47 protein-coding genes and 1 tRNA gene are annotated in these 52,989 nt (G+C 45.2%); 20 read left to right on the top strand and 28 right to left on the bottom strand.

The window, feature by feature from the left end:
* From CH376_RS12850 to CH376_RS12825, 6 genes are all read right to left on the bottom strand, one after another.
* Window positions 1-700: HAD family hydrolase (locus CH376_RS12850; protein ID WP_100788120.1), on the bottom strand; the 700-nt coding region annotated here is incomplete at its 3' end.
* A 1-nt stretch (window position 701) separates the two neighbouring features.
* Window positions 702-1,490: a M23 family metallopeptidase gene (locus CH376_RS12845; RefSeq protein ID WP_100784490.1), complete on the bottom strand. Its 789-nt coding sequence runs from the start codon at window positions 1,488-1,490 to the stop codon at window positions 702-704.
* A 422-nt stretch (window positions 1,491-1,912) separates the two neighbouring features.
* Entirely contained in the window at window positions 1,913-2,335 is a 423-nt protein-coding gene (locus tag CH376_RS12840) for a thiol-disulfide oxidoreductase DCC family protein (RefSeq protein WP_100784197.1), read from the bottom strand.
* A 222-nt stretch (window positions 2,336-2,557) separates the two neighbouring features.
* Window positions 2,558-2,977, bottom strand: a complete 420-nt coding sequence (locus CH376_RS12835) for a hypothetical protein (RefSeq protein WP_100784196.1) — start codon at window positions 2,975-2,977, stop codon at window positions 2,558-2,560.
* Window positions 2,978-3,100: 123 nt separating this feature from the next.
* Complete coding sequence (locus CH376_RS12830) at window positions 3,101-5,260, bottom strand: alpha-glucosidase (protein ID WP_100784195.1); 2,160 nt, start codon at window positions 5,258-5,260, stop codon at window positions 3,101-3,103.
* Window positions 5,261-5,643: 383 nt separating this feature from the next.
* Complete coding sequence (locus CH376_RS12825) at window positions 5,644-6,492, bottom strand: sulfurtransferase (RefSeq protein ID WP_100784194.1); 849 nt, start codon at window positions 6,490-6,492, stop codon at window positions 5,644-5,646.
* A gap of 274 nt (window positions 6,493-6,766) precedes the next feature.
* Between CH376_RS12825 and CH376_RS12820 the strand changes: the two genes are divergently transcribed.
* From CH376_RS12820 to CH376_RS12805, 4 genes are read left to right on the top strand one after another with little or no spacing between them, the layout of a single operon-like run.
* Window positions 6,767-7,657, top strand: a complete 891-nt coding sequence (locus CH376_RS12820; RefSeq protein WP_100784193.1) for an LIC11113 family protein — start codon at window positions 6,767-6,769, stop codon at window positions 7,655-7,657.
* A complete protein-coding gene (locus CH376_RS12815; RefSeq protein WP_100784192.1) occupies window positions 7,650-9,113 on the top strand; it encodes a S1C family serine protease in 1,464 nt (487 codons plus the stop codon). Before CH376_RS12820 ends, CH376_RS12815 begins: the two co-directional genes overlap by 8 nt.
* Window positions 9,110-10,468, top strand: a complete 1,359-nt coding sequence (locus CH376_RS12810) for a S1C family serine protease (protein WP_100784191.1) — start codon at window positions 9,110-9,112, stop codon at window positions 10,466-10,468. Before CH376_RS12815 ends, CH376_RS12810 begins: the two co-directional genes overlap by 4 nt.
* 55 nt (window positions 10,469-10,523) lie before the next feature.
* The gene (locus tag CH376_RS12805) at window positions 10,524-11,438 is read left to right on the top strand and encodes an ATP-binding response regulator (RefSeq protein ID WP_100784190.1); all 915 of its coding nucleotides are present in this window, start codon (window positions 10,524-10,526) and stop codon (window positions 11,436-11,438) included.
* Here the strand turns inward: CH376_RS12805 and CH376_RS12800 are convergent.
* The 3 genes from CH376_RS12800 to CH376_RS12790 form a co-directional block, all read right to left on the bottom strand.
* The gene (locus CH376_RS12800; RefSeq protein WP_243394670.1) at window positions 11,418-13,001 is read right to left on the bottom strand and encodes a hypothetical protein; all 1,584 of its coding nucleotides are present in this window, start codon (window positions 12,999-13,001) and stop codon (window positions 11,418-11,420) included. The genes CH376_RS12805 and CH376_RS12800 overlap by 21 nt on opposite strands.
* 160 nt (window positions 13,002-13,161) lie before the next feature.
* Window positions 13,162-14,448 carry an oligosaccharide flippase family protein gene (locus CH376_RS12795; protein WP_100784189.1) on the bottom strand — a complete coding sequence of 429 codons (1,287 nt, stop codon included), beginning with the start codon at window positions 14,446-14,448 and terminating at the stop codon, window positions 13,162-13,164.
* 1 nt (window position 14,449) lies between these two features.
* Entirely contained in the window at window positions 14,450-15,409 is a 960-nt protein-coding gene (locus tag CH376_RS12790) for a phosphatase PAP2 family protein (RefSeq protein WP_100784188.1), read from the bottom strand.
* 141 nt (window positions 15,410-15,550) lie between these two features.
* Between CH376_RS12790 and CH376_RS12785 the strand changes: the two genes are divergently transcribed.
* The 4 genes from CH376_RS12785 to CH376_RS12770 all read left to right on the top strand — a co-directional run bounded on the left by CH376_RS12785 (window position 15,551) and on the right by CH376_RS12770 (window position 22,413).
* Complete coding sequence (locus CH376_RS12785) at window positions 15,551-16,354, top strand: lysophospholipid acyltransferase family protein (RefSeq protein WP_100784187.1); 804 nt, start codon at window positions 15,551-15,553, stop codon at window positions 16,352-16,354.
* A 35-nt stretch (window positions 16,355-16,389) separates the two neighbouring features.
* A complete protein-coding gene (locus tag CH376_RS12780) occupies window positions 16,390-19,767 on the top strand; it encodes a methylmalonyl-CoA mutase family protein (protein WP_100784488.1) in 3,378 nt (1,125 codons plus the stop codon).
* 343 nt (window positions 19,768-20,110) lie between these two features.
* Window positions 20,111-21,241, top strand: coding sequence for an alpha/beta fold hydrolase (locus tag CH376_RS12775; protein WP_100784186.1), 1,131 nt, complete (start codon window positions 20,111-20,113; stop codon window positions 21,239-21,241).
* Between the two features lie 395 nt (window positions 21,242-21,636).
* Complete coding sequence (locus tag CH376_RS12770; protein ID WP_165781681.1) at window positions 21,637-22,413, top strand: YARHG domain-containing protein; 777 nt, start codon at window positions 21,637-21,639, stop codon at window positions 22,411-22,413.
* An 18-nt stretch (window positions 22,414-22,431) separates the two neighbouring features.
* On the opposite strand, the gene CH376_RS12765 is transcribed toward CH376_RS12770, so the two are convergent.
* Both CH376_RS12765 and ilvD read right to left on the bottom strand, forming a co-directional pair.
* Window positions 22,432-22,980, bottom strand: a complete 549-nt coding sequence (locus CH376_RS12765) for a nucleoside 2-deoxyribosyltransferase (protein WP_100784184.1) — start codon at window positions 22,978-22,980, stop codon at window positions 22,432-22,434.
* On the bottom strand, window positions 22,977-24,659 hold the full coding sequence (gene ilvD / locus CH376_RS12760; RefSeq protein ID WP_100784183.1) for a dihydroxy-acid dehydratase: 1,683 nt from the start codon (window positions 24,657-24,659) through the stop codon (window positions 22,977-22,979). Before ilvD ends, CH376_RS12765 begins: the two co-directional genes overlap by 4 nt.
* 289 nt (window positions 24,660-24,948) lie before the next feature.
* Between ilvD and CH376_RS12755 the strand changes: the two genes are divergently transcribed.
* Window positions 24,949-25,551: a glutathione S-transferase family protein gene (locus tag CH376_RS12755; protein ID WP_243394669.1), complete on the top strand. Its 603-nt coding sequence runs from the start codon at window positions 24,949-24,951 to the stop codon at window positions 25,549-25,551.
* 64 nt (window positions 25,552-25,615) lie between these two features.
* Window positions 25,616-26,164, top strand: a complete 549-nt coding sequence (locus CH376_RS12750; RefSeq protein ID WP_100784486.1) for a metal-dependent hydrolase — start codon at window positions 25,616-25,618, stop codon at window positions 26,162-26,164.
* A gap of 283 nt (window positions 26,165-26,447) precedes the next feature.
* Here CH376_RS12750 and CH376_RS12745 read toward each other — a convergent pair whose 3' ends face one another.
* On the bottom strand, window positions 26,448-27,515 hold the full coding sequence (locus CH376_RS12745; RefSeq protein WP_100784182.1) for a CARDB domain-containing protein: 1,068 nt from the start codon (window positions 27,513-27,515) through the stop codon (window positions 26,448-26,450).
* 325 nt (window positions 27,516-27,840) lie between these two features.
* Here CH376_RS12745 and CH376_RS12740 point away from each other — a divergent pair, with 325 nt between their 5' ends.
* Complete coding sequence (locus tag CH376_RS12740; protein WP_100784181.1) at window positions 27,841-28,131, top strand: YciI family protein; 291 nt, start codon at window positions 27,841-27,843, stop codon at window positions 28,129-28,131.
* Here CH376_RS12740 and CH376_RS12735 read toward each other — a convergent pair.
* The 3 genes from CH376_RS12735 to CH376_RS12725 all read right to left on the bottom strand — a co-directional run bounded on the left by CH376_RS12735 (window position 28,128) and on the right by CH376_RS12725 (window position 32,559).
* A complete protein-coding gene (locus CH376_RS12735) occupies window positions 28,128-29,453 on the bottom strand; it encodes an adenylate/guanylate cyclase domain-containing protein (RefSeq protein ID WP_100784180.1) in 1,326 nt (441 codons plus the stop codon). The genes CH376_RS12740 and CH376_RS12735 overlap by 4 nt on opposite strands.
* Before the next feature lie 122 nt (window positions 29,454-29,575).
* Window positions 29,576-30,484 (bottom strand): glycosyltransferase family 2 protein, encoded by a 909-nt coding sequence (locus CH376_RS12730; RefSeq protein ID WP_100784179.1) that lies wholly within the window; start codon window positions 30,482-30,484, stop codon window positions 29,576-29,578.
* Window positions 30,481-32,559, bottom strand: a complete 2,079-nt coding sequence (locus tag CH376_RS12725; RefSeq protein WP_243394668.1) for an O-antigen ligase family protein — start codon at window positions 32,557-32,559, stop codon at window positions 30,481-30,483. The genes CH376_RS12730 and CH376_RS12725 overlap by 4 nt, the downstream gene beginning before the upstream one ends.
* A gap of 126 nt (window positions 32,560-32,685) precedes the next feature.
* Between CH376_RS12725 and CH376_RS12720 the strand changes: the two genes are divergently transcribed.
* From CH376_RS12720 to CH376_RS12695, 6 genes are all read left to right on the top strand, one after another.
* The gene (locus CH376_RS12720) at window positions 32,686-32,988 is read left to right on the top strand and encodes a sulfate transporter (RefSeq protein WP_100784485.1); all 303 of its coding nucleotides are present in this window, start codon (window positions 32,686-32,688) and stop codon (window positions 32,986-32,988) included.
* Window positions 32,985-33,425 (top strand): LIC_11090 family protein, encoded by a 441-nt coding sequence (locus CH376_RS12715; RefSeq protein WP_100784177.1) that lies wholly within the window; start codon window positions 32,985-32,987, stop codon window positions 33,423-33,425. The genes CH376_RS12720 and CH376_RS12715 overlap by 4 nt, the downstream gene beginning before the upstream one ends.
* 77 nt (window positions 33,426-33,502) lie before the next feature.
* Window positions 33,503-34,450, top strand: a complete 948-nt coding sequence (locus CH376_RS12710) for an MbnP family copper-binding protein (protein ID WP_100784176.1) — start codon at window positions 33,503-33,505, stop codon at window positions 34,448-34,450.
* A 46-nt stretch (window positions 34,451-34,496) separates the two neighbouring features.
* Window positions 34,497-35,696, top strand: a complete 1,200-nt coding sequence (locus tag CH376_RS12705) for an MbnH family di-heme enzyme (protein ID WP_100784175.1) — start codon at window positions 34,497-34,499, stop codon at window positions 35,694-35,696.
* Window positions 35,671-36,543, top strand: a complete 873-nt coding sequence (gene lsa30, locus CH376_RS12700; protein WP_100784174.1) for a laminin/fibronectin-binding adhesin Lsa30 — start codon at window positions 35,671-35,673, stop codon at window positions 36,541-36,543. Before CH376_RS12705 ends, lsa30 begins: the two co-directional genes overlap by 26 nt.
* Window positions 36,543-37,574, top strand: a complete 1,032-nt coding sequence (locus CH376_RS12695) for an LIC11086 family outer membrane transporter (protein ID WP_100784173.1) — start codon at window positions 36,543-36,545, stop codon at window positions 37,572-37,574. The genes lsa30 and CH376_RS12695 overlap by 1 nt, the downstream gene beginning before the upstream one ends.
* A gap of 75 nt (window positions 37,575-37,649) precedes the next feature.
* Here CH376_RS12695 and CH376_RS12690 read toward each other — a convergent pair whose 3' ends face one another.
* Both CH376_RS12690 and CH376_RS12685 read right to left on the bottom strand, forming a co-directional pair.
* Window positions 37,650-38,252, bottom strand: coding sequence for a hypothetical protein (locus tag CH376_RS12690; protein ID WP_100784172.1), 603 nt, complete (start codon window positions 38,250-38,252; stop codon window positions 37,650-37,652).
* A gap of 27 nt (window positions 38,253-38,279) precedes the next feature.
* Window positions 38,280-39,284, bottom strand: a complete 1,005-nt coding sequence (locus tag CH376_RS12685; protein WP_100784171.1) for an adhesin OmpL37 family surface protein — start codon at window positions 39,282-39,284, stop codon at window positions 38,280-38,282.
* Window positions 39,285-39,570: 286 nt separating this feature from the next.
* Between CH376_RS12685 and CH376_RS12680 the strand changes: the two genes are divergently transcribed.
* Both CH376_RS12680 and CH376_RS24610 read left to right on the top strand, forming a co-directional pair.
* Window positions 39,571-40,056 carry an LIC11966 family surface protein gene (locus CH376_RS12680; protein WP_100784170.1) on the top strand — a complete coding sequence of 162 codons (486 nt, stop codon included), beginning with the start codon at window positions 39,571-39,573 and terminating at the stop codon, window positions 40,054-40,056.
* Window positions 40,057-40,258: 202 nt separating this feature from the next.
* Entirely contained in the window at window positions 40,259-40,993 is a 735-nt protein-coding gene (locus tag CH376_RS24610; RefSeq protein WP_243394667.1) for a hypothetical protein, read from the top strand.
* On the opposite strand, the gene nhaC is transcribed toward CH376_RS24610, so the two are convergent.
* The 8 genes from nhaC to CH376_RS12635 all read right to left on the bottom strand — a co-directional run bounded on the left by nhaC (window position 40,990) and on the right by CH376_RS12635 (window position 50,329).
* A complete protein-coding gene (gene nhaC, locus CH376_RS12670; protein WP_420843550.1) occupies window positions 40,990-42,405 on the bottom strand; it encodes a Na+/H+ antiporter NhaC in 1,416 nt (471 codons plus the stop codon). The two genes, CH376_RS24610 and nhaC, sit on opposite strands and share 4 nt — an antisense overlap.
* The gene (locus tag CH376_RS12665; protein WP_420843551.1) at window positions 42,402-43,379 is read right to left on the bottom strand and encodes an RluA family pseudouridine synthase; all 978 of its coding nucleotides are present in this window, start codon (window positions 43,377-43,379) and stop codon (window positions 42,402-42,404) included. Before CH376_RS12665 ends, nhaC begins: the two co-directional genes overlap by 4 nt.
* A gap of 59 nt (window positions 43,380-43,438) precedes the next feature.
* Window positions 43,439-44,518 carry a PilZ domain-containing protein gene (locus tag CH376_RS12660; protein WP_100784168.1) on the bottom strand — a complete coding sequence of 360 codons (1,080 nt, stop codon included), beginning with the start codon at window positions 44,516-44,518 and terminating at the stop codon, window positions 43,439-43,441.
* A 107-nt stretch (window positions 44,519-44,625) separates the two neighbouring features.
* The gene (locus CH376_RS12655) at window positions 44,626-46,908 is read right to left on the bottom strand and encodes an alpha-hydroxy-acid oxidizing protein (protein ID WP_100784167.1); all 2,283 of its coding nucleotides are present in this window, start codon (window positions 46,906-46,908) and stop codon (window positions 44,626-44,628) included.
* 16 nt (window positions 46,909-46,924) lie between these two features.
* Window positions 46,925-48,058 (bottom strand): tRNA 2-thiouridine(34) synthase MnmA, encoded by a 1,134-nt coding sequence (mnmA, locus tag CH376_RS12650; protein WP_100784166.1) that lies wholly within the window; start codon window positions 48,056-48,058, stop codon window positions 46,925-46,927.
* A 1-nt stretch (window position 48,059) separates the two neighbouring features.
* On the bottom strand, window positions 48,060-49,019 hold the full coding sequence (locus CH376_RS12645; RefSeq protein ID WP_100784165.1) for a retropepsin-like aspartic protease: 960 nt from the start codon (window positions 49,017-49,019) through the stop codon (window positions 48,060-48,062).
* Window positions 48,998-49,228 (bottom strand): hypothetical protein, encoded by a 231-nt coding sequence (locus tag CH376_RS12640; RefSeq protein ID WP_069607815.1) that lies wholly within the window; start codon window positions 49,226-49,228, stop codon window positions 48,998-49,000. Before CH376_RS12640 ends, CH376_RS12645 begins: the two co-directional genes overlap by 22 nt.
* 42 nt (window positions 49,229-49,270) lie before the next feature.
* A complete protein-coding gene (locus tag CH376_RS12635; RefSeq protein ID WP_100784164.1) occupies window positions 49,271-50,329 on the bottom strand; it encodes a sensor domain-containing diguanylate cyclase in 1,059 nt (352 codons plus the stop codon).
* 200 nt (window positions 50,330-50,529) lie between these two features.
* On the opposite strand from CH376_RS12635, the gene CH376_RS12630 reads away from it, so the two are divergent.
* Window positions 50,530-50,602, top strand: a tRNA-Met gene (locus tag CH376_RS12630).
* A gap of 244 nt (window positions 50,603-50,846) precedes the next feature.
* On the opposite strand, the gene proC is transcribed toward CH376_RS12630, so the two are convergent.
* The 3 genes from proC to CH376_RS12615 all read right to left on the bottom strand — a co-directional run.
* Entirely contained in the window at window positions 50,847-51,620 is a 774-nt protein-coding gene (gene proC / locus CH376_RS12625; protein ID WP_100784163.1) for a pyrroline-5-carboxylate reductase, read from the bottom strand.
* Between the two features lie 2 nt (window positions 51,621-51,622).
* Window positions 51,623-52,291, bottom strand: coding sequence for a YggS family pyridoxal phosphate-dependent enzyme (locus CH376_RS12620; protein ID WP_100784162.1), 669 nt, complete (start codon window positions 52,289-52,291; stop codon window positions 51,623-51,625).
* 1 nt (window position 52,292) lies between these two features.
* On the bottom strand, window positions 52,293-52,989 hold a 697-nt coding region (locus tag CH376_RS12615), incomplete at its 5' end, for a hypothetical protein (RefSeq protein WP_243398270.1).

The raw sequence follows: 52,989 nt of genomic DNA, 5'->3' as shown, positions 1-52,989 counted from the left end.
CCAAAAGAGGAAAGTCGTTCACGGAATCTCCGAAGGCGAGATCCGCAAGCGCACCGACTGACTTTTGAAATCGAGCCACCTTTCCTTTTCCATAGGTGAAAGGTTCCAAAATTTCGGAAGAATGAATTCCGTCCTGAAGCGACAACTGCATTCCTAAAACCTTCTCTTCCTCGATTTCAAAAAGAGCGGAAACCGATTGGATGATCTCCTGAGGAGAAGCGGTGACGATCCAAATGTCCCAGCCGGAACTTTTCAGATGACTTACCAATTCTTTCATCGGTTCGTAGATCTTTACGGAAAGTGAATCGGAATCTACCGCGTGCCGATTCCAAACGGATCTGGAAATCCTTTTCAATTCCTCCGGAGAATGGCCCGAAAAAATCCAGGAACTCCAGCGATACGAGGCTTCCAAACCGGAGTTTCGTTGGATCGAATCGTATTCTTCCAAGACGAGAGAACGGAACAAAAGAGGATCTCCAAATCTTGCGGAAAGAATCCGTTCGCGATTCTTCTCCGAAAAAAAAGAAGAGATGTCTTTCCGATACGCGGGAACTCCCTCGGAGAGAAAGAGCTCCATCACGGCTTCTCCGAAATCGTTTCTTACAAGAGTATTATCAAAATCGAATGCGGCTTTCCCGGGAGAAAGCCGGGAAAGAGTTTGGTAGAGTTCCGGATTCCAAAAATCCCGGCGAATGGACACTTTAAGGTTCGATGGTCTCCCGCGCGATCGCGACACGACCCTCGGAAGATGATTGAAAGACCGGAAGGTAGTGTTCCGGATTTAATACAACGTTCTGATAACGAACTTCGAAGTGAAGATGAGGACCGGTCGTATGTCCGGTGTTTCCGGAAAGAGCGATGATCTGGCCTTTTTTGACCTTATCCCCTTCTTTCACGTAAAGAAGAGAATTGTGAGCGTAGAGAGTGTTGATCTGATTGATTCCGGGATGCGAAAGAAGAATTTTATTCCCGTATCCCCCGTCTTTTTTGGATTCCAAAACCACTCCATCCGCGGCTGCGATGACGATCGAACCCGTCGGGCAAGCGATATCGACTCCGGAATGCATCGCGTTCCATCTTCTTCCCAAACGGGAAGTTACGAAGGAATGTTTAAAACTGATCGGCCAGATAAATTCTCTCTGATCGGTTCTAAGAATCTCTCTTCCTTTGTCTTCGAGAAGAAGGCTTCTCGTAAAATTATCGTTATAAGGGAAGAATACGGGCTCGTTGACCGGAATTCTTTCGTTGTCCGGAATTCCGTTGACCCGTTTGATCTCGTGTTCCGTGGTTCCGAAATTGTGAACCAGATCTCCTACGGATTCTTTCACACGATTGGGGACGATCCAGATTCCTTCAGAGCCTCTGTAGGTCTGAAGATACTGATTGTCCAATTTGATTTCTTCTAAATTTGCATTGGCGAAGGATTTGATGCTGAACAGCAGCCCAATCACGAGCAATCCCCCCAGTATGTAGCCGGTTTTTCTTTTCATATTGTAGATTCCCAAATATGTCGCCAACAAAGGCCTCGGAGTCCGGGCCTATTTCCAAGGTCGGCAACGGAAAACAACTTCTGAAGTCAGTCTTCTCGTCTTGGGATTCCATTCAAGAATTTTTCAGCGCAATTCCCTGAGCAAGAATGAACGATAAAGAATAGTTTTATATGATTTTTAGTAAATAATGATAAATTTATTATGATTTTGGATTTTTTTGTCTATTTTTGAGCTTATCATCACGCTATTGAGAAGCAATTCTTATTAGAGAAAGAAGGAGTTCCTACTTTTTCATTCTTCTACTGGAATTTACGCCAATTCGAGGAAATACTTTCACCGGATCGGAAAAAAGAATCCACAAATCTTCCATTCTTCTTTTTGAATTTATGCGTTGCAAAAAGAACGAGACAAACGTTCTGTTTTTAAGAATCTAAAAAACGCTTTTTCAATTCCGGACTCGGAATTCTACACGCTTCGCTCCTTCCAAACCAACGATATCGATTTCTTGCGATCCAGTCGTAAAGGAGATCCCGGAAAAAAGAAGGAATCCAGCCGAAGATCGGCACAAAATTCCAAGGAAAGGAAAGATGTTTTGCTATTTTTAAAACCGCCGTAGACTTTTCGTAAAGAACCCCCTCCTCCAAAAAAAGCACCGAGGAAGGAGATTGGTCGGGAAGAATTTTTTTCCCGAGAATGTTTGCAGCGGCCTCCGATTGAAGACTGGCAAAACTAAGATTTCCCTTTGGATTGTGATCCAAGAAGAATAGAACCGTTCCGTTGCAGAGATTACAAACCCCGTCAAAAAATACGATCGGTGTTTTACGCTTTTGGGAAATCGAATCCATGTATGAGTTAGACTTTACTTTTCCTATTCTTCTTTTGGCTGAAAGAATTACGTCCTTCTTTTTTTGAAAAATGATTTCTTCGTTAAGTTTTTTCCAAAGGTCGAATAGCTTTTTCTACCGGATCGGAGATTCTTAAAAAAAAATCCGGAACGATCATTTTCTCCATTCGAATCTAGTATCTCTTTTTAAAATACGAACTCGGGAAACGAAGGAAAGACGTTCCTAATTTTTAGAAAAAATGAGTTCACCGTTTTCGATAATTAGAGTTCGATCCTTGACGCTTTGATTCCAAGTTTTTTTTTCGAAAGAAATGGAATCGAGTTCCATACTCAAACAAGACACGACCGTTTCCGCGTCGATGACGGCCTTGGTGACAGTCTGAAATTTTTGCGGATCGTTTTCCCTGGAAAGAATCCGAAAGCTCTTTACGTTTTCTCTGAGAGGAATCGGTACGATCCCGTTTTTCATCGCCTTGGTCGACTTCTTTACAAAACAAATCTTAGAGGAAGGAACCATACTTTCTATATAAACGATCTCGTGTGAAACACGGTCCCGATTGATCAGATGAACTCCGGTTCTAAACTCATTGGAAAACAACGAAGAAGAAAGGAAGATACAAATTAAGAATGAATTTTTAAACATACGTCCACAGGTAATACCTCGTTTTTTTTCGGATTTCGAAATTCGCCGCAAGCGTCGTCGTTCGGCCAATGATCGAAAACTCAAGAGCTCCTACAAAAAGTCGAAAATCAGTCTTTGTTTCCTTCATCGTTTGAAAGCCGACAAAACATTTTTCAACTTGGAAGTCCACGTTCCATTCTTCTTTAAAAAAATTGCAGGGCTGCCCAACGGACTTTCCACTTCGACTTCCCGCTTTCCCGCATATATCTTTCCGGACCAGAGATGTTCCCATTCTCCTTCGGGAAGATATCCTTGTACGGAAGTTTGTCCTTTTTGCAGAACCGGAAGAACCAAAAGATCTTCGCCTAACAAGAATTCGGTTTTGATCCCGTGAGTTCGGAGATCGTTTGAATAGTGTAAATACAAGGGTCGAACCACCGGAATTCCGGTGAGAGAGGCTTCTTTGACGAGGGCTTGCAGATATTCTTTCAATGCGAAGTGCATCTTTCCGTATCTCGCAAATTCTCGTATCGTTTCTTCGTCGCTGAAGGCTTGGTGATTTTTTTCAGGGCGATTTCCTTCGTGCGTTCGAAAGACGGGACTAAAGACGTTCAATTCCGCCCAACGCAGAAACAACTCTTTGGAACGGTGATAGTCCCTGATCGGATTGTTGATCGTAGTATAACCGCCGATGTCGCTGTGATTGAGCGAGATCCCGCTCAAACCTCCGGAAAGAAGTCCGGTGAGAGCCGAAGTCAAACCGTCGTGTTCTCCCCAACTCACCATCTGATCTCCCTCCCAAAAGAGAGTAGAATGTTTCATGGACTCGCTGTAGCCCGCTCTTGTGAAAAATACGATCTTTCCTTCTTTGCCCGCTTGACGGATCGCCTCTCGGTTGATTCGGGCCCACTCGACCGGATACACGTTATGATAGAGTTCGGCGTTCGCTCCTGAATGAAGAACCGCGTCGAGCGGCAACCATTCCCCGAAGTCCGCCATCCAACCGGAAAGGCCCGCTCCGATCAGATTGTTTTGAATGATTTTTTGAATCCATTTCACCGCTTCCGGATTGGTAAGATCGAGCAAATAAGCGGGGAAACCCGCGGTCGCGATTTCGTAGTCTTTTCCGTTCTTATCTTTTACGAGATAATTCTTTTTAACGGCTTCTTCGAAAAGAGGACCTTCGTTCGCCAAAAAAGGATTCAAATATCCTAATACAGAAATTCCTTGTGCGTTTAAGTCAGAGCAGAACTTCTTAAATTCCGGATATGATTTTTCGTCCGCGATCCATCTCCACCAAAGCTGGGAACCGAAACTCGTCTTTCTTCTTCCCACCCAATCCTGGATCCAAAGCGCGGTGATCGGATTCCCCGCCTTTTTCGAGTTTTCGATATGTTTTAATACGACATCCTTTCCGCCTTGAACTCCGAGCCAAGTTCCATACGCCCAATCCGGAAGGACCGGGGCCCTTCCCGTTTTTTGAGTGAACTTCCGAACGAGTTCGGACGGAGAAGAATCCTTCCAGATCGTTCCACGCAGACCGTTCTCTCGAAACTCGATCGTGATCTCCACCGGTTTGGAAAAATCGAACCGAGAATAAGAAGTGTTTTCAAAGTAAAGAGAGCGATTTTGGGAAGTCAGAAAGAATGGGATCGGAGTATAAGTGGAATATTCGTTTCCACCCGCGCCCGCAGTCATATTGGCTCCCGCGGTAATCGGTTGATCTCCCCTTCCCAAACCTTGTTCTTCCGTCAGTAAAAAAGGGGTTTTGCCTTTTAAGTTGAAATGAGAGAACTGTTCTCCCAACCCGAAGACGTTTTCATTTTCTTCGGAAAGAATTCGAAAGTAGGAACGATTCAAAGAAGAATCCGAGAATACGATTTTGAATTCCATTGCAGTTTCGTCTAACGGTATCAGGCTGATCTTATAGTCGCTCTTACAATTCTCCCCTTCGAGTGTTCCCGAAATATTCAATTCTTTTTCCGAGGAAAGAATTCCGTCTATACTCTGGGAATCACAACGGCTTTCGATCCGATCCTGAATGTGAAACGAAGCGAACTTTGATTTTACTTTTTGTTCTCCCTTTGCCGCGGATAAGAACGGGGATCGTAAGGAGAGTTCGAGAAAAATTCCCTGCGAAGAAAGGATTTCCAGACGATCTTCTTTTTGAAGCGCCTGAAATCCTTTCCCAAAGAAGAACTGTTTTTCTTTCGGTAGAGATAGTCTGTTATAATTTGCAAAAGGACGATTGCAAAAAGAAAAACAAACCAAAACGGTAAAAATCGAAAACGATCGTAGGAACATAAATTCTCCGGCAAAAAGTTACTACCGAAGTAACAGGCCTCTCTCAAAAATCCACTTCTAATTTATTTCCCACTTTCTTTTCGAAAGAACATTCGTTCAGAAAAATTCCATTCTTAAAACTTAAGGATGGAACCTTCAATGTGGGAACTCACACGATTTTGGAAGATAGAAAAAAACCTCAAATGTAGGAACTCACACAAAAAAAAGATTCTTTCTGTCTTTCATGAATTTGCGATGATTCTTGCTGGAAACACAAAGGCTTACTCCATCGCTCTTAAATAAAAAAAGGATTCGTTTCCGAATCCTTTTACGTTTCACAATCCTCCTTTCGAGAAGAGCTTTCCTTACTCTCGAAAAGATTCTTACAAAATTCTTATCTAAGATTATTTACGATCGGTTCCTCCCACTCTCGGAGCCGCGGCGCCGGAGCCGCTTTGTCCGTAAACGGAAACCGCTTGTTTGGGAAGACTGGATCTTCTCCATTCAAACCAAGAACCTTGGTAGGTGTGAACGTCGAGATAACCGACTTCGCGTAACATCAAAGCGAGAAGAGAAGATCTCGCGCCGTTGTAATCGTAAATCACTGTGGTGCGTTCGGGCATGAACGGAAAGGACCTGAGCTTTTTATTGAACTGCGTCTTCTCGATCAAGTTCCCTTGACCGTCGTAAAGAATTCTCCAATCCCATAAAAAAGCGCCGGGAAGACGACCGCACAAAGAACCCGGTTCGGGCGCAGTGAGTCTCGGAAGTTTTCCTTCGTATTCTTCTTGGGTTCTTGTATCGAAGATTTGAAGACGAGTGAGATTTTTTTCCAAGAAGGCTTTGTCCACCACACCTTCGAGTTTTTTAGGTTTGTCTCCGGGTCCGAGTTCCATTTCTTTGGAACCCTTTTCCAGAGCCACACCCTGAGAAGGCCAGCGGTTTCCGTACAGAAACGCGTTCTGATATCCAGCGGCTCTCAAAAGAAAAACCATTCTCGAGGCGAACATCCCCATCCCTTCGTCAAAGGCCACGACTCGAGCCGCTCCATCTTTTTGTATGAGTTTCAATATTTCTTCAATGGGACCGGTCATCTTCTTTTGAGATTCCGGATCCGACGCGAACGCTTTCTTAATAAACGGAAAGCTATACGCTCCTCTCAGAGTAGATTCTTGATAAGCCGAAGACGAACGGCAATCGATCAAAAAGTCTTTATCGTTGAGATCAGTTTTAATAAAATTCCAGCTGGACAAGCTAACCTACCCTATCTATCGAAATGAGTCTTATTCTTTGGATTTAACCATTATTTTTAGCCTGAGATTTCCGATGTACTTTTTTTTAAAAAAGATCAGAAATTTGGGACATAAGAGAAGAATAAAAATCATCCTCGTTCCCGTTCGTGTTCCAATTGAAATCGGGAAGAATCCAAGAATTCTCTTTCAAAAAAAGAATCGGAAATCGATTCGAACGGTCTCTTTGTCCGAGAGGATTTAATATCGGGGGGAGCAAAGACCGATATTCTTAACAATGATAAGAGAATTCAGGAAAGCCCGTACTCTAAGATCCGATTCTTCGAAACAGTTTCGAAGAAAACGAATCTTCTTTGTCTGGATTCTTACTCTTCTCGTTTTGAGCGTCGAAAACATTCCCGCCGATTCGGATCCCGCTCGAAGCGCGCAGGAAGAATTCAAAATCTTTCTTGGAGAATTTCATAAAAATCCTTCCGAAACCTTGGCTCGTTCCTTTCAAAAAAAACACGGCTCGGTTCCGGTCGCTCCTTGTGTCTTCGAAGAATCCGGACGTTTTGAAAAAGTAACCTATCTCACTTACTCTTGTAAGGAAGAAAAATTTCCCGGCTTTATCTATCTAGGCTCCCGGTGGAGTTCTTGGAAAAACAATCCGGAAAGAATCGCACTCGGAGAAGTGTTGAAGATCGGAAAGAAGACATATCTCGAAGTAAAACCCTCCTACGACCTCGGGACGGAAGAGCATTCTTCCTGGGATCCGAAAAGGAAACCGAATAAGGAAATCCATTCCGAAAGACCTCGTCCTCAAAAAGATCCCAAAGACAATTTCGGTCTTCAGTATTTCCTGAGCATCGCCAAACATCCAGCGAGAAGAACCTTAAATTCCGGAAAGGAAATCTTCTTCGATTCTTCCTGTCCTCTGATCTTTCTAAAAAAAGATTCCGATTTTTATTGGGACAAAGCCACGTATTTTTCGTTTCAGGCGAGTTGTATTCCCTCTTCTCCGTATTCTTTGATCCGAATCAAATCCGACTTTTTAGGTAAGATCCGTTTGGACGACAAAGACACGGATCAGATTCAGGAAGGCGCCAAATATCTCGGCAAATTGAAAATCCAGTCCATAGAACCGGACAAGATCGTCTGGCAAGACGCGGAAATCTACAATGAATAAAATCAACTTTCAGAATATTCTACTTTTATTAAGTATCGTTTTGGGTTCGTCCGTTTCGGCTCAAAACGGAAACTCGGCGGATCTAAAGGCGCTCTTAGACGGCGTCGTGATCATCCGGAGCGACACTTTTTCCGAAAAGGAAGAACAATCCGGCTATTCCGAAAAATCCATCACCCGCGACGCGGGAACGGGTATGATCATCTCGGGGAATCGGATTCTTACGAACGCCCACGTCGTTTCCAACACGAGTTATCTCAAGGTGAAACATTTTAATTCCAGCAGATTCTACAAGGCGAGCGTTCAGTATCTCGGCTTCGACTGCGACCTCGCGGTCTTAAAGGTCGAAGACGAGGAATTTTTCAACGGAATCGAACCCTTGGAGATCGCGGATTCCTCTCCGGCTCTCGGAAGCAATCTTCTCATACTCGGTTATCCGGGCGGAGACGATAATATCACATTAGAAAACGGGAATGTTTCCAGGTTCGAAAGGGTTCGTTATTCTTTCACCGGTTTGGATTATAGAAAAGCGATTCGAGTAAACGCGAACATCGTTCCCGGATATTCGGGCGGTCCCGCGATCCAAAACGGAAAAGTTTCGGGCGTTACGTTTCAGGTCAGTCAGTCGCAGGGAAACGTGGCGTATTTGATTCCCCCCGAGGTAATCAATCATTTTCTAAAGGACGTCGAGGACGAAACCTATCACGGCTTTCCCTTCCCGGGTTTCAGTTTTCAAAACGGTTATTCCTCCTCTTTGAAAAATTATCTCAAAATTCCGGAAGGTCTGAACGGAATTCTGATCAATACCGTTTATCCGGATTCTTCCTTTTCGGATCTTTTGAAACCGGAGGACTTCGTTTATAAAATCGACGAGGCATATCTCAACGACGAAGGCGGCATCTTGGATCCGAGCGGAGTTTTTATCGGAGAGATGATCGAGAACAAGTTCATCGGAGATCCGGTGAAAATTTTCTTTTATCGAAACGGAAAGAATTACAAAGTCGAAGGAACGCTCAAACGGGTTCCTTCTCTCGATCTTTACAGACAACAGGGAAGCGGAACAAGTTTTCTTTCGGGAGGATTTTTATTCCAACCGGTGAACCGCGCTTTGGCGGGAGGCGATTCCAAACGTCTGGAAAGTTCTCTCCGTTATCACTACAGTTATTATATTCAGGACGAACTCTATCGATTTACGGATCGCGATATCATTCTTTCCGGGATTTATCCGGATCCTCTGAACTCGAAGTATTCCGGTTATCGTTATAAAATTTTAGAATCCATCAACGACAGAACCCCTTCCAGTCTGGAGGATTTCAAATCACTCTGGAAAAAATTCTACGGAGGAACGATCAGTTTGAAATTTCGAGGAGTGAATCTTCCGATCATTCTCGATCAGGAAACGATCGATAAGATCAATGTCCGTATAAAAAAACGCTTCGACGCGGAGGCGGACGAATGATTCTGTTTCAGCTTTTAAATCGGTTTTTGTTAAGAAGAATTTTTTATCTTCTCTTCCTAACTTTGTTTTTCGGAAATTCCCTGAGCTCCGAAACGATTCTCGTTCACTTTCGCAAGTTTTCGCACCAGAATCCTTGGCAAAAAGGGACTCACTACGAGAAAAGGATATCCGCAATCATAGCGAATTCCGATTTTATCCTCGCGCTACTTCCCCCCGGAGAACTTCCTCTTTTTTCCGAAATGAATCCGGAGACAAAACCCGGAACCCGATTGTATATTTTCAAACACGATCCGGAAACGGGACTCGCGCTATTTTCCCACAGAGGAAAGTTTTCGGAAAAAAAACGCGCACATTTCTTAGGAGCGAATCAGTCCGGTTGTACCCACTTTTTTCCGAAATTAGAGTGGGCTCATCCCGACTTTTCAAACTCAATCCTCAGGATCAGCAGGCATCAAAGGGAAGAATCGAGTGAAAGGAAATTCTTATATTCAAAAAATGGAATCTGCGGTTATTCGGACGGTAGATGGAACGTCCCGGCGGAATATCTGAGTTCCTTTCTTCACGGAGCTTCGAGCAATCCGATCTCGCACCCTGGATTTTATTTCGACGACGCTCTTACGGTTCCCGAGAAGAATTTTTATTTTCCGGATTCTTCTTTCGGAATCGTCGTTTCCGAAGTGCTTCCCGGAATCGGTCCGGTCCACAATTTATTTCCGGGAGATGCGATCTACAGCATCAACGGTCGGGGATTTTCCTCTCCTCCGAGCCGGCAGGAAATATATTCAAGAATTCTTTCTCACAATCACCACCATTCCACCCCCGGAACCGCGGTTACGCTCGGAGTTTTTCGTGCGGGCAAAAAAAGGGAAATCTCTTACAATCTAAAACCGTATTCGGAAGAATTCTTTTTCATTCCTTCGAAGTCAGGAACCAAACCTCCTCCGTATCTCATCGGCGGCGGCCTCTTTTTCACCGAACTTACCGGAGCCTATCTGAAAGAATCCGGCGACAAATACAGAGAGAACTCGGATAAAAAACTTCTCTATCTCTACGAATCCTATAACAAGAAGTCGCACCCCGAAAAGAACCGCCTCGTCTTTGTCAGCAGAGTTTTTCCGGACAGTGAAAACCAAGGATTTCACGATTTTCAGGATCAAATCTTAGAATCCGTAAACGATAAACGTGTTCGTTCTCTTTCCGACTTAAAGGAAATCTTAAATGAAAGCCAAGACGAATACGTAGTCTTTCGTTTTTCAGGAAATCGGATTGCGACGTTTCAAAAAGAACAATTCCGATCCCTGAACCAGAAGATTCTTTCAAATTATAATCTGGACAAACTCGACAATTTAGACTGATAATCTCTTGACGGATCTATTCGGAAAATGTAATTTTTGATTCCGGAATGATCCAATGAGAATTTTATTCTTAGACGATGAAGAAGTAATCAGAGATTTATTCCGAGAAATATTCGGTTCCTTGCATGATCTGACTCTCACCGGAACCGCCGAAGAAGCCTTAGAAATCTGTAAAAACGAAAGTTTTGATCTGATCGTGACGGACGTTCGTCTTCCCAAGATGAGCGGAATCGACTTCGTTTCCAGACTCAGAGATATGGGAGTCAATACTCCGTTTATCGTAATCACCGGAAACCAGGACATAGACGTTTCCATTCGCGCGCTTCGTTTGGGCGCCGTGGACTTTTTTATCAAACCCTTTCGGATGGACGCGATCCGGCATTCCCTTCAAAAGTTCGAAAATCTGTTTATTTCAAGCCAAGAGTTGATCAGTAAGAATCATTTTCAACTCACCGAATCCAAACAACAATTCGCAATCAAACCCAGCCTCAAGAATCTGAATCAATACGTAAATCTTGTGATGCGCTCGATTTCCCTGATTCCGGGAATTCATACGGACGACATTCTCGCGATCAAACTCGCGCTCTACGAACTCCTGGGAAACTCGATCGAACACGGTTCCGCGGGCATCAATTACGAAAAAAAATCCAAACTTCTTTCCTCGGACGTGAACTACTTCGATCACGTCGATAAGATCTGCGACGCTCTGAACGAAGTAGTTCAGCTGGAAGTCAGTTTTGAAAACCAGAAGATTTACGTTTTGCTAAAGGACCACGGAGCCGGATTCGATCCCGCAAAAGTTCCCGATCCTGTGACGGATCCGAACGCGAGTCACCTTTCCGGAAGGGGAATCTTTTTGGTGAGAATGAACGTAGACGAACTTATTTATAACAAAATCGGAAACGAAGTTCGTTTTAGCAAGACGCTCAAAAAGGCGGTTGAAACCCAATCAAAAGTTAACACCGGCTGAAAGATAGATCCTGGAATATTCCTTCTTGTCCGCCTTTTTCGTCCATTCGTCGAACAGGATCTTCTCCTGTTTTTGAGGATCCACGATAGCATAGGAAAAACTCATTAGAATATAAGAATATTCTGATTGAAACCCCGCCGTTCCGATTCCCTCCCAACCCTTTCCCATCCCAGAAGAAGAAGTAAGGATCGTAGCCTGCGCCGTCCATCGTTTCTCCCAGTTTTTACGAACGCCCGCCTGGAAAAGTTGAACCCCTTTGTTCTCATAGTTCGGTCTCGAAGAGGTTCCGTCCTCTTTAAAAACGGTTCCCTCTTGCAGAAGCAGACTTTCCATCAACAGGAAGGAAGTTTTTCCTCCGTATCCTCTCGGATCGGTTCTGATCCCCGAATAACCGTTCGAGTCCGCGTCCGTTCTCAGATTCGGGTCCTTCGAAGTATAAAGACCTCCGATAAAATAAGCAGCCTCCGGTCTTTCCCAGTTCAGCTTGGAGCCGAACAACGTTCCGTAAGTGGCCCTCGAAGTCCGGTAACTCTGAAAAGCGTTGAGCCCGTATTCCCGAGAACCGCTGACCGCGATTCCGTCCAAGTCCAAACTCCATCCCCATACTTTAGAGGAAGAAAATTCAAAGCCGTAGTATTGATAACGGCCGTAAGGACGCAGCGGACTTTCCTTCAAAAAGAGATCTCCTTTGACGGGATCCTGTCTCGATTCTTGATAAATATAGTAGAATATTCTAAAATTCTCAATTAACTTTTTTTCATCCAGGGAGAAACTTCCTCCGGAAATTCTGCGGGGAGATTCGTTCGCATTTCTTTCGGAATACAATATCGAATTTTGCATCTGCGCCCCGATCGCGGAAAAGGAAAGTCTGATCGTTTTTATTCGGGCGTAAAATTCTCCGTAGTTCAAAAATCCCACGAACAAAAATCCGTTTCGATCCAGCCTCTGATATCCCCTTCCCGCTTCCAATCCAACTTTCCAAGTCGGAGTTTCCCATCCGCTAAGATATAAAAATTCTCCGTCGGCTCCCCTCGCCGCGGTTTTTGTTCCGATAATACTTTCCTCGTATTGTAAAAACGGAGAGACGAGGATCTGCTGATAGAATCTGCTTTTTTTCAGAGCCCATCCGAACTCGGGACTCGCAATCCCTCTCGAAAAACTTCTCTGTGCCTGTTCTTCCCGTTTGCCTCCGTCTTGAGTCAATCCTCTGTAAAGCAAGGCCGCACGCAGATAAAAAGAAGAATCGGGTCTAATCGAATTCCGATTTTCTTCCCCGATCTCACCCGAATTCGAATCGGCGCCGGCAGCATTGTTTCCCTCATTTATAGTTTTTCCTTTGGTCGCGGCGGTCGTCCCCGTTTCGGACAAATTTTCGTATTCCTTTTTTTGAATATCCCAATCCTTTTCGGGAAACGAAAACCTTCCCTTTCCTTTGAGATCCCGCTTTCCTCCTTCTAAAAGAAGAAGATCGTCCAGTCGATATTCCGGAAAGGATTCGGAGCGCAAAGAATGCACCGAAGATAATATCCAGAACAACAATACGGACTTCTGCAAATTCGACATTCCTTTTCGATCCTGCGGTAGGGATCGACGCGGAGTCAATAAATTGATTGTTAAATTCATTTTTACTAATTTAGAATTTTTGAATTTATTGACTATAGCGGAGAGCCCGGTCCGCGAAGCGGAACCGCCACAGCGCCTCCCTTCCCGACAACTTAGGATTTCATCTTCGGAAAAACGCAAGGAAGTATCCGGTCAATATGAGCCAGGATACGATCTGACCCAAGAAATAAGAAGAGGCGGCACCCGTCGGTCCGTAATCGGGAATCAGCAGATTGGCGAGCACGAGTCCGCAGACCAATCGTAATAAGGCGAGAAACGCGAGCATCCTTGGCTGCCCAAGCGCGAATAACGCGATCCCCAAGGGGGAAAAGACGAGCTGCAGCATGTAGTTCGGATAGAGGATCTGAAAAACACCGATCGAGTCCGCGTATTTCCCGCGGAAAAGCAGATTCAAAATCCATTCCGCGAGAAAAAATCCGGGCGACAACAACACGGCCATTCCCACCGCGAGCAACATCGACTTCCAGAGAAATTTCGGAAATTCGTCCGAGTCCACAAGCCTTGATAGTTTCGGATAGATCAGCGAATTGATCACCGAAAATAAAATCACGAAACCGCTGAACAACTGTAAGGCGGTCCCGTAGACTGCGGCCGATTCCTGCGAATGATACCACTTCAAAAAAAAGATTTCCATCCGGTCCGAAATCATCGCAAAAATCGACGCGAGAAAAGCGTATCCGTTAAACGAAGTCAGGGTCGAAGTCATCTCCCTCACCTGTTCCTTCGCGCCGCTCCAATAGAGTTGATTTCTCGGAAACACAAAAAAGAACAGAACCAACACAAACAAAGGAGAAGCCGTAAAAATCGCGAGTATGTCCAGATGTCCGAGCGCTCTTTGGGAAAGATGATCCGCGAGATACAAAACGAGAAGCCGCACCAAATTCGGAAGCGGATTCCAAAACGACAAAGAAATATAATTTCCGAAACAGATGAAGATGCTTTCAAAAAAAGAATTGAACGAAAGTACGAAACTTCCCAAAACCAATAGCGCGACTACGATAGAACTTTCCCGGAGCAGCACTGCGCCGATCAAGCTGATCAGCGCCAGAGCTCCGAGCGCTCCCAACTTGATCCACATCGAAGAGGATAATAAAACTCCGATCTTTTGTTTGTCTCCGGTTACGGGTGCAAGAAATTTTACGAGCGCGGCCGGAAGTCCGAATTCCGCGATCGCGAGAAGCACGGGTAAGAATCCGGCGTAGTATTGAAAAAGTCCGTTCTCGCTTTTTGTGAGTATGTTTACGGAATAGACCATAAACACAAGATTGAGCAGCGAAGATACCGCTTTGGAAATGCTTACGAACAGGGAAGACTTGAACATTCCGGATCTCCGGAATTGAACCACGAGGTTCGAAACTTTTTTCACCTTCCCTGAAAGTTTTAACATTCTATTTTTTGAAATCTGTTTTCTCTCTCCAAAGTGATAATAGATATACGGAGAAAAAACCGATGTAACTGCTAACGATCCCGTACCTAAGGTATCTTGCAACCGGATTTTCGGGGAGGAGTTTTTGAACTAGATAACCCGGAAGAAAATAGAAAAACATAACTCCCGCGATCAAGATCGCGGTTCTTTTCGCGCTTTCATCCCAAGTCTTCATCGGCTTCCAATCCAAGGAATGATATTTCGACATCAGAATTCCGATCAAAAATCCGGCGAGCGCTCCACTCGCGGAAATCACCTGTTCATAAGACTTCGCTTTTTCGATTCCAACTCGATCCGAATGTAAGAGGACCGAGGGAAGCGTGATCACGACGATCACCAAAGAAAGAGTTTTCGTATTGGAAAGATTTTGTCCCGGAAACGGATGCGCAGTTTCCAATTCCGGTACGTATCGAAACAAAAATTGAACGGACAATAACCCGAGAAGTCCTAAGACAAAACCTCCGAGAACGTCGCCCGGAAAATGAACTCCCGCGTACATCCTCGAAAGAGGCATCAGAAGAATTACGATTCCCGCGATAAACCGAAGCGGCCTTGATTTTGTGTTTAAAAAAATGAGTCCCCAGATCACGACCGAACTCTGCACGTGCCCCGAAGGAAATCCGTATGCAAATTCCGTCAGACTACCCGGACCCATCCAGGCGAGCAAGGGTCTTGGACTTTCAAAAAAAGCTTTCGCCAATCCGTTCACGATCCCCGAGGAAAGAAGTCCGATCCCGAGTCTAATCCCGAGTTTACGATCCCAAAAAATATAAACGCTCGAAAGAAGAATCATAAAGAAAAGATTTCCTCCGAGATGATGAAACAAAAGGCTCATCCAACCCAAGGCAGGATCCAAGGCGGTTCCACGCAACGTTTCTAAAAATCCATTCCCAAACCAAAAACTGTCTTGAAACCAACTCATATTTTTCCCTTTCTCCTAACGTACTTCCTATAAAGAACAAGCCGGTATAAAAAATCCAACTTGATGGAATCGATTCCATTCGGTACAATGAATTCTAAATCTAATAATTATTGAACACTCGTTCGAAAAGCAGTCTTTTGCATGGAAACCCAAACAGAATCCGACCTTCTTGAAAGTCTTTTCCTCATTCCCAGAGAACCGGTAAAACAATTTCTCAGAACCCTTCTCAACCTCGTCTATTCCGTGGAAGTGACGGGTTTGGAAAACATTCCGGAAACCGGAGGAGCCGTTCTCATTTCCAATCACACGGACAACCTGGATGTGATCGTACAAGGAACCTCAGTTTTAAGAAAAGTGATTTATCTCGGAAAATACGAATTGTTTCATCCTCAGGAAACGGTCCTCGAACTTCTCAACGATCCGAATTCTCCCCTCAATACTTTCCCTTTGAGTCTGATGAAACAAACCCTCGTCGTTGCGCTCAACGCGCTCGGCGATCTTCAGGGAAAACAACTCATGCACTGGGGAGGTCATCCCATTCTAAGAGCGCATAACGTGAAAGACGCGAAGTCCGCGGCTCTATACTACGAAGACCTGGAAAACCTGATGGTGGAACTGATCCAAAAAGGCGAACTCATCTCGGTTTATCCTCAGGGAACCAGAGTCGAAAACGTGGAACCGGGATCCTTCAAAGCCTTATCCGCAAAACTCGCGATCCGCGCCGGAGTTCCGATCATTCCGAGCGGCATCAACGGCGCCTGGAGAATGATGAAACCGGAAGCATTTCTGACGGGAAAGGCCTTCGGTTCGAAAATCACTTACAATATCGGAAAGCCGATCTATCCTGATGAGTTTCCGAAAGAACCTCTCAAAAAAGCCGCAAAAATGGTAACCGAAGAACTGGAGAATCGAGTGAGAAAACTGATCGATTCGCCGGAAAAGTAAATTCAGTTTTTTTAATATATAATAGAAGAATGAACATGGAAACACAAATCTACACTCCCAAACACAAGGTTCGTTTTATCACCGCGGCCTCTCTCTTCGATGGACACGACGCGTCGATCAACATCATGAGAAGAATTTTGCAGGCCTCCGGAGTGGAAGTCATTCACCTCGGCCACAACCGCTCCGTAAAGGAAATCGTGGAGTGCGCGATCCAAGAGGACGCGCAGGGAATCGCGATCACGAGTTATCAAGGCGGTCACGTAGAATATTTCAAATATATGATAGACCTTTTGAAGGAAAAAGGCGCGGGTCATATCAAAGTTTTCGGCGGAGGCGGTGGAACCATTCTTCCTTCCGAAATCAAGGAACTCGAAGCCTACGGGGTCGCGAGAATTTATTCTCCTGACGACGGGAGAGAACTTGGACTCCAAGGAATGATCAACGATCTCATCTCAAAGTCGGACTTCATTCCTCCCCTCACCTTCAACGGAACCCTTCACGCTTCTCTCAAAGATAAAAACCCTCTTGCGATCGCTCAAACGATCACACTCGTGGAAAACACGTTCGAAAGAGAAGAATTGGAAAAGTCGGCTCTCACCGAAAAACTGAAGTTTCCTCCTTCCTCAAAAAAAGTTCCGATCCTCGGAATCACCGGAACCGGAGGAGCGGGCAAGTCCTCCCTCACCGACGAACTCGTTAGAAGATTTCTGATCGATTTTCCTGATAAGACGATCGCCATCCTTTCCGTGGATCCTTCCAAAAGAAAAACCGGAGGCGCTCTTCTCGGCGACAGAATCCGGATGAACTCGATTTCTCACGAACGGGTTTATATGAGATCCTTCGCCACGAGAGAAGCAAACATTGCGCTTAACAAAAACGTTAAGCGAAGTATTGAAGTTTTAAAAAGCGCAGGTTTCGATCTGATCGTAGTGGAAACCGCGGGAATCGGCCAGAGCGATTCGGAGATTACCGAGGTCGCGGACGTTTCTCTTTATGTGATGACTCCGGAATACGGTGCCGCGACGCAGCTCGAAAAGATCGACATGATCGACTATGCGGATCTGATCGCGATCAACAAGTTCGACAAACGGGGCGCGCTCGACGCAATCCGCGACGTAAAAAAACAATACCAGAGATCCAGACAACTCTTCCAATCGGACGCGGATTCAATGCCGGTGTTCGGGACCATAGCTTCCCAGTTCAACGATCCTGGAACGAACAGCCTTTACAGCAACGTGATCCACGCCGTTTCCGAAAAATTGGAACTCGGATGGACGAGCACTTACGGAAAAGAAGCGGGAATGAGCGAAAAGATCTTCATCATTCCTCCGGATCGCGTCCGCTATCTCGCTGAAATTCGGGAAGAATGCAACCGCTACGACCAGACGACCGAAAAAGAATCCGCTAAGGCGAGAAAACTTTTTCAACTCGCGGGGGCGCAGGAAATCCTAAAATCCTCCGGCCAAGACACAAATATCATAGAATTAGAATATTCTAAAATTGAAAGCTCCTTGAGCCCTGAGGCAAAGCAGATTCTCGCGACCTGGGAATCCAAACTGAAAAACTATCAGGGAGAAAGTTTCACTTATAAGGTCCGAGACAAGGAAATCAAGGTTGAAAACACGACCGAATCCTTGAGTCATATAAAAATTCCCAAAGTTGCGACTCCTAAATTCAAGGATTGGGGAGAGATCGTTCGCTGGTCTTTCCAAGAAAACTTTCCCGGAGAATTTCCTTATACCGCTGGAGTTTTTCCTTTCAAAAGAACGGGAGAGGATCCCACAAGAATGTTCGCGGGCGAAGGCGGACCCGAAAGGACGAACGCGCGTTTTCACTACGTAAGTTTGGGAATGCCCGCACAACGTCTTTCCACCGCATTCGATTCCGTCACTCTTTACGGAGAAGATCCCGGAGAAAGACCGGACATCTACGGAAAGATCGGGAACTCGGGAGTGAGCATAGCGACTCTGGACGACGCAAAAAAACTCTATTCCGGATTCGATCTCTGCAACCCTACAACTTCGGTGTCTATGACGATCAACGGTCCGGCTCCGATGGTTCTCGCTTTTTTTATGAACGCCGCCATAGATCAGGCTTGTGAGAAATACGTCAAAGCGCAAGGAATCGAAACGGAGATTCGTAAAAAGATAGAAGCAGTTTACAAAGAAAAAAATCTTCCGGTCCCGAAATACAACGCCGCCGTTCCGGAAGGAAACGACGGACTCGGTTTGATGCTTCTCGGAGTCACCGGAGATCAGGTTTTGGAAAGGGAAGTCTATGAGAAGATCAAAACTGAAACTCTGAAAGTCGTTCGAGGAACGGTCCAAGCGGATATTCTCAAAGAGGATCAGGCTCAGAACACTTGTATCTTCTCCACCGAGTTCGCGCTGAAGATGATGGGAGACATTCAGGAATTCTTCATCACAAAACAAGTGAGGAACTTTTATTCGGTTTCCATTTCCGGTTATCATATCGCGGAAGCGGGAGCCAATCCGATCACACAAGTCGCCTTCACCCTCGCGAACGGTCTCACCTACGTGGAATATTTTTTAAGCAGAGGAATGAAGATCGACGACTTCGCGCCGAACCTTTCCTTTTTCTTTTCCAACGGAATCGATCCGGAATACGCGGTGATCGGCAGGGTTGCGAGAAGAATCTGGGCCAAGGCTATGAAATACAAATACGGAGCCAACGAACGTTCATCGATGCTCAAGTATCATATACAAACTTCGGGAAGATCCTTACACGCGCAGGAAATCGCATTCAACGATATTCGAACCACCTTGCAGGCGTTATACGCAATCTTTGACAATTGTAATTCCCTGCATACGAACGCCTACGACGAAGCGATCACGACTCCGACGGAAGAATCCGTGCGAAGAGCGATGGCGATACAGCTCATCATCAACCGGGAATTAGGACTCGCCAAAAACGAAAATCCGGGACAAGGCGCTTTTATCATCGAAGAACTCACCGATTTGGTAGAACAGGCGATCCTCGAAGAGTTCCATAGAATCTCCGAAAGGGGCGGAGTTTTAGGAGCGATGGAGATGATGTATCAGAGAAACAAAATCCAGGAAGAATCCCTATATTACGAATCCTTAAAGCACAACGGAGAATTTCCGGTCATCGGGGTAAACACATTCTTAAGCAAGGACGGATCCCCTACGATTATTCCGGAAGAAGTGATCCGTTCCACCGATTCCGAAAAACAGGATCAGATCAAAGCCCTCAGAGAATTTCAAAGAAGAAACGAAGCCGTCAGCGCATCCCGGCTGGAACAATTGAAAAAAGCGAGCCTCACGAACGGAAACATCTTTCAAGAGCTGATGGAAACCTCGAAAGTCGCGTCGCTCGGTCAGATGACTCATTCCCTATACGAGGTCGGCGGCCAATATCGCAGAAGTATGTAGGTGAATCACATTCTAAATTCAGTTTTATTTACAGCGCGTCCCAAAATCCCATTTTATTTTGTCGGAAAGATCAAGCTGCAAGAACCTGTCCCAGTATTGGGACAGGTTCTTATTCTGAACCGGAATAAATAGCGATTAAAAACGGAAAATAAAACGCCTGGAAACAGAATCTAATCAATTTCATTTCTATTATAGTTTTGTTTATTAAGAATTTAATTGACGTTTTTTTTAAATTATAATTGACGAAATCGAAAAGCTATACTGAGATTCGCCTTCAAAGTATCAAAAATATTTCCTCAATAGAGTCGAGTTTTCTTCATCAAATTAGAACTGGAGAAAATTCATGAAAAGAAGTTGGGACAATTTTAGAATTCGTTTCCTATTTCGAAAAACCGGAATCGCAATTTTTGTGACGTTCGCTTTGTTCGTTACTCAGTCGGTGAGCGCGGCCTACGAAAGAACCGTATTAACTTACGATGTGATAGGTCGTAATTTTTACAACGGCCAGACAACGAACTACAGATTAAACGTAATCAAATACAAAAAAACCGGGATCATCTTAGATCCAAAACTTAAAAGTGTTTTGTGCGTCCACGGATTCGGCGACAACGGCACGATCTACGAACCGCTTGCCAAAGAATTGATCAATCAATCGAAGGCTCACACCGTTTACATATTGGATTTACCGGGACACGGTGAAAGCACCATGAGCCAGGGTTCCGCCTCCTCGCCGAAATACGTAAGCGACCTTACTCTGATTCACTACGCAGATGCGCTTCGAGCCTTGTTATCCCAAATGACGGTGACCGAGGGGAAAAAAATTCAGACGATTGTAGGGCATAGTTTAGGCGGGCTTGTCATTCAGATCATCCAAAATCAATTCGTCACACGAGGTTTGGGAGGAAATCTTCTTTCCAGCTTTGGAATCGAAACTACGATTTTGATCGCAAGTGATATTCCGTCGCCATTGCCGTGGTATCCGGGAGATACGGATATGAGCGATCCCAATTCAGCCAAAAGTCTGGTATGGAATTTTAAAATTCAAAAGATCGTAGAATTCGAACCCTATCCGCCGGTCATAGCCTTTGGAAATTTCGTACAAAGCCCGAACGATTTTTTTCTGGGTACAAAATATTCGATCAATGGTGTGCCCGTTTCGGGAGCACCCACTCCAAGCGAAATTCCGCTTATGAATAATTTGGAGCCATATCCCGCTGGAGCAAACGTAGTCGGTTTGGATCCTTCGGGAGAAACTACTGAATCCCGTCCTCGTTTACAAATTTCACCGAATATCTGGGCTGGGTTTAATCTCAAAGTAGTATGGCTCGACAAGGACCCGTTTTTCAGTCATTCCGAACTGCAAGGACTGGCTCAATATCTCAAAACCGGTTTGGATGTGATTACGATTTCCGATCCGGAAGCCGTACACGGAACTCCATATTCCAAACCGAGCCTATTAGTATCTTTGTTTTGAATTTGTACGGATGGACGTGTAACTTTTTTTAAAAAGCGGCGCGCCAATAAGAAGGATTGCTTCTTCCGAAAGAAACGTTTCCGGATTTCTTTTGGAAGAACTGTCCGGAAAGATCGAATCGTGCTTAAAATAGATTCTGGATTCTTCCGTCCTTAGCCGATTGAACGAACCTTAGGCAATCAGCAAGAACTCGGTTCTTGTACGCGGGTTAGATGGTTTCCAAAAAACATATCTGGCAAACGGAAATATCTTTCAAGAATGGAACAATTCCGCACAACGTTCGCCATCTGATTTGTTGTAAAAGCAACTCTTGTCGAACGAAATTTTTCAAACCTCTTACAAGGGATTTCAAAAAGACCAAAGATTTCGATCGAAAAGTTGCAAAACGGACCATCATGACTCGAAAAATATTCTTTCTCTTTCTTCTAGGCGGCATTTCCTTTTCCGTCTTCTCCGAAATTGGAAACAAACAAATCGCATATCTCATCTTGAAAAGAAACGAGCTCTACGCAAAGCAGGGCCACAGATTCAAGAATCGAATACTCGACTCCTATTTTAGAAAAATCGATTGGTATCGTCCTGCCGCAAAAACACCGAACCTGTCGAAACAGGACCGAGATCTCGCTGAAATATATCTCCTCCAAGAAAAAGAATACTCTCAGAAATACGCAAAATTCCTAATAAACGAAATTCAATGGGACGAATCTAAATTAGAATATTATGAAACGATTGAAAGAACCTTCCTAAAGAACGATCTTGTCCAAAATCAAATCGACAAAAATACGAAAGACATCCCTTACCGGTCCGAGGAAATATTCATCACCGGAATACGGGTCGCCGGAAAACCGAACGAGGAAAAACTGCTCGGTTCGATCGGAATGGCAAAAAGCGGAGAAATCGAATTCAAAAAATATTATACACTCGCGCCGTCCATGGATCGACAATTCATTAGAATTCTGGAATGTTCCATGGATTCGATCAACCAAGAGATCTGTTCCACAAAATACGTTTTGGAAAATCAGAGATTGGTCTCGGTGACACAGTCCGTTCCGCAGACGAGTTATATCTCCGAATGGATTTACATTTATCTGGAAGGAAGTTTATACAACACGAGATTTTATTTTAAAAGTATGGGACAAGTGGAAAAGGAAGTCGTAGTCAACAACGAATGAGAAATTTTTCCCGATTTCTTAATTCTTCTCTTTGCCAAAGACCGATTCCCTTTCGGCGATTTCCTTCAGGACGTCTTCGAATTCTCCTTCGACCAAAACTCCTCGGTTCTCGATCGCGTATTGCAGCATCAAGTTGAGGGAATTACCGAAGTCTTCGTTTAACAAATAACCGTCCTTGTCCATCTCGTAACCGGAAGAATGAGGAAACGTGGAAATCGATCCCTTTACGATTTCCGGCAAAGGAGGAAGCGATTTCGCGTAACCGTAGATATTTTTTCCGAGCGCGAACGCGTATCCGATTTCGAACGCGGTCCCGTCGTCGACGAGAGGTCCGCGAAACGGATTACAATTCGCGAGTACGATATCCGATTTGCGAATCAGTTCGCAATTTCCAAAAAAAATCTTTCGAGCGAGATCCCGGTTTCTTTCTAAGTCTCTCGGAATGTCGGAATCGAAAGGGGAAAGCGCCTGAAAGCCGGCGGAGAAACAAAGGGATTTTCTATCCTCCAGAACCGAAAGAGCTTCGGGTAAAAACACTTCCGGCCCCGCAAGATAGATCGTTTTCAAAGCAGATTCGTGATTGCGCCGTTCGTCGCCGACTGAACCAACTTCGCGTATTTTGCAAGAACTCCGGATTTGTAGCGAGGTTCCATCGGTTTCCAGTTTTTCAGTCGTTTGTCGATTTCTTCCTGAGAAATTTCCAGTTGGAGAAGATTCTTCGTAGAATCGATCGTAACGGTATCTCCGTTTTGGACGATCGCAATCGGACCTCCGTCAAACGCCTCCGGAGAAATATGTCCTACCACAAGACCGTGGGTTCCTCCGCTGAAACGACCGTCCGTCATTAAACCGACATCCTCTCCCAGTCCTTTTCCGACGAGCGCCGAAGTAACCGCGAGCATCTCTCTCATACCGGGTCCGCCCTTCGGACCTTCGTAACGAATGATGATCACGTCCCCCGCTTTGATTTGATCGTTCATAATCGCGTTAAAACAGTCGTCTTCGGATTCGAACACTTTCGCCGGACCGGTGATCGAAATCTTTTTCAATCCGGAAATCTTCGCGACTGCGCCCTCCGGTGCGAGATTTCCCTTTAAGATTACGAGCGGGCCGGACGGATGCAGAGCGTCCGCTTTCTTATGAACGATCGTCTGATTTGGAACGAGGTCGGACATGTCCTTCAAATTTTCCGCGATCGTCTTTCCGGTTACGGTCAGACAATCCCCGTGAAGCATTCCTTCCTTGAGAAGATATTTCATCACCCCGTGAACGCCTCCGACCTTATCCAGATCGGTCATAGAATATTTTCCTCCGGGTTTTAAATCCGCGAGGTGAGGAGTTTTTTTACTGATACGATCGAAGTCTTCCAGAGTAAGATCCACTCCGATCTCCTTCGCGATCGCGATCAAATGAAGCACTGCGTTCGTCGAACCGCCTAACACGAGAACTACGGTAATCGCGTTCTCAAACGCTTTTTTGGTAAGAATCTGCTTCGGAGTAATGTTCTTTTTGATGAGTTCTATCAAAGCCTTGCCGGCTTCGAAGCAGTCGTTCGACTTTCTGGAACTGACGGCGGGCATGGAAGCGGAACCGGGAAGACTCATTCCCAAGGCCTCGATCGCGGAAGACATCGTGTTCGCGGTGTACATTCCGCCGCAGCTTCCGGCGCCGGGAATCGCGCTCTGTTCGATCCGGACGAATTCTTCTCTCGAAATTTTTCCGGCGTTGATTTGTCCCACGGCTTCGAAAACGGAAACGATATCCACGTCGTGTCCGTCGCAGTTTCCAGGAAGAATGGTTCCCCCGTAGACAAAAATAGAGGGAACGTCGAGTCTGCAAAGCGCCATCAAACAACCCGGCATGTTTTTATCGCAGCCGCCGATCGCGATCACACCGTCGTGTCTCATCGCGTTCGAAACGATTTCGATCGAATCCGCGATCACTTCTCTCGAAGGAAGGGAAAAGTGCATTCCCTCGTGTCCCATCATGATTCCGTCCGACACGGTGATCGTTCCGTAGATCTGAGGAACTCCTCCCGCCGTGCGGACTCCTTCTTTCACTTTTTCTGCGAGCTTATTGATATGAATATTGCAAGGGGTGATTTCGCTCCAAGTGGAAGCGATTCCGATCATCGGTTTGTGAAAGTCTTCATCCGTAAAACCCACGGCGCGCAACATCGCGCGGTTCGGAGCGCGGTTGTCTCCGTCGGTCGTCATGGAACTTCTTTTTTTCAGGTTATCGCTCATCTTTAAATCCTACTTCTCTTCCGAAATACGATCGTATCGGGTTTTATAAAAATCGATTCCAATGCTGGAATAGAATTCCTGCGGCTTGTCTTTTTGATCCAGTAAAACTGGAATTTCGGGACACGCTGTAAGTACAATTTTGCGGACTCTCCCTCTGGTCAAATGGAAAAGTCAAAACGGCTTTTAAGAATTTATCGAAAGCGGAGAATTCCTTTCAAAAAAGGAAATACATTCGCGGCTTCGGTCAAAAAATCGTTTTTCAAATCCGAGCCTAGGAGAAAGTGAAATCGTGTATAAAGTCTTCGGAATGACCGTATCCGGTAATTGCCATAAGATACGAACCGCGCTGATTCTTTTGGATCAACAGTTCGAATGGATCGAAGTCGACACGAGAAAGGGAGAGACGAAAACTTCCGAATTCCTAAAAATCAACCCGAACGGAAAAATTCCCGTACTTCAGCTCGAGGACGGAACGAATATCCCCGAATCGAACGCGATCCTCTACTATCTCACAAGAGACACTCCGTTGTTTTCCAAGGACCTACTCGAACAAACTCGGATCTTAGAATGGCTGTTCTTTGAACAATACAGTCACGAACCCTTTGTCGCGGTCAATCGCTGGTTGATGAAATACGCGGCGGATGGAAGGGAGAATTCTTCCGTGCTGGAAAACAATCACATCAAGGGCAACAAGGCATTCTCGGTTATGGAAGATCATCTCCGGGGTAAGAATTTTTTCGTGGGCGAACGATTGACGATCGCGGATATCGCGTTGTACGCCTATTCGCACGTCGCGGAAGACGGAGGATTTTCCTTCGATGGATTTCCGAACGTTCGAAGATGGCTGGAGAACGTCCGCAGTTTTCCGAAAATGATCTCGATCCCAAGATGAAATTTTCGTTCAATTAGGTTCGCCCGCATCTAAAACATTCAGGAATTTTAATATGCCTACGATTATGACTCACACCGCGGTTCCGATCTCCTTTTGGATCGCATTCGGAAATAAATTCATTCCAGGACGATTGCTTTTGGTCGGGATCTTATTTTCGATTCTTCCCGACGCGGATGTGATCGCGTTTAAATTCGGAATTCCGTATGAAGACGATTTGGGTCATCGGGGATTCAGTCATTCGATTTTATTCGGATTCTTCCTTTCTCTCTTCGCCTGTGTATTGGTGCGATGGTTTCGAGCGAGAATCGGGGTTGTTCTTTTGTTTTTATGCGTCTCGATCGTTTCGCACGGAGTTCTGGACGCGATGACGAGCGGAGGACTTGGAGTAGGATTTTTAATCCCCTATTCTTCCGAACGTTTCTTTTTCGACTTCAGGCCGATCCGTGTTTCCCCGATCGGAATCAAAAACTTTTTGACTGAACGCGGGCTCTCCGTTTTGAAATCGGAATGGATCACAGTTTGGGTTCCACTTCTATCGATTTCCGTTTCGTTTTTTTTACTGCGAACTTTAGCGAGTCGTGTCCGCAACGGGAAAAAAGAGGCCGAAAACTGACGAATCGAGCCGGGACTTTACCGGTATTTCTCTCGAGAATCGGGACCTCTGAATTCTAATCGAGGCAAAATTCGTTTGTTTTGTGGTTTTACCGCCTCCTCTTGATTCGGATTCTTCCTTGTCCATCGCGCGACGTTTAGGATTTTTCGACGTTAGGCGGGAACGTCGTGATTGAAATCGAACGAAAAGAAAATTCATTTTTTCTAATGTTCGGATTCAAAAAAAATCGTTCGAGACTTTCAGATTCGTCCCGAACGATTCTCATTACTAAGTTTGATTTTTTTCAACCGGGATGATTTTTGCAGTATCCTTCCGGAATCGTAATTTCCAAACTCTTCTTGTATCCATTGTTCTTTATATCCATTTCCTGAATCCAGTTACCACGATTGACTCTCAAATCAAAAGTGTGCGGACCTTCCATAAACAACGGATCTTTTTCCAAATAATAGATCGGAAAGGTAACAGTCACGGTTTGACCGGGTTGAATCGATTCCAGTCCGATTCCGTTTCCCCAAACACCGTTTCCTACACCCCATACTTCGCCTCTTGTATCAAGTGCGTTCAAAAGTCCAACCTGTAATGCCGGAGGACTTGCGGCCTTTCCGATATTTTTCACTTCGGCGGTAATAAAAAGCATCGGCTTTCCCGCTCTACATTTCATTCCGCTCGGGTAGATGGAAGCCCGAGGAATTACTAAATCGGGAAGCAATTCTAAGGAGGGATTGGTGATTTTCATAGAAACACAAAATGTATTGTTGTTTTCATTCGATTCCAAAACGACTTCTTCAGGATCGACTTTTGCGCAAAGATCGTAGGTTCCCGCAGATAGGCTTTTTGGAATCTGAAGTCTTTCCAACTGATATTCCCCTTGTCTCGGCGCCAAATCCTTGGTAACACTCAAAGTTCCCAATCGGATCGGAGCCTCTTGGTTCGATTGTTGATTTTTAGAAAGAAGGTAATCTACTTTGTAACCGGTTTGCGAAGTGGTATTTCCTTTCACCGCGACGTTTCCATAATTCATGACGAATACGCCTTCCAGAAAAGTCTGGCCGGCCGGAAGAGTGTAAAAATTCGTAATCCCGGTCGGAATTAGATCCGGGCCCTCTCCGGAAGAGGAAGCGGGGTCGAATGAAGGATTCAGGATCATTTCAGACTGAACGGGGTTGTCCAGGTTGGATCCGCTAACGGCCGTTTCATATTCGATTCCGTTCGTATTTCCCGCGTTGGTTATAAGTGAAAGAAGTGGAATCATTTCCTCCCCGCTTTGAGAATTTTGATTACATCGAGCAAAAACAAGAAGGGTAATCAAAATAAGGATCGTTTTCGCTTTTGTTCTAAAATCTAGAGTCATAAAATTCTCCTTTAAGAAAGGCTTTCATTTGTCCGCCTCTCTTGTGGATGAAACATACGACTTCGAGTTCGAAACTGAGACAAAAAACGGAAGTCTTTTTGCGGTCGAACGTCCGGTTTTCGTAAAAAGATTCGTTCCTTTTTGAGAGCCCTCCTGTCAATTACGAACTATGCGTCGAGTTTGCGGGAGTTCCCACAATTTCTTAAAATCAATCCAATTTTAAATAACCTTGTGGAAAGCTGTGAGACGGTTCAATTTTATGGAACAATCAAAGTGATAAGTGGGTTGTTCTCGAAAGATTCGAACCCGGAAGGCAAAATTTCCAATGAAACAGTTTATCGTCGTCCTCCGCTATCTCACCCCGATCGAAATCGTAGATCAACACGTGACCGAACACAGGGCTTTTCTTTCCAAAGGATACGAACAAAAAATTCTTCTCGCGTCCGGTCCTCAGGAACCGAGAAGCGGAGGAATTTTAATCGCAAGGGCGGAATCGAGAAAGGACCTGGAGGCGTTCTGCCGCCAAGATCCTTTTTATACGAACGGAGTCGCCGAATACCAATTCATCGAGTGGAATCCGGTCAAATACCAGAAAGAATTCGAGTTCTGGCTTTAGAGTTTTGCGAGTTCGTAGACGTCCACGGGCTCTTCTCTTCCCTTTACATGAATCGAAGAAAGATGTCTTCCTGGAACCTTGTCTTTCACGTTGTCGAAAACCGCCTGTGTGACTAAAAATTTCGTCTGAAATTCCTTGTTCAACTGTTCGACCCTCGAAGCGAGATTGACCACGTCTCCGATGATCGTATATTCCTTGCGGGCTTCGGATCCCACGTTACCCGTCATCGCTTCGCCGGAATGCAAGCCGATCCCTATGTTCGTTTCGGGGATTTTCCCTTCCAGATTGAGCTGTTCCACTTTTTTTAAAATCGACAAGGACGCGTTGACCGCGTTGTGAATGTCGTTGGCTCCGTCCGAGATCGGAGCTCCGAACACGGCCATAAAACCGTCTCCGAGAAATTTATTGATCATACCGTTGTGCATATTCACGATATCGATCAGATGCGTAAAAAGATAATTGAGATAATCAATAACTTCGCCAGGAGATCGTTTTTCGGAGAATCTCGTGAAGTTGCGGATATCCAAAAACATCACGCATACGTGTTTGAACTCGGAAAAATTCTCGCTCTTCTGCTCAAGAAGTCGATCCACAACTTCGGGAGAAACATACTGACCGAACATTCCGACTACCTTATTCTTTTCCTGAACAGCGTCCGTTGCCGAAATCAAGGTCCTTTTTAATTGAACCGCGACAAATCCGGAGACAACTCCACCCATGAGCAGAAGAACCCCCTTGCCGAAAAACGGCATAAAGGAATTGAAAAACTGAAGTTCAAACTTCGTCTGACTCGCGGGAATATAAACAAACGCTAAAGCGAACAATTCCACGCCGGCGATCAAACCCGTAAAAACGCTCAATGAAAATTCGAGACGCAAAACGGAAAGGATGATAAAGATAAAATAAATATAAGGCGCGGGTGAATAGAGCGGAATCAGAGGAGAATCGAAAGAATTGATGTTCAGCCACAGAAGCAAGGTGACAAAAGAAATCTCCACAAATGCGTTCACGAATCTTGCGGGAGGAAAGACCACTTTCCGTTTTTTCTGATACAACTGAAAAACTTTATAAACGATGAATTCGTAGAGCGAAATCCCGAGACCGGTCAGAACGATCGCTTCAAAGGGAAGACGAACTCCGACTTCTTTCGTCATCCGAGCGCCGATCAGAAAATAAACGACTCCTACAACGATACTCGCCGCAAAAAAGAAACGAAATAAAATTCGAGTCCGAACGATTTCACTTTTTAAAACTTCAAAAGAAAGCGTATCCATCATGAGCGCTTTTTTTCTTTGAATGAGTTCTTGAAAACCTTTGAGCATTTCTGATTCTCCATTGGATCTCGATTGTAAAACGATGGGATCCGAGTTGGAAATACAATTCTCAATCGCGGATAAAAAGAAACCAGAAATCAAATCAAAGACAAAAAACGAAACGAATCGGATCAGTTTCTCGTCCAGTTTTCATTTGTAAGCAAAAACTTTTGCAATGATTTTCCGGACTCGGACGACAAACCTTCTTCCAATGTTCTTTCCCAAAGCAGATCCAAGGTTTCGTTCCAAACGTTTCTTTTGATCCTTCCTTGTTTTAATACATTCCACTTTATAAACAGAATTGCTTTCGCTTGCTCTTTTTGTTTTCGGGTCAATGGATGAGTATTTAATAATTTTAGAATGGAGTAAATTCGAAATCGATCCATCACCGGATATCGAAACGAAAGCTGATCCTCGTGACCTCCGTATCGAATCAAAAGTTCTTCGCTTAACAACGCGACCGGATTGAAAGCGCTGACCCGCAACCAAAGATCGTAGTCTTCGCAGGCGGGTAAGTTTTCGTCCATCCCTCCGTTTTCCCAAAAAAGATCTTTCCGCAAAATGACTGACGAAGGAGTGACCGCACAGAACTCAAGACTTTCTGCGAATATGGATCCGTCCTTCTTTTGTAGATAAACGGGCGGGTTCACGCGTTTTCCGTTTCGAATCCAAATCTCCAAGGACTGAAGAATCCGTATCGACGGATGTTTTTTCAGAACGTCCCATTGTCTTTCCAATTTGTTAGGAAGCCATTCGTCGTCCGAATCTAGAAACGCGATCCAATCCGTCGATGCCGCTTCCACTCCGCGGTTTCTCGCAAAGCTCACTCCGCGATGCTCGAGAGAAAGAATTCGGATTCTTTCCAAAAAATTAGAAAACCGTTCCTTGATACTAAAGACGGTCGCGTCTGTAGAACCGTCGTCCACGATCAGAATTTCCTGCGGAACTTTTGTCTGACGAAGAACGCTTTCTATCGAGTTTAAAATCTTTTTTTCCCGATTGTATGTGGGAATGACGACCGTGATCGGAAGAAAACTCATAGAAGACTTTTTTCGATCGAATATTGAGCGCAAATTTTCCGGGGTTCCGGATCCAAAACCTCGGGACTCCAGAACCGAAGCGTTTTCCATCCATTCCGTTCTCCATCGATCGTACATTCAAATTTTAGAATATTCTCGCCTTCGATCGTTTGAAATTCAGGGTTGTCTCTCGGAACCATCGTTTTCATAAATGGAACCACGACTCTATGTCCTCCCTCGATATCGATCTTGGAAACTCCGTTGGGAAGATTCAAGTTCGGGATTACGGTATAGAAATCAAACTTAGACACTAAAACGAGCCGGCTTTTACCTTCCAAGATCCACGCGATATCCGATTTCCCCCCGGGCGGAAAATAAATCCCGGAACGAAACATTTTTGTGGAAAAAAAGAAAAGGGAAACACAAAGAAATAAAATAAGAATCAAGACCGTTTTCAATAGATTCTTTTTTTGGAATATTCTATATAAATAATATTCTTCTTTATCGGAAGCGTCTTTTCCGAAATAACCGAACAAAACGATCCACTGCAAAAAAACGGCCTTGAGATAAAACCATTCCTGAAAAAAGGAATAAACAAAAACGGAAAGAACGGATCCGAAATATAACGCTCGAACGTAAATCGGCTTTTCCTTTTTTCCTCCGGGAAAAGCGACGGCGTCCAAAAGAAAAGCCCAGAGAAGAATGAACAGGATTCCGCCCAAAATTCCGAGACCCGATAGAACTTGGATCCATTGATTGTGCGTTGTATGATAGAGACTTTCCTTTCCGGTTTGACTAAGACAACATTCATTGTACCAACCATACGACTCGAACCCTCCGCCGAACAGAGGTTTGTTTAAAAACAACTTCCATCCGGCTCGGAAATGAGAAAGACGTTCCGGATCGGCGGCGCCGAAGTTCGTATAAACGATCAGGATCGGAAAGACGATTCCGCAAAGGATCAGCGCTAAAATTCCGAAACGAACCGCGGTCTTTTGAACGGATTCGTTTTTTATCAATTGAAAGAAGAGTAAATAAACTCCCGCGCAAATCCAGAGAATCGCAAAGGAAAACATCCCTCCCCTGGCTCCGATCCAGACAAACGTTAGCGAAAGGACGATAAAAATTCCGAACAACGAAAAGATTCGGATTCGATTCTTACTTTGTAAGTTTTTGAAAGCCGAATCTTGTGGTTCTTCCAGTCCGGATTCTCCCGTAAATCGAAAGAGCAAGTAGAACACAAAGGGAAGACTTGAGACGAGAGAAACTGAGAACCAGCTTCGGTTCCAAAATAAGGATTGGATCGCAAAATTCGTCTGCAGCTCTTTCATCCAGACAAAATAGGAATGCGGAAGCGCGACCAGTTTGTAGCCGTCCAACCAAAGGTGATAGGCGTCTAACTTGGATTTTACGAAAGGGAAAAAATATTCCATCCATCCCACAAGAACCACGATAAAAAGACCGACCCCCATTCCGATCGCCCAAAAATCCAAGAGACGATCCGGCCTTTCGTTTTCACGCAGCCATTCCCTTCTCGTATTCCATCCGATCCAAAACAGAATTCCGATTCCGAGAAGTTTGATCGGATACCAAGGCTCGAGTTCCGTGGAATGCAAAAACCAAAACCATCCCTTTTGATAGAATCGAAGATCGGCGAGAAGTTCGGGGTTGGCGAGAAGACTCAAAATTCCGGCGGCAAAAAAGGCGGAGAGAAGAATTCCGATCGGACGTTTCCAAAATTCCAGAGAGAAGACCGCCGTTCCGGAAAGTTTGAGTTCTACGATTCCGCGAACGGACCAAAAAATCCAAAGGGAATCCTGGAGTTCTAAAAACCTTCCGCCGGGATGATTTCCGAAAAATACGGACGAACCGGCGAGAATCGCTGTGGCGACTAACGGAGAATTCAGATCGATCAGGACGAATAATAGAGTGAAAGCGGTGAAAAGGATTCTATATTTCCACGGATAAAAGCTCAACAAGGGAAGAAGAAGCAAAAGTGCGAATCCGATCCAAAATATCGTCTTTCGATCTCGGTTCCAAAAATCGAAAAAGACCGGATTTCGTTTTTGACTTTGCATAAGGATAGAGAAATTCAAAAGGATTTTTTCCGAAACGATAAAACGATTCTCTTGCGCCGGAGATATCGATTCTTATTCCGAAAGGGATTTTTTTGTTTCCATGAAAAACTCGTTTCTGAAATAGTTGTATGTAAGTTCTCTTTTATGCAACAACTGGAAGAATCCACAATCTACCCCGATAAAAATCTGTTTCGCGTGGAGTTTCGTAAGAACATCTGCTCCGTGGAATCCGAGGAAATCGAAATCATTCTTTCGCAGATCCGTGAAATTCGACCGAACTCCGTACTTTTGGATCTGACTCCGGTCGTTGCGATTCCTTCCATGGTTCTCAACCGAATTCTTAAATTTATATCCGACCTGAAAAAAGAACAAATCCAAATTTCGGAAGTAAAATTGAGCGAAGGATTGCAGTTGGTGCTTTCCAAACTCAAGATCAATTTGGGATGAAACGTCTTCTTTCCGTTTCCCTCTCGATCACGATCCTCTTTCAAGCGGTAGTATTTTCGAGCGGTCTTTTCGGTTGTGTTCTCGCCGAACAGGCGAAGATCTGCGAATGCAATCACGGAAGTCGGGTTCAAAAACACGCAAACACGGAAGACGATCGTTTTTCAAAAGTGGTTCGAAGCGTTTCGGAAGAAACTCACGATTCTAAAAAACTTCCGGACTGTCACTCCGCGCAATCGGGCGAAACTCATACCTGCGCGTGTAAAAAATCGGAAAATAAAATGTCTCAGCTGAGCGCGTTTTATTCCGTTCTTTTCAATACGGAAACGTTTTGGATCGTGGAACCGGCTTCCGATCTTCTGGAAATTAGAATATTCAAAGATTTGAATACTGGAATTAACTCCTCTTTTCCCCTCATCAAACCGCCTCAATTCTCCTAAATTTCGATTCAGCCAAAGAAAGACGGCCAACCTTCTTTGGTAATTCATCGGCATTTATATATTTCAGGAGAATTCTCATGTTTAAGAATTTTTTAGTTTCACTTTCTATCCTAATCTTAGGTTTTACTTTCGTTCACTGTCCTTGGGACAAAAAGAAGAATGACGACGATATGACCACGATCGCCGCGCTCGTTGCGTTAGGCGGAACATCGGGAGTTCAATTTTCTGCTTACGCGGGATCTCAAAAGTTGGAATGCGGTCAAACCCTAAAAGGTCACGGACTCACGCTCGAATCCCTTCCGTTTATTCCGACGGCTCATATCGCGGAAAGCGTCACCTTCCAACTTCACGACTTTCGACTCTTCGTCTACGGAGTCACACTCATCGCGGCGGATGGTACCGAAATTCCTCTGACTCTGAATCAGGACGGTAAGTTTCAATACGGGAATATCGCACTTTTGGATTTCGAAAATAAGACCGGAAAATGCGACGGAACCGCAGAGACGAACAATCTTGTGGCGGCCGCGATTCCGATGGGAACTTACAAAGGAATCAAGTTCACGGTCGGACTTCCCGAAGACAAAAATCACTTAAACGCGGACAATCAACCTTCTCCGTTAAACACTACGGGAATGTTCTGGAGTTGGACCGCAGGTTACAAATTCTTAAAATTGGATTTTGAAACCGCAGAAACCGGCGCCGCCGGAACTTCGGTTCACATCGGATCCGGAGATTGCACCGGAACCGGCAGCGCGAGCACATGCGTTCGTGCAAACCGAATCCCGGTTACTTTGACTCCCGACGGCGGTTTTAATCCCGCGGCGCAGACCGTTAAAATCAACGTGCAGGCTCTTTTGCAAGGGATCGATCTCACCGCCGACGCAAACGGAGCCATGTGTATGTCGGGAACCGCCGGTATGATGGCCGTAGGCTGCCCCACCATCTTTCCGAATATCGGTTTGAATCTTACCACCGGACTTCCGATCACTCCGGTTCAAACCGTCTTTTCGATCGTCTCCAAATAACACGCGATAACGCCCGGAAATCTCCGGGCGTTGCAAGGGGAATTACATGAGATTTTTATTATATTCTATTTCTTTTATTTTTTTGATCGAATGCGGATCCGGAATTCTTCCGATCGATCCTTTCAAAAAGAAAGAATCCCAAAATAACGACGTGTTGCTTCTATTCCTTTTGCCTCAGGATTCTTACGTATGGAATCTTCCGAACGGTTTTCCGATTCCTTTGGTTCCTGCTTCCAATCCGATGACTCAGGCAAAAGTCGACTTGGGGCGATTTTTGTTTTTTGATAAGCGAATTTCGGGAAACCAAACACAATCCTGCGGCTCCTGTCATAAACAATCAAAGGCTTATACGGACGGACTTGCGAACGCGATCGGTTCCACAGGCGACGTTCATCCGAGGAACTCGCAAGGGATCATCAACGTCGCCTACAATCTCCGCCAAACATGGGTGAATCCCAACCTGAGAAATTTGGAGGATCAAATGTTGGTTCCCATCTTCGGAGAACATCCTGTAGAACTGGGGCTCGCGAACAGAGAAAACGAAATGTTGGATCGTCTCCGAGCGGATAACAGATATCAGGCGATGTTTGCGAGCGCGTTTCCAGGAGGAGATCCTTTTTCAACGACTAACGTCGTAAAGGCGATCGCCAGTTTCGAGAGAACCCTGATTTCCGGCCGTTCCCCCTACGACAAATATCTTTATGACGGAGACGTTTCCGCTCTTGGAAATTCGACGCAGAGGGCTTCCATTTTGAGAGGGGCGCAGATATTCTCCTCCGAAAAAGGGGAATGTTTTCATTGTCACGGCGGTTTTAACTTTTCAACCACGAGCGTGCACGTGGGAACCGTAACGGAAGAAGTCTCCTTTCACAACAACGGTCTCTACAATATCGGAGGCAACGGAAGTTATCCGACCGGGAACCAAGGCCTTTTCGAATTCACAGGACTCGCTTCCGACAAAGGAAAATTCAGAGCGCCATCGATTCGTAATATAGAATTGACCGCACCCTACATGCACGACGGTTCGATCGATACTCTGGAAAACGTAGTGGAACACTACAACAACGGAGGAAGAAACGTGACCAGCGGACCGAACATCGGGGATGGAAGAACCAACCCGAATAAGAACAATTTCGTATTTGCAATCGGACTTACCGCGGGCGAAAAAACGGACCTCGTAAATTTTCTCAAAAGTTTAACCGATACGGAATTCGTGAACAATGTTAAAAACAGCGATCCATTTTAGTTTATTTTCGTTTCTCCTCCTATCTTGCACCTTCGGCTCCGTGGGTGATTCTAGAAAAGAGGAAGCCAAAATGTTACAGAGGCTTTTGACTTTGATCGGACAAAGGCCTTCCGCTTTTCAAACCGGAATTTATTTCACGGACGATCAGCAGGACGTAAACATCGGAGTCTTCAGTCTGATATCGGGCGGGACTACATACAACTTACAGCTGTTAGCCGGATCGAAGATCGTTTGGGACGGAGTTGCGATCCGGGTCAATCCGAATCCGGTTCCTACGGTTCCGGAACAAACCAGAACCGTCGATCGGGACGAACATTCGGCGGCGTCTCACACTCCTTATACGGTGCCTTTGGATTTGCCGGTGACTTCTCCTTACGGAGTTGACTACGGCACGCCTTCCTTTACGGATCAGAATTTAGAAGTTGTCAACGGATCGATACTTACCGGCGACGTCCACTCTTCGATCGTTCCGCAGATTCAAGGAATTCCTTCGGGTTATCTCGCTTCGGTAAAATATAAAGTACAATCCTTGGATCTTACGTTTCAAATCACCGCACCCGGACCGATCAACGCTTCGGTAAGAATTCAACTGGCTCCCTTTGTATTGGAGCTGTTCCCAAGATGCAGATTCGATATCGTCCCGGAAAAACTAGGAAATTTTCCGGTCACTTGGAATCTCACCGGAATCTTGCAAGATCAGAGCGGAACATCAATCCTTGGCGCGATTCCCGCCGCAGGCAATTTCAACATCAATCCCTATCAAAACGTCAATCTATACAATTTGATTTTAGCCAATTTTCGTCAACAGGACCGGGTTTTGTATCAAACCGGGTGCAGCCTATTTTAATGAAACACAATATTCTAATATTAACGATTTTTACTATATTTTTAGTCTCGAGGCCGGCGTTCTCCCATCATACCGGAATGGGAGGAAGCGATCAGGCATCCACTCGTTTTGTGGATCCTTTTACCGGTAAAAGGGAAAAACCCGCAAACTACTTCGTACTAACGCAGGATTTTTACAAACAAACAAACGAAAACAGCAATATCCATACTACGACTTTTTACGGCGAAATGAATCTGAAAAACGGAATGTTTGCGATCAATCTTAGCACGCCCTACACTTACTACGAACAAAAGGATCGATCGGACGCCGCTCGAATCGGTAAAACTTACATCGGAATGAAGTATCTTCCTTTGATCGACTTTCAAAAAAACTACTTTTTAGTATTGAGCGCGAACGTCGGATTCCCTTCAGGACCGGATACCGATAAGTTCACCGGCGGAAATTATTATTCCGGAATTCCGGGCCTCACCCTCGGTTATCTCTGGGGGAAATTCAGCTTTGTTACAAGGCTCAGCGGAATTTTTCCGCTTACCAGATCCCAGCCGAACAACTTACAAGACAACGACGGGATCGCCTACTGGCTCCGAGATCCTTCCTCGGCGCCTCCTCAGGAAGCGTATTTACTCAAAAAGACTACGTTGATTTCGGGTTACGTGACTTGGCTTTGGAAACCTGGACTTTCTTTTTTTACCGGATATCTATATAGAACCCCGTATGAAGGAGTCGATTTAAAGACGACCGATCAGGGAAAAGTCCCTTCGATCTTCAGGGAAGTCAGCGTCGGATTCTCCGCAAACGTTTCCGAAAAGCTCAACTTCAACCTCGCCTATCGTTATCCGCTCCTTCGAGGCGAAGAACAGCGGTTATACGATTACGCGATCACCGCGGCGGTCTCGATCGAAATTTCCGGATTGGAGAACGATGAAACCGAAGTAAAAAAAGAATCCGATTTGCGGGAAGAAGACAGTAAGAATTCTCCGGAATCGAAAGAGGAAACAAAACCGGACACGGAAAAGAAAACTGAAAATTAAAAAACGAAACTTCGATCCGAAAGTGGATCTTCATTTCAAAAGCGCCTAACGTTCTTTTGCAGTTTCCGAATAGGATTAGGATTTGTTTTTCTTTTTTAAAATTCCTTCGTAACCATTCGGAGGATCCAAATCCAATAAATCCATCGCTTTTAAAGAATATTGAATCGATCTTCCGTAAAGCACCAGCGCGTAAAAATCGTTCCGGTCGCGATCGAATTTTTCGGCTTGATTGAATTCTTCTTTAGCCATCCGAAAGTAATTGGAGGATTTTTCCTCGTCCTTGGCGTTGATCGGAGTTTCGTCGGGATGATTTTTCTTTTGTAAAAAGGCTTCCGAATACCGAACGATCAGATTTTTGGCGGAGGTTTTTCCTTCGGCCGCGAATTCGGATGTGATCTGAGGAACGGCTCTTTCCAAAAGAAGTAAGGATTCTTCCCTTTCCTGAACGCTTCCGGAGCGTTCGAAGTTTTGAAAACGTTCTTTTAGATTTTGAAGTTTCGACCAGTTCTCTTCCTGTTTGCTGAACGGAATCGCCTTTTGGGACTCTTCCAAAATTTTAATCTTTCTTTCTATCGACTTCTTCTTCTCTCGAAAAGAAAGAGAACCCGCGTCCGCATAACTCAGAAAAACGAAAAAGAAAATCAAATTACAAGAGAAGAATTTTACGGATCGATTCATCGTTCTTTTGCTTCCGGAAATTTCGTTTTAATTTCCTGTCTTCGCTGGGATCGGCGGAAGCGTTTCCTTCTGAACCATATCGTCGGTTTTGATTTCGTCGTTGCTCATATCCATAAAAGAAACCCGGCCGGACGTGATGAAGGAATAGTTATCGTCGTGAATTTCCAAAATATCGATCGGCTTATCCTTGGCCTCTCCGGGAGGAACGATTTTTCTTTGGATCAGATCGTTATCGATATAATTGATGAGAGTGTTGCGGATCCTTTCGTAATCGGAAATGTTTTCCTTTTCGGCGGCAGCCTTGATATCGTCCAGATTTACGAATTGATATTCCGGCTTGTCTTCGGCGGGAGTTTTGGAAGCGATCATCGCGAGAAGAGCGAATCTTCTTGCCCTTCTTGCAATTTTGATTCCTTCGCTATGAAGCAGAAGTTTATAACGGAATTGATACGGCGCGGAATTGTAAGCGGTCGTAAAATGATCTTCGGAACTTTTTAGATCCCTAAATCCAAGACGAAGAAGATGTTGAGCGATCTTATCGTTGCTCCTAACGATCAAGGGGGAAGCGTATTCCAGAATGACTCTTGAATTTTGAAGATATTGTTCGTGAGTGGCCTGATACAAATCCTTCATCTCCCCTTGAGCCCCTCGGAGATTTTTGAAGGAAAGACTGTAATTGCTCTGATAATACCACATGTTCCCGTTGAAATCGAACTGATTCGATTTTTTCAGACTCGTATAAGACGGAAGAGCGTTTAACTTTTTGTATAATTCTTCTTTGCCCGAGCTTGTCTGCGTCGGTGCCGTTGTTCCCGCCTCCGTCTTAGTGTTGTTTGGCGGCGTTTTATCTCCGGTCAAACCTTCTTCGAGAACCGGAGCGAGATTGCTTACGCAAATATTGATGAACTTCAGATTGACTTTGTTTTCACCAATCAAAATTCCAAGATTGGTTTGGTCCGGAGAAACGGCCCACAAAAGGCCGCCGGAAACGGAAATGAGTACGATCAGTGCTTTTTGAATTCTGGAAACCATGGCTTTCTCTACCTTTACTATCGGCTTTCTGCCCTTTTTCCAAGGAAAAAAACGGAAATTTAAGGTTTTGAAACCCTAGTCCGCTTAGGAAACCGAATTCTTTTGGGCGAAAATCCCGGATCTTTTCCGGATTTTTTTGCCCGACTTCGCGGGTTTCAAAGACGTCAAATTCGCACACTGATTTCGTCCCTCCTTTTCTTTAAACGAAAGGCTGTACTTTATTAAACGATAAGACTCCATTCTTTAATTTCCTTGAATTTAAGAACGGAATAACAAGCATCGGGCCATGAAGAACAAAAAGTACATTACAGTATTTGCAACTATCTGTTGCATTTTTATCCTTTCCTCCTGCGAGATGCAGAATCCGGTCGATTACAACAACAAAATCATCGATACGGTTAACAGAGCCGGTGAAGATTTGGAAGCGATGAACGACGCGATGTCGAAAGAAGACTTCGCGGCCGCGGAATCGATTCGTAAACAGTGGGAAGGAAAATTGATCAAAGCCCTCGAAGAAATGAAAAAAACAAAGGACTTCAGGGGAAGTAACGTTTTAAAAAACGCGGGAATTGCTTCGATCGAATTGTATCAGAAAATAGTCGGATCCGATTATAAAAGTCTTATCGATCTAAGACTCAGCCAAAAAAACGGAATCAAGGTGAACGAGGCGCAAATCGATTCCGTTTTGAATTCTATCAATCAGAACCTGACTAAAGCGACGAACGATCTGAACTCCGCTTCCGATCAATTCGGCCAGGAATTTGCAAAATAAACGTATAAGAATTTTATAAAATACCAATACATCTCTCCTTCCTAAAAGGCCGGATAACGTGATCTGAACTTGAAAAGTCTCCCTTTTCTTGCTCACATTTGGGTTATCCGGCCCCTTTTTTTTTAGAATAATTTATAGACTTAGAGATCCGAAGGTGTTTTTCTGAGATTCCATTCAGATCGGCAAGGAGAACAAGATCCGTATGAAAATAGACAAAATTACCCTTCTTAAATCTACAGCAAAGGCTTCTTTTACCGGTCTTTTCAACATCGCGCTTTTTACCCTCGTTGGAATCACCCTAAACTGGATTCTTCTCGCGTTCCTTTTTCCGGAGATGAAAACGCTTTCCTCCAATTTGGGCGGAGTTCCAGCCGCGAGGGCCGGAGGTATCGGAGCTGTCATCGCTCTGATTTTCATCTTAATCGAGCTTTGGCCCGTCACCTTAATCGTGTTAGGTTTTGGAATCGTCTTTCCCGGGCTTCATTTTCTTTTCGGAAAAAAATTCGCGGTAACAAAAGCGCTCTATCAACTCCTCGGAGAAAATCGAGGAATTATCAGCGAATATCTTTCGGAACGTCTGGAAGAATCGATCCGCAAAAAAGCCGAAGCCGACGAAACGAAGGGCAAGAATTTTTCGATCGCACAACGGATCCAAAATCTTCCCTACTATCTGACTAAGTTAGACGACCTGCCCTTCCCGCTGACCGCACTCGTATCGAAACTCGCGCAAAAACTCAGAGTAGAAACTCTTCTGAAAGAGATTTCCGCGAAGATTCCGGATCAGGAAAATCCGAATTCGGAAGACTTGCAGAACGCACTGAAAAAAACGATCGATTTCGCGATTCTGGAAACGATATATTCCCCCAGTTTTCAGTGGTTTTTCATTTTAGGCGGGATCAACTTCGGGACTTTTTTGATACTGAAGGTTTTGATTTAAGATCGAGGATCCTTTCTGCGAATCGTCCAGCCGGTCCAGGCGCAGATCAGGGAAATGATCGGACTACTCAGATTTAAAAAAGCGTAAGGAAGAAAAACGACGACAGGAACGCCTAACGTGGCCGCCATAAACGAACCGCAGGTGTTCCAAGGCACCAAAGCGGAAGTCATCGTACCCGAATCCTCCAGGGCTCTCGAAAGATTTTTCGGATCCAGTCCCCTTTCTTCATAAGCCTTTTTGAACATCTTTCCGGGCACGAGGATGGATAGATATTGATCCGAGGAAAGCAGATTCGCCGCAAAACTCGTAAGAATCGTTCCGGTCAAAAGAGAACGATCCGTGGTTGCAAACCTTAGAATCGCGGTCGTTATCTTTTGTATAAAGCCGGCCCCCTCCATCGCGCCCGCGAAAAACATAGCGGAAAAAATCAACCAAACCGTGGGAAGCATGGAAGCCATACCTCCTCTGGAAAGAAGCGCGTTCGTCAGATCGTTGCCAGTCTTCATGGAATTTCCTTTCGAAGCCGCATTCAAAATCTGTCGATATGCTTCTTGAAAACTCAAATCCGGATGTTGTAAGAAGATTCCGGAAACGATTCCGGAAAGAATTCCCGCGAGAATCGAAGGGATCGCAGGAATTTTAAAATAGATCAAAACAAACGTTAGGACGGGCGGAAAAAGCAGAGCGGGATGGATTCGAAAAGAGGACTCAAGCAAACCTATCACTTCATCGGTTTTTTGATTGGAAACGGCGCCGGAAAAATCTCCGAACCCTATCCAAGCAAACGCGACGAGTGCGATACAAAACGCCGGGATCGTAGTATATAACATATGTTGAATATGCGTAAAAAGTGGTGTTCCCGCGATGGACGAAGCGAGATTCGTCGTTTCCGAAAAAGGCGAAAGTTTATCCCCGAAATAGGCGCCGGAAACGATGGCCCCCGCGGATATCCCCGGAGAAATTCCCAAGGTCGTTCCTATCCCCATCAGTGCGACGCCTACGGTTCCCGCCGTGGACCAAGAACTTCCGGTGATCAATGAAACCAAAGAGGAAAGGAGACAGGCGGTGATCAAAAAGTAGGAAGGATCTAAAATTTTCAAACCCCATACGATCATCGACGGAACGATACCCGACCAGATCCAGACTCCGATCAGGGAACCGATCAACAAAAGTATAAGCACCGGTTTTAAGACATTCTTCAGAGATTCTAAGATCTGATCTTCTAGTGTTTCCCATTTGATGCGTAATCGAAGTCCGAGTAAACTCGCGACCGTCCCCGACAAGATCAAAAGCATCTGAGCGGGTCCGTCCACGGTTCCGTTGCCGAATACGATTCCCGCATAGCTGAGCCCCAAAACCAAAACAAAAACGGGAATGATTGATTCGAACAGACCCGGCTGACTGACTTTCACAAAAAATCCTCCGGCAAAGGAGATCGGATTTTCATCTTGCGTTTCGTCTCCGGATGTAAAAAACAAATCGCATACGCGTGCAATGCCTGTCTTTCCATTCCCAATCTCTGCGCAAGATCCGGCTCCTTACCTTCTATGAATTCTAAAAATACTTCTTCCTCTTTTCCGTAGAGTTTGTCGCCTAACAAAGGATAACCCAATCCGTAGAGGGTGGCTCGGATCTGATGCATTCTTCCCGTGATCGGCTTACAAAGAACATACGAACTCGTTTCGGAATCCGTACCTGCGACGCCGACACGATCCCGTTTGACTTTACGGAAGTAAGTAAGACAGATCTCCTCTTCCGAGGCAACCGTTTGGGAAAGCAGATCCCGTTTTGAAATAAACCTTTGTCCTTCAATCGGCGCAAATTTTCTTTTTTTGCGGATCTTCGATTTCACGTCCGGCTTTAAAACTCCGTAGCCTAAAAAAGAAGCGGGAACGCGGCCCCACACTTTTGTAATGTAGAATTTTTGAATATTCCCGGAACTGAATAAACCGCTCAGCTTCGAAGCGGCCTTTTCGTTTTTTGCGAATAGAATCACTCCGGAGGTTTCCCGGTCCAAACGGTGAATCGTGTATAATTCTTTGAATTTTCCGGATTCCCGCAAAAGCGTGAGAAGATTCCCCTTCCTGTAGATTCCGGCGGGATGAACGGGAAGATCTCCGGGTTTATCCACGGCCAAAAGCCATTCGTCCTCGAAGATGATTTTGTAATCGGTTCGGACCGGCGGTTCGGACTTGTCTTCGATTTGATAAACGACTTGGTCGCCTTCTTTCAGAATCATCCCAGGTTTCGCTTTTTTTCCGGAAAGTAGAATTCTTCCTTCGGAAATTTCTTTTTGCCAAGCGGTCCTCGAATGATAAGTGAATTTTTTGGAAAGAAAATGATCGAGCCTGACGGAAGAATCCTCGGCTCGAATCGTAATCCGCAAGGACTCGGCGACGTTATCTTCCGTTTCAAAATTTCGAGAAGAATCAAACAAGATCGAATTCAGGAGTTTTGTTCCTTGGAATTGATATAACTCTGAATCATCGATTCTTCCTTTTCGTTTAAGTTGAAGAACTCGCAACCGATGCGGAACATCTTATCCGTATTGTTGATGTTCCTTATCACTGCGCGAAAGGTTCCTTTGTTTTCAGAGGAAAGATTCAGATCGAAAAGGATCGTTTCACCCACAGTAAAACTTCTGGAGAAGAATATGGACTGAGGATGGAAAAAACCGAGACCTTGCAAGGAGATGTTATCGACCGTGCATTTTTCCTTCGACTCCTGAAAAAATCCCGAGCCGATCACGTCCTTTGAAACCGCGCTTGCGGAAATATTGGCCGCGTTGAAATCGTTCGTATTCAATTCCTTATCGGAAAGAATCTGAACGTAACCGAGAGGAGTATAACCTTTGTAACGGATCATGATCGAAACTTCGGAGACGATTCCGGATTCTAACTTATTGACCGTGATGAGCTTTTGATATTCCGGAAAAGGAAGAAACTGAAACCCCCCGCTTCCGTCCGTTTTGGAATAACGGTCCAAAACGTAAATCGACTGATCGAAGTTATACATCAAACGGAGACGATTGTCCATTCGATCCGAAAAGAAGACGGTCGAGTTCGGATATTTCTCCTTGAGAAGTTTGGCGTGTTTTTTTATGATCTCATCGATCTTTTTATCAGCAAATGCTAATGTTTTTCTGAGATTCCCTTGATTGATGATATTGGTAAGAATCGTCTGGGATCCGGTGGAAGTATCGACCTGAATCCTCTCCTCGGTTCTTTGTGCGACCGTAACTTGAATCGCGGTCGCGAGCAGCAACTCGACTCCATTGGAAGGATTGTGCATCTCCACTGCGAAGTTCGCGGCAAAACGATGATTGTTATGAATCAGATATAATTTTCGATTCGGTTCCGGAGTTGTTCCCGGAGGGAGGGTGACTACGATCCGAGTCGCATCCTTTAGCCCTACGACACGGACCGGAAGGGGACGATTTCCCACAACGATCGCAACGGGCAGTCTCGTAAACAGAGACTGCAGAATTTTGTGAATCCCTTCCGGGTCGTTGATGAGTTTGTCCATGATTCTTTCGTTACGATTCTAAATCCGTTTTTGTATCGGATTCAATAAACAGACGATCGTAAGTTTGAATATTCGATCGGAAAAGCCGGGTTAGTAAAACGATTTTCTCACGGGGATGCGGAATTTTCTTCGTCAATTTTTTTCCGAAATAGCAGACCCGCTCCGATTCCTTTCAGGTTTTCTGCTCCGGTAACGTTCATGGATTGTAACAGACTTTCCGTATACTGAGAAATCAGGAATCGAATTCCGGCGACTCCTCCGCCCACGCCGAAGATCGCCATCGGTCTTCCCAAAAGAACCGCGTCCGCTCCGAGCGCGATCATCTTAAAAACATCCATTCCGCTGCGCACGCCTCCGTCCACTGCGATCGGGAACGATTCTCCCACCGCTTTTCGAATTCCGGAAAGAACCCTTGCCGTTCCGGGCATATCGTCGAGAACCCTTCCCCCGTGATTGGAAACCACGATACAATCCGCACCCGCGTCGATCGCGAGACGTGCGTCTTCGGGAGTCATCACACCTTTTACGATAAACGGAAGTTTTGTGAGAGAGCGGATCTTTGCGAGTCTGGAAACGTTTCTAGTCACCGAGGAAATATTTTTCATCGTCATCGTTTTGAAATTCACGGCGTCTACATCCATTCCGACCGCAAAAATACCGGCGGTTTCGGATTCTTGAAAACGTTCCTTAAGAAGTCCTTCGTCCTCTCTCGGTTTGCAGATAAGAATCGCGTCCGCCTTTGTTTTGCGGACCGCTTCCAGCATGATGAGATATTTATCCGGACTCGCTCCGTCGCCTAACCATGCTAAGGTGCCCGAGGATTGACAACCTTCCAAAAGAGTCGCGGCAAACGTAAACTCGTCCATGGCTCCGTTCATGTTGGTGACGGCTCCGGTCATCGGAGCGGCCATGATCGGAGTTCTTAATTTTTTACCTAAGAATTTCGTTTCCACCTTTGCATTCGTATGTTCTCGGATATAACGGGGAAGAATGGAATATTCCTGAAGAGCCGCGACGTTATCCTGGAACGTAAGCATTCTTCCCAAACCTCCCATACCGGGGACGCCGGAAGCACAATCGGTTCCGTCGCATACTTTACAAACCCAGCATATATCCTTTCCAAAACGAGTCCTCGCGTTTTGCTGGATTTCCTTTTCGGAAACTGAATAGAGTTCGTCGCAGGTGAAACGGATGGTATTTTTTACTTTTTCGAAAACGGCTTCCGCCTTTTCCAAAGTGTCCGCGCTTATGATGACGTGTCCCGTCTTTTCGATGTTATTCGTAGGTTCTTGGATGATGTCTCCGATTTTATTCATAAAGAAGAGATCGTTGACTCCTTCGATCTTACGAGTATCTTCGATTCCGTCGATGGCGAGTAACTTTCCTCTCGGAGCCAAGAGACAACGTTCGATCGAGACTCTTTGAACCGTAGGCGTTAGGTTATCCGGTTCTTCTCCGAGCGCTATGAGAATGGCCGCGCGGTTTAGGTTGATCCCGGAAGAAAGAGGGAACGTAAACGCGGACATAAAACCGCCGGAAAGCCTTGCCGCGATCTCTCCTACCTTGACCCCGTCCGGTGTTACCTTGATGTCGCCTTTACCCGCTCCGAGGGTAATCCCGAGCGCCTTCATACTTCGAAACATCACGTCTTCGACTTCTTTCAAAACGGAAGGACTCAAAGCCGAAGGCATGTTGTGTCCCATCTCGATAAAGAACGGTTCTCTTTCGATGATTCGATCCGCGATTCCGGTGATGACGAAGTTTCCGTTCCAGGTCAGCGCGTCGACTGAAACTTCCGGGCCGGGCATATATTCTTCTAAGATCATTTCTCCCGTGGGAGAATATTTTTTTGCGTGTTTGAAGGCGGCTTGCAATTCTTCTCTGTTTGAAACCTTGATCACTCCGCGAGCGCCCATGTTATCCGCAGGTTTCATCACAAGAGGAAATTTCAAAAACTCCAATGCCTCTCTCGTATCTGCTAAACTCCACACAGGAGCGAATCCTGGAAGAGGAATCCCCGCTTTTTTGAGTCGTTCGCGCATCTTCACTTTGTTCGAAGCGGCTTCCGCATCCACATAACGGATTCCGGGAAGATCGAGAGCGTTGGCGACGGCCGCGACCGTCATACTCGCATCGGTTCCGGCGGTGATCACTCCGTCGATCTTGATCTTGGTCGCGAGTTTTTTGGATTCTCGGACCATTCCCTCGATGTCCTTCGTGCTCATCACCATCGGTATGTCGCAGATTTTCATACCGGGAGCGTCCCCGTTCATATCGGCGACCACGGTTGTGAGTTTCATCATTCTCGCGGTCTGGATGATCGGAACTTGCAAAAGTCCGCCGCCCACGATCATAATGGTTTTCCCGGTGATTTTATGATTCACTGACAAAAAAGAAATTCCTGATTTAATTCTGTAGGGCCGCGGCGGGGATCGTTTCTCGGATCTGCATTTCAATGCTTCCTTTTCGGATGATTCCGCCTAACAAGAGATAGTCGGAATCTACCGGATAAAACACCGCGGATTGTCCGGGTGTCACACCTCTTACGTCTTCGAGGGGTTCGACGACTAAGTCCTCTCCTCGTTTCGTGATACGACAAAGGATCGGAGTGTGTCTGTAACGGACTTGCACTCGACATTCCAAGGATTCACCTTCTTCGAGAGGGGCCAAACCTTGGTAGTTGGCGTCGATCACGGAGAAGGAACCGGTATAAGTTTCATTCTCTTCTCCTAAGATTACGGATCCGTCATCTTCGATCGCGATGACATACAACGGATTTTTCCAAGCGATCCCGAGCCCCTTTCTTTGGCCGATCGTGAAGTTCTCTCTTCCCTTGTGTTTGCCGATGATTCTTCCGTCCCTGAGTTTGAAAAAGCCGGGAGTAAATTCCACGTTTTTCTTTTCCAAGAATTTTCTGTAGTCGTTCTCGGGGATAAAACAGATCTCTTGCGATTCCGCTTTTTCCGCGACGGGAAGTCCCATTCTTCTTGCGATCTCTCTAACCTCGGTTTTTGTCATTTCACCCAAAGGAAAGATTACATTTTTGAGATTCTCTTGTGAGAGTCCGTATAAATAATAAGCCTGATTCTTTCCCATGTCGAGACCGTTGGCGATCGCGTAACGATCTCCGTTTTGTGCGATCCGAGCGTAGTGACCTGTTGCGATCTTGTCGATCCCGAGCGCCTTTGCTTTTTCGAAGAGGGCGCCGAACTTTACGAAGGTATTGCATTCCACACAGGGGTTCGGAGTTTTTCCGTGTTGGTAGTCGTCTATAAAACGATCGATGACTTTCTCTTGAAAGACCTTTTCCATCTTCACGACGTAGAATGGAATCTTGAGAGAAAGACCCACATCTCTCGCGTCCCGAATGTCTTCGGGAGAACAGCAGGATTTTTTGGTCGTGTCGCAGGCGGGGGCTTCGTATTCCCAGGTCCGGAGATTGACCCCGATGACTTCGTAGCCTTCTTCCATAAGAAGACCGGCGGTCACGGCGCTGTCCACTCCGCCGCTCATGGCTACTATGATTTTACCCTTGCTCATCTTATTTCCCGCCGTCTTTCCCTACTATACCTATAAGACTCCGTTTCATGTCCAAAAGAATTCTATGCTCGTTCAGCCAGTTTACACCGAGAATTCCTTGGATACGAACTCCGGTCGAAACTCCGGCAAAATCGACCGGAAGCCCCGAAGGTAGAATTTCGAGATCATTCACACAATTGGACGTCGCGAGAATACAAAGTTTACGAACAAAACGCGTCCTCACGTTCAAAACCTTTCCTTGGAAGTTGAGAATCTGAACCGGACGACTCGAAGAAGTTTCTTCCACAAAACCGGGAATCGGATTCGGCAATTCCAAAAGACTCAGGTCCGCGCCCGTGTCCATCAAGAGAAGGGCCTTTTCTTGGGTTCCGTATTCGATTTCCAAAACCGGATGTCCGGAAAAGAAGCGAAGGGGTTCCGTATTCTGCGCTAAACTCGGAAAGGGAGAAAGCATCGCTTCGGTTATTTCTCCGCCTGCGCTTTCCAAAAAACGGATCTGAGTGGGATATTCTAAAATTAGAATTTTCTCATAGAGCGCGTCCATACCGATGATCCCGTCGAGTTCCAAGTTTCCGGAAAAGTTATGAGAATGAACCGTGAGGTTTTTAAAGATGGAATACGATTTGGAAAAAAGCTGAATCGTCCTAACCTTTCGATAGGAATCGTCTTTCCCTCCGGGATAAGTTACGGCGATTCTTCGTTTGGAATCCTGCTCGGTGAAAAACTTCTCGTCCAAAAAGGAGAATCGGGAACCCGTATCCACTAAAAATCGAAGGGGTTTTTCCTCCGGACTCAAGGAAAGCTGGATAAAACGAAAACCTTGTTTTTCAATAAAGGGAAGAATGATTTCGATTCCCCCGGAAACGACCGTGATCTGCGTTTTCGAGGGAAGAATGGAACAGGAAAGAAATGCAAAAAGAAAAAGTGTAAGGAAAAACCTCAGATCAATTTTTTGATACATTTCTGATTGGAACATCGTGTGTAGTCGATCACGCAGTCCCTGTATTGAATTCCTGTGACCGGGTCCGCGGGTTTGTATTCTATGAAACACGAATAAGGAGAAAAATCAAATTTTTCTTTCCCGAGCGCTCGGTCTTGGATCCGTTTTGTGAGTTCTCTTTCTTCGATTTGAGTGAGAGGAACTTGGTACAGCAGGAGATTCTTTTCCATGCTGTACTGATCGGCAAATTTGAAAAAAAGAAAAAGGTTTTCTTAGGTTTCTTTATAACAAATGGTTCGATTTTTACCGGAATGTTTCGCCATATATAGGGCCTTGTCCGCTCTTTCGATCAGATCCCGGTTGTTTTTGTCCTTCGGCCAAAACTCGGAAACACCTACGGAAAGAGTGACTTTGAGATCGGGGCCTCCGTTCGGATTCTTCACGCTACTCGCTTCTACGGCTGCGCGAATTTTTTCCCCCATTTCGTAACCTCTTTCGAGATCCGCTCCCGGCATGACGAGGCAGAATTCTTCCCCGCCGTAACGAGCCGGCGTATCGTGTTTGCCCGCGTTCCGAATCAACTGTCTCGCGACTTCGATCAGAACTTGATCTCCCGCTTGGTGACCGTGCGTATCGTTGAACTTCTTAAAGTTGTCGACGTCCGTAAAAAGAAGAGTCAGGTGAGACTTCTTTTTTCTACAACGATCCATCTCTTCTTTGAGTTTTGTCTGAAAGTAGTGATGCACCTTGAGACCGGTCATCATATCGACGGTCGCGAGTTCATAGAGACGTGAGTTCTCTACGGCGATTCCCGCGAGCGTGGAAAGCGTAGTCAAAAAATCCCGGTCCTCTTCCTGAACCTCGTTCATGGTCATCTTTTCTCCGAGAACGAGAAGACCGTTCACCTTTCCCTTTGCGTTCAGAGGAATGATGAGATCGGCTCCGATTCCACGGAGGAAATCGATTTCGGTTACGGATCGGCCCATGCTCTCTTCAATCTGATTTACGGTCATCGCTTTCATTCTCGTTTCCAGAAACTGAATGAGAGCAGCGTCCGTTTTGATACGGAATGATTTTTCGTTTTCCGAAAGATCAAAACCTTTGTAACTCGGATCCAATTCAAAAAAATCGGAATCCGCTTCCGGGCTGACATAGATCGCGGCCTGTAAGGTTTGTAACTGCGCGAGACAAATATTAAGAATTGCATCCATTAGATATTTATAATCTAATGTAGAATTAAGAGCCTTGCTGATTTCTAATAATTGCTTTTGATCATAGATTTTCTTTTCGAGATACTCTATCATCAGGGGATCATTTTCTTTACTGATCAAACGGTTGGTTCTCCGGTGCTATAGATACGAAAGGAGCCTTTTCCAATTTATTGCCGAAGTTTTGAACGGCTTTCTTTTTCATTCGAAACGAATCTCTTATACCAGAGGATATAAGATCCAATTTTTATTTAAAAATCAATTCTTTTTGTCGATTTATTCTTGCTTTCGAGGGTTCAGCTCAAATACTGACCTACATACACCGCGCGGTGGAGCAGCTGGTAGCTCGTTGGGCTCATAACCCAAAGGTCATAGGTTCGAATCCTGTCCGCGCTAGTGTTTTAACCCTTCCCTCTTTCTTTTCAAGATAAATTTTCCATTTCAGTCTTGTTTTCCAATATAACTAAAACTGGGGATAAGTTTGCATCCTTTTTCCGAAATCGAACGTGAATATTTACTCGCACTCTTACGTTAGTCTATTCTTGCTACGAAAACTAAGCATAAAGAACTATCGCAAGAGACCGAAAGAGACGTTCTTTGTCGAATCCAATGGAAAGAATATCCTTCTTTCCATTTCGCATTAATTTCCGAGTTCCTTGGATCGTCTGCTCGCGGACTGAACCGCCTCCAAGATCGCGCGGGTAAATCCGTGTTTTTCGAGTTCCGCTAGTCCGGCGATCGTAGTTCCTCCCGGCGAGGTCACTTTATTCTTCCAAACCTCCGGATGTGTTTCCGGATCTTTTTTTCTTTCTTTGCGAAGAAGTTCCGCGGATCCGATGACGGTTTGTATGCTCAAGTCCAGAGCTTCCTGATATCCAAGACCGGAAAGAACTCCTCCTTCCGCTAGGGCTTGGATAAATTTAAAAACGTAGGCCGGACCGGAGCCGGAAAGTCCGGTCACCGCGTCCAAGTGGGACTCGGAACTCAAGGCCACCGCATGTCCGAGCGACTGAAAGATTTCTTCCACGGTTTCATAGAGCTCGTGATCGCCGTAGTATCCGATCGCCCCTTCTCCTACGAGCAATGGAAGATTCGGCATGATACGAACTACCTTTGATCCGGATGGAAGGGAATTTCGGATCGTCTGAGTGCCGATTCCCGCCGCGACCGAAATCACGGACTTAGGAGAGGAGATTTGTTTGAGAAGCTCCGCGACCTTCCCGGGTTTCACGCAGACTATGATGAGATCGGATCGAGACGAGAATTCTTCCCAAGAAGATACGAGTTCTATCTTTTTATTCGAGGTCATATAAGGATCGTAGCCTAGGACCTGTGTCGGATAACGTTTCTTGAGAGAAAGATAAATGGCTCCTCCCATGTTTCCGCATCCTGCGATTCCTATCGTATGTTTCATAATCAATTCCTTTCTCCAAAAACGGCGCTTCCGATTCTTACATAATCGCTTCCCTCTTCGATCGCGATTTTATAATCACCGGACATTCCCATGGATAATTTTCCTTCGGGGTAATATTCTTTTCGTATGTTTGCGAGTTCTCGAAAAACTTCTCTCGTTCTGTTCGGTTCTCCGTCGGACGGTCCCATCGTCATCATCCCTTCCAAGATACAAAACTCGTTGGAAAGTTTTTTTTTGTCGGAAAGAATTTTGACGAGTTCCTTTTCGCCGAACCCGTGTTTGCTTTCTTCGTTCGTGAGATTTGCCTGTAAGAAATAGCGGATTTTTTTTTGTTCTTTCTGCGCGCGTCTTAAAAGTTCTTCCACGGTTTGAAGACTTCCTACTCCGTGAGCGTAAGAATAACCCTGGAATAATTTTCTAAGAGTTCCGCTCTGCACCGGTCCGATATGATGTAAAACCAAAGGTGAATCTTTTCGGCTCAACCACTCTTCGAATTTTTCCAATCCTTCCTGGATTCGATTTTCTCCGAAGTGAACGATTCCTCCGTCGACCGCTTCCCGAACCGCTTCCAAAGGTTGGAACTTGGAAACCGCGATGAGTATGGGCGGCTTTTCCGGTCTAAGCCTTGTGAGTTCTTCTTGGATTTGAAAATAACGTTCTCGGATCCCCATATCATTCTTTGGATTTCAGGTTCTTCATTTCCCTTTCGAGTTTTTCCACGCGCTTTTCCAAACTTCGTTTCGAGGATGTTTTCGTATTTTTATTCTTTTTTTTCGAGGACGAGATTCCCAATTTTTTTTCCAACCGATTGACTCTCGTTTCCAAGGAACGGATTCTTTTTCCGTTTTTGAACGAAGAATGTTTTTTAGGATGTTTTTTCCTTTTAACGGAACGTTTCTTTTCCGCTTTGTCTTCCCAATCCGTTTTCTCTTCCTTGAATCTTTCTTTTTTGGATTTGGGTTCTTCGTCCTTATAAGCTCCTGCGACGTCCTTCGGAGGATTCCATTTTTCTTCCGGATATTTTTCCTTTTCCGGTTTCGACGCGGAAGTCGTGTTCTTTTCCTCGGGCCATTCTTCTTTGAGACTTTTGGTTTCCTTGGAAGCCGGCTTTTCTTTTTCCATCCCCGTAAAATCGTTATTAGGCGAAGAATTTTTTTCCTCCGCGGGAAGAGTATTCAAATCGTTCGGCGAGATCGGAGGTTCCGTATTCATCTCAGGGCTTAAGATAACACGATCGGTTTTGGAATTATTCGAGACTTCTTCGCCTTCTTTCTTTTTTAGGAATTTGGAGATGTCTTCCCGAAAGAGATAACTGTAGAGGATCAAGGATCCTAAGAGTAAAACTAGAATTCCGGAAAGTAAGATTTTC

Origin of the sequence: Leptospira adleri (assembly GCF_002811985.1) — a bacterium.
Taxonomy (GTDB): Bacteria; Spirochaetota; Leptospiria; order Leptospirales; family Leptospiraceae; genus Leptospira; species Leptospira adleri.
This window is presented reverse-complemented; position numbering and strand designations above follow the sequence as displayed.

Coding starts and splice junctions, on each gene's coding strand:
- CH376_RS12820 (WP_100784193.1), top strand. CDS start 6,767: ATGATAAGAGAATTCAGGAAAGCCCGTACTCTAAGATCCGATTCTTCG.
- CH376_RS12640 (WP_069607815.1), bottom strand. CDS start 49,228: ATGGAAAAGAATCTCCTGCTGTACCAAGTTCCTCTCACTCAAATCGAA.
- CH376_RS12795 (WP_100784189.1), bottom strand. CDS start 14,448: ATGTTAAAACTTTCAGGGAAGGTGAAAAAAGTTTCGAACCTCGTGGTT.
- CH376_RS12680 (WP_100784170.1), top strand. CDS start 39,571: ATGAAGAACAAAAAGTACATTACAGTATTTGCAACTATCTGTTGCATT.
- CH376_RS12845 (WP_100784490.1), bottom strand. CDS start 1,490: ATGAAAAGAAAAACCGGCTACATACTGGGGGGATTGCTCGTGATTGGG.
- CH376_RS12790 (WP_100784188.1), bottom strand. CDS start 15,409: ATGAGTTGGTTTCAAGACAGTTTTTGGTTTGGGAATGGATTTTTAGAA.
- ilvD (WP_100784183.1), bottom strand. CDS start 24,659: ATGAGCGATAACCTGAAAAAAAGAAGTTCCATGACGACCGACGGAGAC.
- CH376_RS12645 (WP_100784165.1), bottom strand. CDS start 49,019: ATGTATCAAAAAATTGATCTGAGGTTTTTCCTTACACTTTTTCTTTTT.
- CH376_RS12660 (WP_100784168.1), bottom strand. CDS start 44,518: ATGGACAAACTCATCAACGACCCGGAAGGGATTCACAAAATTCTGCAG.
- CH376_RS12800 (WP_243394670.1), bottom strand. CDS start 13,001: ATGTCGAATTTGCAGAAGTCCGTATTGTTGTTCTGGATATTATCTTCG.
- CH376_RS12835 (WP_100784196.1), bottom strand. CDS start 2,977: ATGTTTAAAAATTCATTCTTAATTTGTATCTTCCTTTCTTCTTCGTTG.
- CH376_RS12695 (WP_100784173.1), top strand. CDS start 36,543: ATGAAACACAATATTCTAATATTAACGATTTTTACTATATTTTTAGTC.
- proC (WP_100784163.1), bottom strand. CDS start 51,620: ATGAAACATACGATAGGAATCGCAGGATGCGGAAACATGGGAGGAGCC.
- CH376_RS12720 (WP_100784485.1), top strand. CDS start 32,686: ATGCAACAACTGGAAGAATCCACAATCTACCCCGATAAAAATCTGTTT.
- CH376_RS12770 (WP_165781681.1), top strand. CDS start 21,637: ATGACTCGAAAAATATTCTTTCTCTTTCTTCTAGGCGGCATTTCCTTT.
- CH376_RS12690 (WP_100784172.1), bottom strand. CDS start 38,252: ATGAATCGATCCGTAAAATTCTTCTCTTGTAATTTGATTTTCTTTTTC.
- CH376_RS12740 (WP_100784181.1), top strand. CDS start 27,841: ATGAAACAGTTTATCGTCGTCCTCCGCTATCTCACCCCGATCGAAATC.
- CH376_RS12750 (WP_100784486.1), top strand. CDS start 25,616: ATGACTCACACCGCGGTTCCGATCTCCTTTTGGATCGCATTCGGAAAT.
- CH376_RS12730 (WP_100784179.1), bottom strand. CDS start 30,484: ATGAGTTTTCTTCCGATCACGGTCGTCATTCCCACATACAATCGGGAA.
- CH376_RS12715 (WP_100784177.1), top strand. CDS start 32,985: ATGAAACGTCTTCTTTCCGTTTCCCTCTCGATCACGATCCTCTTTCAA.
- CH376_RS12810 (WP_100784191.1), top strand. CDS start 9,110: ATGATTCTGTTTCAGCTTTTAAATCGGTTTTTGTTAAGAAGAATTTTT.
- CH376_RS12840 (WP_100784197.1), bottom strand. CDS start 2,335: ATGGATTCGATTTCCCAAAAGCGTAAAACACCGATCGTATTTTTTGAC.
- CH376_RS12775 (WP_100784186.1), top strand. CDS start 20,111: ATGAAAAGAAGTTGGGACAATTTTAGAATTCGTTTCCTATTTCGAAAA.
- CH376_RS12785 (WP_100784187.1), top strand. CDS start 15,551: ATGGAAACCCAAACAGAATCCGACCTTCTTGAAAGTCTTTTCCTCATT.
- CH376_RS12710 (WP_100784176.1), top strand. CDS start 33,503: ATGTTTAAGAATTTTTTAGTTTCACTTTCTATCCTAATCTTAGGTTTT.
- CH376_RS12745 (WP_100784182.1), bottom strand. CDS start 27,515: ATGACTCTAGATTTTAGAACAAAAGCGAAAACGATCCTTATTTTGATT.
- mnmA (WP_100784166.1), bottom strand. CDS start 48,058: ATGAGCAAGGGTAAAATCATAGTAGCCATGAGCGGCGGAGTGGACAGC.
- CH376_RS12685 (WP_100784171.1), bottom strand. CDS start 39,284: ATGGTTTCCAGAATTCAAAAAGCACTGATCGTACTCATTTCCGTTTCC.
- CH376_RS12705 (WP_100784175.1), top strand. CDS start 34,497: ATGAGATTTTTATTATATTCTATTTCTTTTATTTTTTTGATCGAATGC.
- CH376_RS24610 (WP_243394667.1), top strand. CDS start 40,259: ATGAAAATAGACAAAATTACCCTTCTTAAATCTACAGCAAAGGCTTCT.
- CH376_RS12815 (WP_100784192.1), top strand. CDS start 7,650: ATGAATAAAATCAACTTTCAGAATATTCTACTTTTATTAAGTATCGTT.
- CH376_RS12780 (WP_100784488.1), top strand. CDS start 16,390: ATGGAAACACAAATCTACACTCCCAAACACAAGGTTCGTTTTATCACC.
- CH376_RS12805 (WP_100784190.1), top strand. CDS start 10,524: ATGAGAATTTTATTCTTAGACGATGAAGAAGTAATCAGAGATTTATTC.
- CH376_RS12830 (WP_100784195.1), bottom strand. CDS start 5,260: ATGTTCCTACGATCGTTTTCGATTTTTACCGTTTTGGTTTGTTTTTCT.
- CH376_RS12620 (WP_100784162.1), bottom strand. CDS start 52,291: ATGGGGATCCGAGAACGTTATTTTCAAATCCAAGAAGAACTCACAAGG.
- lsa30 (WP_100784174.1), top strand. CDS start 35,671: ATGTTAAAAACAGCGATCCATTTTAGTTTATTTTCGTTTCTCCTCCTA.
- CH376_RS12735 (WP_100784180.1), bottom strand. CDS start 29,453: ATGCTCAAAGGTTTTCAAGAACTCATTCAAAGAAAAAAAGCGCTCATG.